The organism is Rhodoferax sp. (assembly GCF_028714215.1).
Lineage (GTDB): Bacteria > Pseudomonadota > Gammaproteobacteria > Burkholderiales > Burkholderiaceae_C > Rhodoferax.
In genome coordinates, this window is record NZ_JAQTMS010000035.1 from 1 (window position 1) to 43,416 (window position 43,416).

Consider the following 43,416-nt stretch of genomic DNA (forward strand, 5'->3'; position numbering starts at 1 on the left):
GGCCGCTGGGGCGTGGCAAATTGCGGCGCCACGCCGTAGAAAAAGTTGTTCAGGGTGCGGTCGCCCAGCACCAGACTGGCGCTGGCCGACAAATTCCAGCCGGCGCTGAAGTTGCGTGTTTCAAGCACCAGCTCAGGCTCCAGCACCCAGCCCTGCTGATGGACGCCGCTATTGAGCTCCAGCACGGCGCGCAGAGGCACTTCCAGACGCAGCCGGCTGGCTGGAGTGGGTAGAGCCAGCGTCATTTTCAGACGTGGCCCGAATTCGACCAGGGTGCCCAGGTCCGGCATGTTGTTGCGTGCCGGCGTGTCGGACGAGCGCGACGGCAAGGAGGCGGCCAGGCCGACATCGAATTCGACGTCGTCGGTATGCACTAAGCGCGCCCCAATACCGCTGCGGTCGGCGCGCAGCACCTCGCCGCGATAGATCAGATACGGCAAGGCCAGCGCGCGCATGGTGCGGTCGGCGGAGCCGGGGTAGGACGGCGTGCTGGCGAGGCCGCCCAGCAGGCCCACTTCCCATAAGGGCAGCGCCGCGTCCTGGGCTTGCGCGCTGAGCGTTACGGCCAACAAGCCGGCGCCGACAAGGTAGGAAATTTTCATGAATAATCTCTGGCAAGGTGGCGTTGTCAAACATCAGGGCAATATCTTGCCAGACGGCAAGCTGTATTGAACCACGGATGAGCCTTCTTTACCGGTCGCAAAGGTCCGGACGCTGCCGGCTTTCTACAATCACCCACCCCATTAGTTTTGGAGAATTTGTTGGATATCGCATTGCTGTTGAAAGCCACCCTCATGGGCATCGTCGAGGGCTTGACGGAATTTCTGCCCATTTCATCGACCGGGCATCTGATCCTGACCGGTTCCCTGCTCGGTTTTGATGACGACAAATCGAAGGTGTTCGATATTGCCATCCAGACCGGCGCCATCTTTGCGGTGGTGATTGTTTACTGGCAAAAAATCCGCGCTACGCTGATCGCCTTGCCCAGTCAGAAGCAGGCGCAACGCTTTGCGCTGAACGTGTTGATCGGTTTCTTGCCGGCCGCCGTCGTCGGCTTGCTGATCTACAAGACTATCAAGACCTATTTGTTCAACGCACCGGTGGTGGCCGGTGCCTTCATCGTCGGCGCCTTCATCATCCTGTGGGTGGAAAAAAGGGCCCGGCTGGCGCCCCGTATCCAGGAAGTCGATGATATGAGTCCGCTGGACGCGTTCAAGGTCGGCCTGGTGCAATGCCTTGGCATGATTCCTGGCACCAGCCGCAGCGGCGCAACCATCATCGGCGGCATGTTGTTGGGGCTGTCGCGCAAGGCGGCCACCGAGTTTTCCTTTTTTCTGGCAATTCCGACCCTGATTGGTGCCGGTGCCTACAGCCTGTACAAGGAGCGAGCCTTGCTGTCATGGGCCGATCTGCCGCTGTTCGCGGTCGGCTTGGTGGTGTCCTTCATCAGTGCCTGGCTGTGCATCCGCTGGCTGCTGCGCTACATTGCCAGTCACAGCTTTGTCGGCTTTGCCTATTACCGCATCGTCTTTGGCGTGGTGGTGCTGGCCACCGCCTGGAGCGGCATGGTGGTCTGGGCCGATTGACCGTCATTGCCACTCATGTTGTCAGTGTCACCGTTGTTGTCATTGCGGACCCCGGATCGGAGTCCGGGGCAGGCCCGATCCGCAATCCATGGATCCCGGATCGAGTCCGGGATGACTGCCTTATGGCTGGGAAGACAAACCGGATCGGTAACTCAGTTCGGGCCTTGCATGTCCAGCAGCGCGGCTTCCAGAGCGGCGGCGGTGGCGAGTGGTTTTTCCATCGGAAACAGGTGGCTGCCGTCCAGCATCATGATGCGGCCACGGGTGATTTTTTCGGTCATCGCCATGCCCACCTGTTTCATTTCGACCGAATGCGTGCCACCCAGGAATGACACCGGGCACTTGATCGGGTGGCGCTGCAACAGGCGGTCCAGGTTGTCGGGCAAGGTGTTGTAGATGGCGGTCTCGACGGCGCGGTCGAAGCTGAGCACGCGTTTTTTCTCCGTCCCCCGGCCTTCGTCATGGGTGCCGTGGGCGATGTAGTCCCGCAGCACCTGCGGGTCCCAGCGGGCAAATACTTTTTTGTGGCGAAAGTGCTCCAGTGCCGCAGCCTGATCGGGCCAGTTGTTGCGGCGCCGGCGGCTGGTGGCACCGGGCGACACCGAGCCCACCAGTTGCGTGCTTTTGATGACACCCAGCGTGGTGGCGCGCCAGCCGCCCAATACCGGCGAGTCCACCAGCACCACACCGCGCGCCAGCTCAGGCGCACGGGCGGCGGCCATCAGGCTGACCAGGCCGCCGAACGAGTGACCGACCAGAAACACCGGCGCGCCGGTCTTTTCGACTTCGACCCGCGTGAAGTCAATCAGTTGCTGCACCAGATGCGGCCAGTTGTTGGTGACCGGGTAGTGGTCGTCATGGCCAAATTTCTCGATCGCCTTGACCGTGAAACCGCGCGCCTTCAGGCTCTTGAACAAGACGCCATAAGTGCTGGCGGGGAAGCTGTTGGCGTGGGAGAAGACAATCATAAATAGTTGGGGACAGAGCTGGTTCACTTCGTGTAACTGCGGTCTGTCCCGCAAGGTTTTATATCAGTTTCTCTTCCGGCGTGCTGATTTTTTTCAGGGTGCGGTGGCGGCCGGAGTGGGTCATCAAGGGGGTGGCCGTTTGTTCGCCGTTCCACATCGGGTCTTCGATGCTGTCGAACACCTCGCGCAATTTTTGCCCCCAACTGCTGTGCAGCATCCGGAAATAGGGGTTGTTTTCGTCTATGCAGACCACTTTGTCGGTCTGGTAGGTATCGGTTTCATAGACCACCATGTCCAGCGGCAGGCCGACCGACAGGTTGGATTTCAGCGTGGAGTCCATCGACACCAGGGCGCACTTGGCGGCTTCGTGCAGCGGCGTGCCGGGGCTGATGACGCGGTCCAGCACCGGCTTGCCGTATTTGGATTCGCCAACCTGAAAGTAAGGCGTCTCGGGCGTTGCCTCGATGAAGTTGCCGGCCGAGTAGACCTGGAACAGGCGCATCGCCTCGCCCTTGATCTGGCCGCCGAAAATCAGCGATACATTGAACTCGACGCCGGCTTGCTTGAGCGACTCCGCGTCGCGCTCATAGACGTGGCGAATGGCGGCGCCCAGCACGCGGGCGGCATCGAACATGCTCCTGGCGTTCCAGATCGTGACGGGCTCGCCGTCCGGATGGTCCTTGAGATGTTCCACCTGCAGAATCTCGCGCACTGATTGCGAAATGCTCAGGTTGCCGGCCGACAGCAGCACCATGAAACGGTCGTCGGGTTTTTCGTAGACGATCATTTTGCGAAAAGTGCTGATCTGGTCCAAGCCGGCGTTGGTGCGCGAATCGGACAAAAAAACCAGTCCGGCGTTGAGTTTGATGGCGACGCAGTAGGTCATGAGTGGGCTTGATAAGGGCGTGAAAGCGGCAAGGAAATTGGAACTCAGGCAGAGGCTTGCGCCACCACATCCGTCAGCCAGGCGTTGAGGCTTTTGCCTGTGGCCGCGGCGGAGGCGGCGGCCCGCTGATGGAGTTCAGTGGGCAGGCGCACCATCAGCTTGCCGGAGTAGCGCTTGAGTGGTTCGACCCCGTCTTCGCGGCACATGTCGAGAAATACTTTCAGTGAAATTGCGCCTTCGCGTTGCAAGGATTTCACGTCCGAGGCGTAAAAGTCAGCGCCGCCGTTGAGGTCAATGAACTCACCCCGAAACATATTGGTGTCGGGGTCAAAAACGATGAGGGCTTTGTAGCCTTTTATTTCCATCACATTCTTCATGGTTTCACTCCATTGGTTTCAAGCCATTTGCGTACACTTTCTACCGCTGCTTTGTCGGTGTCAGGCGACGGATGCGGGCGGTGGAAAACCCGGCGATCCGCAAACAGCTTGACGCCCACCCGGGAGCCCTCGCGCTCGCTTACCTCAGCCCCAAGTTCAACGAATAAGGCCTCGATATCGCGCCACTTGATGCCACCCGGAACGGGGCGGGAAAAGATCAGTTCCAGCGTTCTCCGGTTTTTTCGATGCATGGCGAATGATACTATTTTTTAGTGTCTTTTGACTTGCATGCTTTCCTCAAAGCCAGACTGGACAGCAGCAGATACCTGAGAGTTTCTTCATCCAGTACCTCAAACCCGCCTCCAACCCGAAGCCACCAACCTGTGCCGGATCAGCTTCCAGAGCGCAACATATTGGGTTTTGTGGGCATGGCGCCAGTGAAAGAAGCGCTGATTGGCATGGTGGACAATCTTGGCGACTCGGGCGTCCAGAAGTGGCGCGACACGCTCGAAGAGCTGGGCACGGCCGGCGAGTAGGGGGTTTTGTCCAAGTGTGTCTGTTTGCGCACCGACGCCTGTACGATAGCGGCGTATATTGGCTTCGGCGACACCCTGCCGGGCGATGCAGGGTCAGCCACTTTGTTTAAGGATGGAAAAAATGAACGGTATCAATTTCAAACGTGAGATCGCGGCTTCGGTGGACCAGGCGGTGGCCCGTGTCACGGCGGCCTTGGCAGAGCAGGGTTTCGGCATCCTGACGCGGATCGACATGCACAGCAAGATCAAGGAAAAAACCGGCAAGGACATCATTCCGACCGTGATCCTTGGCGCCTGCAACCCGAGTCTGGCTTATGAAGCCTACAGCGCCAACAGCGATGTTGCCGGGCTGTTGCCCTGCAATGCGGTGATTCGGGAATTGACAGCGGGAAAGATCTCGGTTGAGTTGGCCGCGCCGTCGGCCATGATGCGCATCCTTGGCGACGACAAGCTGGTGGCGCTGGCTGGTGAGGCCGACAAACGCATTCAACTGGCGCTGGCCAAGGTATAACGGAACCGACGCTCTAGCGATCTCACGGAAGTAGCGCGTTGACAGGACCGAAGAAAGCCGATTTGCCCAAGCAGGACGGCAACCGTGCCCCAGCGCCGACACTGGCCGTGCCCAGTGGACGCGGCTCGCGGCTGATGCGGCTGGGATGGATGGCCACCGGCATTGCCGGGGGCATGATGGCCGAGGGCGCACGACAACTGGCACTGGGCAATCGGCCCAAGGTCAGCGACCTGCTTTTGACGCCGGCCAATGTGCGCCGGGTGGCCGACCAACTGGCCAAGTTGCGCGGCGCGGCGATGAAGGTGGGGCAATTGGTGTCGATGGAGTCGGGCGACCTGTTGCCGCCGGCGCTGGCCGAGATTCTGGGGCGTTTGCGCTCCGACGCCAGGGCCATGCCGAAAGCCCAGGTGACCGGAGTGCTGCTGGCCAATTGGGGCAAGGGCTGGGAAAAGCAGTTCAAGCATTTCAGTTTCACGCCCCTGGCCGCGGCGTCAATCGGGCAGGTGCATCGCGCCCAGACCCGCGACGGGCGCGACCTGGCCGTCAAGATCCAGTACCCCGGCGTGCGTGAAAGCATAGACAGCGATGTCGACAACGTTGCCGGCCTGCTGCGCATGTCGGGCCTGTTGCCCAAGGAGATGGATGTCAAACCCCTGCTGCGCGAGGCCAAGCATCAACTGCATGACGAGGCCGATTACATCCGGGAGGGCAACTACTTGCACCGTTACGGCGAGCTGCTGGCCGACGCGCCGCACTATTCTCTGCCCAAGCGGCACGCCGATCTGACGACCCTCAGCGTTCTGGCCATGGACTATGTGGCGGGAGTGCCGATCGAAGCGCTGGTGGACGCGGCGCAAGAGGAGCGCGACCGCGTGATGACGCTGCTGTTTGCCCTGCTGCTGCGGGAAATCTTTGAGTTCCGGCTGGTCCAGACCGACCCCAACTTTGCGAATTACCAGTACGACACCAACACACAGCAACTGATCCTGCTCGACTTTGGCGCCACCCGGCCCTACAAGGCCAAAATGTCCAACGACTTTCGGCGCCTGATCAAAGGCGCCATGACGGCGGACCGCGCAGCCATGAGCGTGGCGTGCAAGGCCATCGGCTACTTTGACGACACAACGCAGGACAGGCACCAACAGGCGGTGCTGGACATCGGCCTGCAAGCCCTGGAGCCGTTCTGCCGGGAGGGTGGCTACGACTTTGGCACATCGGACCTGCCGGAACGCGTTCGCTCCAGCGGCATGGCCCTGGGGCTGGACCGGGAATTCTGGCAACTGCCACCGGCCGACGCCTTGCTGCTGCAACGCAAGTTCGGCGGCCTGTATCTGCTGGCCATCCGACTCAAGGCCAGGGTGGACGTGAATGCGTTGGCCAAAGCAGTGCTGTTTTCGCACAAGCACAGTCTTTGAACTTTGGTCTGATGCGGCTTGCCCGGCGCGGGCAGGACCAGTTTATTGACCGCATCGCGGTGAGAGTGCTCATTCGTGGCGGTATGGTTGATCGATTGGACCGGCGACGGCGGCCAGCACCTCAACCTTTCTTCGGCGGCGAGTGCGCCGTTGTCGTCCAATCATCGCCGACGTTAACGCGCAAAACTGCGTCCGTGGTAATCTACGTTCCATGAGCCAAATTTCTGTTGCCGACATTTTGGAACTGCCCGTTCAGGAGCGCATTCAACTCGTTGAAGTGATTTGGGAAAGCATTGCTGCCGTCCCTCACGCGATTGAGGTTTCACCCGAGTTAAAAACCGAACTCGAAGCGCGTTTGGCCGACTTTGAGCGAAACCCAGAGGCCGGTTATTCCTGGGATCAGGTAAAAGCTCATTTAAAAAGCGGCTCGTGGCGTACCGCTTGAAGTTTGCCGGTCGAGCCGTTCGCGAAATTGGCGAAGCTTTCGATTGGTATGAGGAACAGAGTAAAGGGCTAGGCTCTGAATTTGAGTTGGCTTTTGAACTCCAACTCAAACGCCTTGAGCAAGTCCCGTTTTTGTACGCAGAAATTATTCCGGGTGTACGCCGCACACTTTTGCCACGGTTTCCGTATGGTGTTTTTTACACGGTCAAAAATGACTTGATTCATGTTTTGGCCGTCATTCACAATGCGCGCAATCCACAGCGGTGGCCGCATGAACGTCAACGGGTCGTTCCACCAGACGCTTTGCGGCAGTGAATTTCGACGTTGAGGTTGTGCAAAAACTCTTTTGAGGGAAGAACGTCTGTGAAGCTAAAAATTCGGCCACCCGGATCGCGTCATATTCAACGAATGCACTTCGAGCAAGGGGTCAAGCACCTCTGCATTGGGGACAGTGGTGCGGGTACGATGGTGTTTGCACAGCGTCATTAGGCACTTAACATGGGCGCATCCGAAATTCCATCAACGTTCTGGTTGCGATGGCTGCTTGCAGTCATCCTCGGCGTCATGGCCTTTGGTCTTGTCTTGGTTCTCGCGCCAAGTCTCACGCGTCAAGGGTTCTCGTTACTGGTCTACGCGGACACTGAGCGCATTGCCACGTTCGGGGCCGATGCGGTTGCCTACATCACACTTGTGCACGCAGTTCTTGGCGGCGTCATGTTTGGCTGGGGGGTCGCGCTGCTGTTTGTGGTTCGTGGCCTCTTCGCACGTGGCGCCTCAGAGGGCTGGCAAATCGTTGCTGTTTCTGTCGCTGCGTGGTTCGTCCCAGACACCGCATTTTCCCTGTGGTCGGGCTTCTGGCAAAACGCATTGTTGAACGCCACGTTCATCATTCTCTTTGCTGTGCCACTCGCAGCCACATATCGGGTATTTCATGAAAAGCGTGCCAACCCAGCAGTGGAGGGCGACTGCGCAAAAGCGCACAACGGTTGAACGACATTGTGCAAGAGTTAAAGACCGCCCAGACCGGGGGAGTAGCCTATTTCGGAATTGCCGAAGTGTTGAGCCATCTGCGCGAGATCGACAAATGGGTGCGGCCGAAGGGAATGGGCGCATGCCTTGTTCTATCGGAACCACCATGGCAGACGGGTGCCCATGCCGGGTGATGATGGTAGGCTGCCCGCGCTCGGCGGAAGCCACCACGGCGGACAGACTGGCTTTGGCATCCCGAAGTTGAAGTATTTGTATCGGAGGCTCCCATGGTGTGACTACAGGAGGTGACTTTAAGGCGAATCCGGTTTCAATGTGCGCTGTCTGCTCGGCTATAGTGCAGCCAGCGGATTTGCTCCTGCAACTGATCCATCAGTCTGGTTGGCTGGAAAACAGGCGTGCTGGTATTTCTGGAACTGTTATGACCCATGACGTTGAACAAAAACTATCGGAACACCCTATTCCATGCGGGTCTCAGGGCTTTTCCTGGTCCGATGTTAGGTCGCATCTATGAATCCCACCATTGCAGCTGCCATCCTCGGCCTCATAAGCAGTCTTGGTGCAGCTTTGGTGACGTACCTGTTCACAAAGAAGAGGGAGCGAGAGGCTGAGTGGCGAAAGGAAAAGCTCGCTTACTACATGACGTTCATTGAGAGCATGAGCGGAACCATAGAAGGCGATGCTTCTCCAGAGGGGCATCGAGCTTTCTCGAAAGCAACCAACAATCTCCTCCTCTTTGCGCCGCAGCCTGTCGTTGAAGCGGTAAACGCCTTCCGAGACGAGATACGCATATCTAATCCAACTCGAACGCAAGAACAACACGACAAATTGCTTGCTATGCTACTTCTGCAAATCAGGCGCGATATAGGCGTATCGCCACCCGACAATGCAGCTACGTTCAGGCCAATACTCTGGGCATCCGGAGCCAACAGAAATGCAACCTAACATTTCCAGCGGACTGCCTACCGCAGCCACTGAAGTCAGGCGTTGAGGTTGTGCAAAACCTCTTTGAGGGAAGAACGTTTGTGAAGCTAAAAATTCGGCCGCTCAGGTTCCGCCATATTCAACCGACGCACTTCGAACAAGGGCTCAAGTACCCCTGCGTTGGGGACCGCGGCGCGGGTTTGATGGTTTCTGCATGGCCTCGGTAGACTTTGTCAACAGGAGTTCAATCCATGCATTACCGCTTGCGTGTCGCTCGTCCAGTCACGGATATTGCTCGCTCACAAGCGATGTATTGCGCGGGCCTGGGTTTAAAGGTCTTGGCAAGTTTTCAAGATCACCAAGGTTTTGACGGCATCATGCTCGGCGCTGAAGGCCTGGATTACCACTTCGAATTCACCCACTGCAAAACTCATCCCGTGCAGCCTCGGCCGACGCCCGAAGATCTGCTTGTGTTCTATGTCCCGGATGCAAGTGAGTGGAAGACTGTCTGCGATCGAATGCTCAAAGCGGGATTCTCTCCTGTGAGTTCGTTCAACCCCTACTGGGACTCGAATGGCCAGACTTTCCAGGATGCCGACGGATATCGGGTGGTTGTTCAAAATGCAGACTGGCGCAAGAGTTCTTTGTGATCGGTAGTCCGGCTGTTCGACAGAAATCGCGCCACCGCCACCCGAAGCACACAACGCAAGCTAGCCTTTGGCCGCCAGCGTCTTAAGTTGGTACAGCGCATCCAGTGCCTCTCGCGGGCTCAATGCGTCAGGGTCAACAGCTTCCAAAGCCTTTTCGACCGCGCTGACCGCCACGTGTTCGGCAACCGGCGGCGGCGCAAACAAGTCCACCTGGGCGTGGGTCTCGGAGGCTTTGGCTTCCAGCGCCGCCAGTGTCTGGCGTGCCTGGTTCACCACCGCCGCCGGCATGCCGGCCAGGCGCGCCACCTGAATGCCGTAGCTGCGGCTGGCCGGGCCGACCTGGATTTCGTGCAGGAAGACGATGTCGTGGCCGGACTCGGCGGCGCTCACGTGCACGTTGATGGCGGCGTGATGCGTGGCCGGGAACTCGGTCAACTCGAAGTAGTGGGTGGCAAACAAGGTGTAGGCCTGGGTCTTGTCGTGCAACTGGGTGGCGATGCTTGATGCCAGTGCCAGGCCGTCGAAGGTGCTGGTGCCGCGGCCCACCTCGTCCATCAGCACCAATGAATTGGGTGTTGCCGCGTGCAGGATTTGCGCCGCTTCCAGCATCTCCAGCATGAAGGTGGACTGCGCATTGGCTAGGTCGTCGGCGGCGCCGATGCGGGTGTGAATGGCGTCTATCGGTCCCAGGCGACAGGCCGCCGCCGGCACGTAGCTGCCGATGCTGGCCAGCAGCACGATGACGGCGATCTGGCGCATGTAGGTCGACTTGCCGCCCATGTTGGGGCCGGTGATGATCTGCATGCGCTGCCTGGGGCCCAGACGAGTGTCGTTGGCAATGAAGGCGCCTGAGCTGGTTTCTGCCAGCCGCGCCTCGACCACGGGATGGCGGCCCTGACTGATCTCCAGGCACGGCTCTTTGGCAAACTGCGGCGCGCACCAGTTCAGCGTCAGGGCGCGCTCGGTCAGGGCGCACAGCGCGTCCAGCGTTGCCAGGGCACGCGCCAACCGGGTCAGCCTGGGCACGAACTGCTGCATGTGGTCCAGCAGCTGCTCGTAGAGAAATTTTTCCCGGCTCAGGGCGCGCTCCTGGGCGCTGAGCGCCTTGTCCTCGAAGGCTTTCAGCTCGGGGGTGATGAAGCGCTCCACATTTTTCAGGGTCTGGCGCCGCCGGTAGTCGCTGGGCACCTTGTCGACCTGGCCCTGCGTCACCTCGATGAAAAAGCCGTGCACCTTGTTGAATTGCACGCGCAGGTTGGCGATGCCGGTGCGCGCTTTCTCGCGTCCTTCCAGATCGAGCAGAAAAGCGTCGCAGTTGGTTTGGATGGCGCGCAGCTCGTCCAGTTCGGCGTCGAAGCCGCCGGCAATCACACCGCCGTCGCGCACCAGGGCGGCGGGCTCCGGGTCGACTGCGCTTGTCAATAATTCAGCGCAGCCGTCGGGGCTCAGCAAGTGCTCCGAGAGCTGTGTCAAATAGGGTTCAAGCCCCCGCAACAGGGGCGTCAGCAGTTCCGTCTTTTGCAGTGTCTGGCGCAGCGCCACCAGTTCCCTCGGCCGCACCTGGCGCAGCGCCAGGCGGGCTGTGATGCGCTCCACGTCGCTGCTGCCCTTGAGTTGCTCGCGCAGTTTCAGCCACGGGCCGATCTTCAAGGCGGCAATGGCGTCCAGCCGTTGCTGCGCCTCGCTGCGTTCGCGCCGGGGTGACAGCAACCAGTTTTTCAGCAAGCGGCTGCCCATGCCGGTCATGCAACTGTCCAGCAGCGAGAACAGGGTCGGCTGCTCTTCGCCGCGCAGGGTCAACGTCAGTTCCAGGTTGCGCCGGGTGGTTTGCGGCAGGTCGATCAGCTCATCGTTGCGCTGCACCCGAATGCTATGCAGGTGGGTCAGGGCGCGGCCCTGCGTGTGCTCGGCGTAGGCCAGCAGCGCGGCAGCGGCGGCATGGGCTTGCGCCAACTCCTGCGCCTGCCAGGGCGCCAGGCTGGCGGCCTGCAATTGCTCCAGCAGCTTGCGCTGGCCCAGGCCGGCATCGAACTGCCAATCCGGCCGCAGCGTGACGGTCATCGGTCCGCTGGTTTGCAGCGCGCGCAGGCGGCTCTCGAAAGTGGGCGTGGCGCCGGCGCTGAACAGCAACTCGCCGGGGCTGATGCGGGCCACCCAGTCCGCCAACTCATCGGGCGCGCATTCGGCCAGGTAAAGCTCACCCTTGGTGATGCTCAGCCAGGCCAGGCCGCAACTGTTGCGCGGCCCCTGGTGCACCGCCAGCAGCAGCGACTCGGTCTTGTCGCCCAGCAGTTCCATGTCGGTCAGCGTGCCGGGCGTGACCACGCGCACCACCTTGCGTTCCACCGGCCCTTTGTTGTTGACCTCGCCCACCTGTTCGCAGATGGCCACCGATTCGCCCAGCTTGATCAGGCGCGCCAGGTAGGTCTCCACCGAGTGAAATGGCACCCCGGCCATCGCCACCGGCGCGCCGGCCGATTGACCGCGCTGGGTCAGCGTGATGTTGAGCAGCCGCGCCGCTTTTTCAGCGTCGGCATAGAAAAGTTCGTAGAAGTCCCCCATCCGGTACAGCAGCAGCGTGTCGGGGTAGTCGGCCTTGATGCCCAGATACTGCTGCATGCCGGGAGAATGTTGTTTGGCTGTTTCGGTCATCGGGTGAAGTCTAGCAAGATCAAACACCGCACGAGATTCAGTGATGCATCTGAACCGGTCTTTTTGAATCGAAGAACTGGACCAGCCTCAAGTAGCGGTCATCGGCAAGCTAACGGTTACCAGCAAGCCGGGCTCGGCGTTGCGCACGGTCAGGGTGCCGCCATGCGCTTGCGCCACCAGCTTGCACAGGTACAAGCCCAGGCCAACGCCGCCGCCTTCGCGCGTGCGGGCAGCATCCGGCCGGTAGAACGGCTGGCCCAGATGCGGCAGTTGATCCGGCGGCACACCGGCCCCGAAATCGCGCACCGCAATCACCAGCATCCCGTTATCACCCGGGCGTACGGTGAGCTCGGGTGGCCGGTTGACGTCGGCGCTATGGCGCTGGGCGTTGTCCAGCAGGTTGCGCAGCAACAGGCGCAGGCGGGCCGGGTCCAGTAGCGCCCTGGGCAAGTCGGGCGCAAGGGTTCGGGTGATCGTTGGACTGCCCGGCAGGCTGGCCACCACCTCATCCGCCAGCAGCGCCAAATCGGTGGGCTCGCGCTGCAAGGCGGCGTGCGGACTGGCCAGGCGCTCGCTCTCCAGCAAGTCGGTGACCAGGTCCCGCATCAAGGCCAGGTCACGCAGCAGGGCGGCGCGACTGGGTAGCACCTCCGGACTCTCCGGCAGCAGCTCGGTATTCAAGCGGGCTCGGGTCAGCGGGCTGCGCAGCTCATGGCTGATGGCCAGCAGCAGCGCCCGCTTGGCTTCCAGCATGTGGTGGATGTCGGCGCCCATGGTGTTGATGGTGGCGGCCAGTTCGCCCAGTTCGTCCGGCCGCTGGGCGTGGCGCACCGGGATCGCGGTGGCGAAGTCGCCGGCACCAAAGCGCAAGGCGCCGGCGCGAATATCGTCCAGCGGGCGCAGCATGCGGCGCACCCGGGCATAGGCCAGCGCCGTCAAAAGCAGCAGCCCCATCAGGGTCGCCCAGCCGATGAAGCGCGGACGCTGGTGCCAGGCCGGCACGCTCAGCGAAAACTCGATCCGGTGGCCGTCGGCCGTGCTGCGTTCCAGCAAGCGAGGTTCCTCGCTGTTCCAGCGCGGGTCACTTCTCCAGGACTCGCCGCGTCGGCGCGCGTTGCCAATCCCGCGCGCCGGATTGGCGGGAGCGTCCGGCTCGCTTTGCCAGTTGACCAGCGGACCGCTGATGCGCACGCTGACCGGCAGCCGCTGCGTCAGGGCTTGCGCCCGCTCAATGCTGGGCGGGCTGCCAATCTCGGCCGCCAGCCGGTCCACATAGTCCACCAGCAAGGGCCGCGCGGCGTCGCGCCAACCGATCGACAGGGCGTATTGCATGCCCAGAACAAAGGTCGCCGCCATGGCCAGCGCCAGCAGCACAAACAAGGCCACCAGCCGCACGCGCAAGGAGTGCGCCAGTGCGTGGCGGGCCCGCTGGTGCCAGCGCCGGCGCCGGCGCGGGGAAGCCGCCTCTTTGCTCATGGCGGCAAACGTGCCAGGGCCAGCGCATAGCCGGCGTTGCGCAGGGTCTTGATGCAGTCCAGCGGTTCGAGCTTCTTGCGCAGGCGGCTGACCACAATATCGACCGCGCGGGTGACCAACTCGGCCTCATGGCCGCGCACATGGTTCAGGATGTCGTCGCGGCTGAAGACCTTGCCGGCGTTTGCCGCCAGCAAGTGCAGCAAATCGAATTCAGTGCTGGTGAGGGTGATGTATTCGCCCTGCCGCAACACCTTGCGGGTGGCCGGTTCGATCACCAGACCGTCAAACACCAGCCGTGCCGCGGTATCTTGTGGTGTCGCCATCAAGGGGCTGGCAGGGCGGCGCCGCAACACGGTTTGCAGGCGGGCCACCAGTTCGCGCGGCTCGAACGGCTTGGGCACATAGTCATCCGCCCCCAACTCCAGCCCGACCACGCGGTCCATCACTTCGCCGCGCGCGGTCAGCATGATGATGGGGATATCGCTCTGCTTGCGAATGGCGCGGCACACGGCAAAGCCATCCATCTCGGGCAGCATCACGTCCAGCACCACGGCATCGATGCCGCCGCGGCGCAACCGATCCAGACCGGCGCCGGGCCGCAGGGCACACTCCAGCGCCAGGTCGAAACGCGCAAGGTAAGCCGTCAGGGGCGGCCCCAATTGCGCGTCGTCGTCAATCAGCAGGATGCGGTGCATGCGGCATTGTGCATGGATCAGGGCCTGTTCACCCTAACCGCGGTGCCACCAGCCATGCCGGTGCTCCAGGTAGTCGCGCACCTTTTGTTGTTGCGTGGCGTTCAGGCTGTCGTAGAAATCGGCCAGCGCGGCAATCACTTCCGGGCTCCGGGACTGCAAGACCGTGGTCTTATCAGTGACCAAGGCTTGGGCACGTGCGCGGTCAAACTTGTCGCCGGCGACCAGGGCCTTCATCTCGGAGCGCGGGTCCTTGGTCTGCCCGATCAAGGCGCTGCGCTGCGCGTAAAGCTTGTCACCCAGGGTGCTCAGGCGCTTCTTCTGATCTTCGTTGAGATCGAGTTTGCCGGCCACCCGGTCGACCACCTTGTTGCGCTTGAGGGTGTATTCCTCGGCGCTCAGGTTGGCGCCAAATTCGTGATTGCGGTGACCACAGGCCGACAGGCCGGCCACCATGACAGACAGGCCGCAGACGGCGAAGACGGTGCGTTTGATCCAGCGTTTCATGACAGTGAGTCCTTCAGAAGAAGTGTTGAACAGGACTGTGATGGTGCCGCTGCCGGGCTGCTACCGGGTGTCGTGGCGGTTGCGGTTTGTTGCGTTTTGTTTCAACGCGCTCCCACTGCCGCAGCTACCGACGCGGTCCCCACCGCGGTCGCATTCCGGCGGGGTGCCGTAGCCGGCCGAGCGCACCTCCTGTTGCAGCGACAGTTCCACCTGGAACCATTTGCAGTCGGCGTCGTAGCGGTAGTTCCAGACGTAGCCGCGCTCGCGCCCCAGCAGCCAGACCTCGCTGGGGCGGCCCAGCAACTGGCTGACCTGCTCCTGCGCCATGCCGGCCTCGACGCGGTTGAAGTTCGGCTCGGTCAACACCTGCTCGGCGTGGCTGGCCTTGCCGGCGGCGTCGAAATAGACGAACCAGGTGTGTTTGCCATACGGTCCGCGCGGAAATTCGAGCCGGCTGCCGCTGTCCTGCGGGCGCTCCAGGTCGGGCTGCCCCATGCGCGCTATCACCTCTTCCCGGCGCATGCCCGGCAGGGCATCGGGCGGTGCATAGCTGCTACAGGCCGGCAGCAGCAAGCACAGCAGCAGACGGTTCCAAACCGATAGACGGTGAAGCATGGCGGATTCTCCTGGTTTCAGGGCTCAACCATACCAGCATGGCGGGCCGCTTGCCAGTCAGGGCGAGAGGGGGCGCCGGTCCGGTTTCCGAATAGTAAACATATTTACAATATGCAGGCTATGAAAAGTGATCTGACGCAACGCTTTCCGTTCCTGCTGGCCGAAGTGGCGCGCCTCTATGGCCGCCAGTTCGATCAACGCGCGCGGGAACAAATTGGCTTGTCGCGCGCCCAGTGCCGCCTGCTCGGGGCGCTGGCCCGGCAGGGCGGGCCGCTGTCGCAAGCGGCGCTGGCCGAACTGCTGGACCTGAGCAGCATGGCGGTGACCACGTTGTGCGACCGCATGGAGGCGGGCGGTTGGATTCGCCGCGCCGCTTGCGACGGCGACCGCCGCGTCAAGCACATTCACCTGGAGCCGTGCGCCGCAAAAGCCTTGCAGGCGGCACTGCGGGTCAGCGACTCGCTGCAAGCCCAGGTGCTGAGTGGTTTTGACAAGACCGAGCAACAGCAGTTGCAGGCGTTGCTGCGGCGCGCCCATGAAAATCTGCTGGCGCTGCCCGGTCCCGGCGGTGCCGGATGAGCCAAGGCGCAGCCGCCGGCGCGGCGATCGACCCGCACAGCGTCAAGCACCGGGGCATGATCACCTTGGCCATCATGCTGGCCACCATCATGCAGGCGCTAGACACCACCATCGCCAATGTCGCGCTGCCCCACATGCAGGGCAGCTTGCAGGCCTCGCAGGACCAGATCACCTGGGTCCTGACCTCCTACATCGTGGCGGCGGCCATTGCCACGCCGCTGACCGGCTGGCTGTGTGCGAAATGGGGCCGCAAACAGGTGTTCCTGGCGGCGGTAGTCGGTTTCACGCTGGCCTCGGCCTTGTGCGGACTGGCCGGCTCGCTGTTGCAGATCGTGGCGGCGCGGCTGTTGCAGGGGGTCTTCGGTGCCGCCCTGGTGCCCTTGTCGCAAGCGGTGCTGCTGGATATCAACCCGCGGGAGAAAGTCGGTCAGGCGATGGCGCTGTGGGGCGCCGGCATCATGGTCGGGCCGATTCTGGGCCCCATGCTGGGTGGCTGGCTGACCGAGTACTACGACTGGCGCTGGGTCTTCTACATCAACCTGCCGGTGGGGGTGATGGCCATTTACGGCATCGCCCGCTATCTGCCCGAGACCCGGCCGGCGGCGGTGCGGCTGGACCAGTTCGGCTTCATCACCTTGAGTCTGGGGGTCGGCTTGCTGCAACTGTTCCTGGACCGTGGTGAACAACTTGACTGGTTCAACTCGATCGAGATCCGCACCGAGGCGATTGCTTCCTTGCTGGCGTTTGCGTTCTTCAGCGTCCACACCTGGACCTCGGCCGGGGACTCGTTCCTGAACAAGGCGCTGTTGCGCGATCGCAATTTCCTGATCGGCGTGCTGTTGGCCTTTATCGTCGGCCTGATCCTGTACGCCAACATGGCCTTGCAGCCCTCCTTGCTGCAAGGCCTGATGAACTATCCGATCGTGTTCACCGGCATGGTGATGGCGCCGCGCGGCGTCGGCACCATGCTGGCGATGATGCTGGTGGGCCGCCTGATCCATCGCATCGACGTACGCGCCATCATGGCTTGCGGCTTTGCGCTGACCGCTTTTTCACTGTATTTGATGACGCTCATCACGCTGGACATGGACGGCACGCTGATTGTTGTTTCGGGCGCCATTCAAGGCCTGGGCATCGGCTTTACCTTCGTCCCCCTGAGCACCGTGGCCTTCTCGACGCTGGCGCCCAGTCTGCGCAACGACGGCACGCCGATCTACAGCCTGTTGCGCAATATCGGCTCCAGCGCCGGCATCTCGATCGTGCAGGCAATGCTGAGCCAGGGCACGGCGCGCGCCCATGCCCAGTTGAGCGAGGCCATCACGCCGTATTCCGCCGCGCTGCAAAATCTGCCGCCGCTGCTCAGCGCGCAATCGCCGACCGGCCTTGCGCTGTTGAACATGGAGGTCAATCGGCAAGCCGCCATGATCGGCTACCTGGGCGACTTTCACGTGATGTTGTGGCTCACCTTGCTGGCCATGCCGACGCTGCTGTTGCTGCGCAAGCCAGCGGCTGCCTGAAGAGTCTGATGACGGCGGCGCCGCTGGCTACACTGGGGGCGCGCCCATTCGCGCTCAAATCCGTCAAACCATGAAACCAGTTGGGGGCCGACCTTCGATGTCAGACGAAATTCATTCTTATGAGCCCCGCCTGGGGCACGGCTTGCGGCATGACCCGTTCAATGCCATTGTCGGACCGCGTCCGATCGGCTGGATCTCCAGCATGAATTCGAGCGGGCAACTCAATCTTGCGCCGTACAGCTTCTTCAACGCCTTCAATTACGTGCCGCCCATCATCGGTTTTGCCAGCGTCGGTCGCAAGGACACGCTGCGCAATGTCCAGCAGACGGGCGAGTTCGTCTGGAACCTGGTGACGCAGCCGCTGGCCGAGGCCATGAACCAGACCTGCGCCGCGGTCGCTCCGGAGGTGAGCGAGTTCGAACTGGCCGGCCTGACGCCCCTGGCCTCGCGCCTGGTGCAGCCGCCCAGGGTGGCCCAGAGCCCCGTTGCGTTCGAGTGCAAGGCCACTCAGATCGTTCAATTGCAGGGCGCCGACGGAGCCCAGGTTTCGACCTGGCTGGTGCTGGGCGAAGTGGTGGCGGTGCACATCCGCAAGGACTTGATCGTCGATGGAATCTACGACACGGCGCGCGCCGGGCACGTGTTGCGCGGCGGCGGGCCGGCCGACTATTTCACGGTCGGCCCGGCGCAGCTGTTTCGCATGGTTCGGCCGTAACTGCAGCCGATCGCGCCATGAAAATTCCAGACGTCAGTGCCAAGGAGCAAAAGGAGCTCAACGCGCTGCTGTGGCTGGTGGCCTGCGGATTCTTCATGCAGACGCTGGACGCCACCATCGTCAACACCGCCTTGCCGGCGATGGCGCGCAGCCTGGGCGAGAGTCCGCTGCGCATGCAGTCGGTGGTGGTGGCCTACTCGCTCACCATGGCCATGCTGATTCCGGCGTCGGGCTGGATCGCCGACCGCTTCGGCACGCGCCGCGTCTACGTCAGCGCCATCGCCGTGTTTGTGGTCGGCTCGCTGCTGTGCGCGGCCTCGCACAGTGTCAGTCAACTGGTGGCGGCGCGGGTGGTGCAGGGCATGGGTGGTGCGCTGCTGCTGCCGGTCGGCCGGCTTTCGGTGTTGCGCTCGTTTCCCCGGAGTCACTTCCTGCCGGCCATGAGTTTTGTCGCCATTCCCGGTCTGATCGGCCCGCTGCTGGGCCCGACCCTGGGCGGCTGGCTGGTCGAGGTGGCGTCCTGGCACTGGATCTTCCTGATCAACGTGCCGGTGGGTGTGTTCGGCGCCGTTGCCACGCTGCGGTACATGCGCGGCTCTGCGCTGGAGCGGGTGGCGCGCTTCGACGCGATCGGCTACCTGCTGCTGGCCTTTGGCATGGTGTGTGTTTCGCTGGCGCTCGACGGCCTGTCCAGTCTGGGTTTGCAGCAGGCCGGCGTGCTGGTGCTGCTGATCTTCGGCTTGGCCAGTCTCAGCGCCTACTGGCTGCACGCCGCGCGCCACCACGATCCGCTTTTTTCGCCGGACCTGTTCTCGATCCCGACGCTCAGCGTGGGGCTGCTGGGCAATCTGTTTTCGCGGCTGGGCAGTTCCTGCATGCCCTTGCTGGTGCCGCTGCTGCTGCAGGTCAGCATGGGCTATTCGCCGTTCCACGCGGGCCTGATGATGCTGCCCGTGGCGCTGGCCGCGATGACGGTCAAGCGCCTGGTCACGACCTTGATTACCGGCGCCGGCTACCGGCGCGTGCTGGTCGTCAACACCATGCTGCTGGGCTTGCTCATGGCCAGCTTCGCGCTGGCCACGCCGGAGCAGCCGTGGTGGGTGCATTCGCTGCATCTGGCCTGTTTTGGCGCCGTCAATTCGCTGCAGTTCACGGCCATGAATACCTTGACGCTGAAGGATCTGGACCCGGTCCATGCCGGCAGTGGCAATGCCTTGCTGTCGATGGTGCAGATGCTCGCCATCAGCATGGGCGTGGCCAGCGCCGGCGGCGTGCTGGCTGCCTTCAGCGGTTTGTTTGGCAGTGACAGCGCGGCGCACACGCTGCAGGCCTTCCATGCGACCTTTGTCTGCATGGGGCTTATCACGCTGGCCTCGGCCAGCATCTTCTGGCAGTTGACGCCGCGGGAGAGCGAGGTGCCGAAGTCCCATCCACCCGATCTGTCCGACAACGCTTGACCCCGCATGATGACACTGTTCCATTGCATGAGTGCCCGTTCCTTTCGCCCCTTGTGGATGCTGGAGGAACTGGGCCTGCCTTACGTTTTGAAGATGCTGCCGTTCCCGCCGCGCGTGCTGGCGCGCGACTACCTGGGGATCAATCCGTTGGGCACGGTGCCGGCTTTTTTCGATGGCGAGGTTGCCATGACCGAGTCCGCGGCGATCTGTCACTATCTGGCCAGTCGCGACGGCCCGTCACGGCTCTGCGTTGCGCCGGGCGATCCGGAGTACGGCAACTTTCTCAACTGGCTGCATTTCGGTGAGGCGACGCTGACCTGTCCGCAAACCATCGTCCTGCGCTACGGACGTTTCGAGCCGCCGGCGCGCCGTCTGCCGCAGGCCGCGGAAGACTACCGGCGCTGGTTCCTGGCCCGCTTGAAAGGCCTCAGCCCGGTGCTGGCGCGCCGTTCCTACCTGTGCGGCGAACATTTGACGGCAGCCGATATTGCGGTCGGCTATGCCCTGCTGCTGGCAAGTTACCTGGACCTGGTCGAAAGTTTCCCACTTGCAGTGCAGGACTACTGGCAACGTCTGCAAGCCGGCGCCGGCTACCAGCGGGCGATGAGTGCGCAGTTGCAGGCAGCGGTGGAGCAGGGTGTTTCAACCACGCCGGCACCGCTGGCAAATTATTGAGATTTCCTGAAAGGGTGACCTGCCAAACCTCCGTTCAGCATAGTGGGAGGATCAGGCTGGTGGGGCACTCAGCTCCGTGTCCCCCGCCCTGCGGGCTCCTCCTTTACCTGCGCTGAGCGCCCCACCAACCTGATCTTTCAGCCAGGGTTGGTATGCCCAACGCAAACCACCGACGCTCGCAAAGGGACACGCTGTCATGCCGGACTTGATCCGGCATCCATGGATTGCGGGTCAAGCCCGCAATGACAACGTCGCATCCGCTCCTGCGCAACGGTGTCGCGAATTTCGGAACTCACTGAGCTGTCGCGCTCAGGCGCCGTGTTCTTCCGATCCCTGCTAGCAACATCGTTTTCGGGTTCCCGGAATTCTTCTTTCGACGCTCTTCCATTGAGACTTTTCCGAGACTTTGTATGGCTATATTCAGCCCCATCTTTTGAAAGGGGTATTCCATGACAGGTCAACATTGTCGGGGCGCTTCCCACGGAGGCGACCTTCACGAAGGGAGATTGAGCGGCCGATTTGGCAAGGCACTGATCGCTGCTGGCATCTCGCTGGCGGCGGCGGGTTGCGCCACCACGCAGCAAGCGCAGAGCGCGATCGAATCCAGATTCATAGGCCAGTCGAGCGACGCCTTCTTCGCACGCTACGGCATGCCGCTGTCGTCCTTCCCGCTGAACAACAGCACTCTGTACCGCTGGCGCGGCGGCGAGACCTCGGTCCAGATCCCGGCCGACTACGGCAAGACCGATCCGGCCGCGGCCGGCGTTGGTGCCGGCAAGACCAGGAGCACGACGCAGGTTTCCAACCCGAACCCCAACACCACGATTACCGAAACCACCACCACAAGTTTCAGCATTGGCGGCTTGCTGTCGCCGCAAGCCTTGCTCTCACCGGCGCGCACGCTGCCGATATTCTGCGAGGCGCAGGTCACCGTTGATGCCAAGGGCTTGATCGTTGGCATGCGCATCATGCAGGACACCCGCGGCTTCGGCCTGAGCTTGTCGCGTTGCGCCGAAGTATTCGATGTGAAGTAAGCGGTGCGCGCATGGCCCGCTGCCAATACGCACCTGTTTCCGAAGGTATTCTTTGAAGGGAGTGTTCCATGAAAAGGCAAAAAGGAAGCCACGGGCTTGTCGGTCTCGCCTGGGGATTTGGGTTGGCACTGTTGCTGTCGGCCTGTGGCGGTGGCGCCGGCAGCCCGAAGGTCAAGGCCGCCATGCTGGGAAAAGTGGCGGGTGTTCTGGCCGACAACGTGGACAACGCGTTTATCCCGGACGCCGACCCGGCGACTTCCACCGCCCCCGTCGTCATTGGTGAGGTGGTCTGGAATGACAGCTTCATTGTTTCCATCAAGAATGCTTTTGATGCGGGCCGGCCGATTGCCCTGGTCCATGCCAGCCTGGACGATATCGACATGTTGCGAAAAGTTGTCGGTTTTCCGGGCGACTTCGTGCTGCCGGACGGCTTTACCCAGGTTGACATCTATGGGGTCGACAGAGACATTGATGGAAATATTTACGACGTCGTGATCTTCCCTAATTCGAACCTGCCGGCCGCAACGGAGGTCAAGTATTCCCTGGACCCGGTCACGCAAGCCAGCACGCCGGTGGCTAGCAGAAGCGTTCCGGTGGACAACCCGGATGACGAACAGAAACAACAGCAGCGCGTGAACGATCTCTCGGCCTGGTTCAAGGAAGATGCACCGCGTGATGTGAAGGCGAGGCAGGCAGCCGCGCACCCAAGGGCCGCCTTGGCGGCTTCACTGGGGGGCTACGACCTGGCGGCCAATGCCAAGTCGTTCGCCCGGACCTATGTCTTCAACCACGGAAATAATCGCCACCAAGTCACCAACAGGGTGTGGTCGGCCCACGATGACGTGAACAATGAAGACATTTTCTATATCCGGCAGACCGGCCTGTTTGCCGCCGCGGCGGAAGTGATTTACGACACCGGCTACCGTCGCGGCATGTATGCCACGGCTTACAAAGTGGCAAATTATGTTCCCGATCTGCTGAACAATAATTCACAGCTGCAACTGGTCATGAACAATCCAGCGACCCATGAAGGCAAGGTCAGTGTCGACGTCGGAGTCGATCTCAAGCTGGACGGCAAGTTTGGGGTCGACGCGAAGGCCGACGGCAAAGGACCTAGCGCCGGCGGGGATCTGGGTGTCTCCGGTGGCATCGCCATCAAGAATTCCCTCAAATACGATATCCCGGATGTGACCGTGACCAACAAGTCGGGGATGCGCATCAACGACGCGAATTGGGACTTCACGATTCGAAAACCCGGCTACATCTGGAATCCACTGTGCCGGTGGTTCTCCCTGCAGGACATTCCGCCGCTCGGCAAAGGCACCTTCCAACCGGCCACCGAATGGGTTTGGCGTGTCAGCAAGGAAGGCAGGCAGAGATACCCCGCAGGCTTGCCGATCCAGACCGATTTTTATGCGGAGATCGGCGAAACCTCGTTGGGCTTTCTGGAATTTACGCTGTGCGAGGCTTTTAGAAAAGAAGGCTCGACCGGCCGACTCGGTGCTCAAATGACGGCTCCGTGGCCGCCCGTGGTGGCCATGCCCTGAGAGTCACCGAATCTTTCAATTGTCTTTTCAGGAGATGGCACATGAAGAATAAATCTTGGCCCGCTTGGGCTCTTGCAACATCACGTCGTTGCCTGGCCGGCATCGCACTGGCCGCGCTGGGCGCCTGTGGCGGTGGTTCCGGTGGCGGCACCGGTGCGCTCGACCCGGGCGCCGATCTCGGTGGCGCCGCGCCGACCGGCACCTGCTACGACGGCAACGTTGCCAACAGCGTGGGGAGCGAAGATCCTTTTTATGCCAATTCCTGGCATCTGAAGAACAGCGGCGCCACGCAAGTCGTTTCAGCTATCGATAACAAGGGTGTGGCGGGGATAGACGCCAAGGTCGAAACCGTGCACAAGGCGGGCCGTGGCTGTACCGGCAAAGGGGTGACCATTGCGATCGTCGACTCCGCCATGGAAATTGGCCATGAGGACCTTAAAGACAATGTGCTTGCCGGCAAATCCTGGAACTTCGCGAACAACACCAGCGATCCGAGCCCGGCGTTGAATCAGGCCGAAGGGGACCATGGTACCGCGGTGGCCGGCATTGCCGCGGCCCGTGGCTGGAACGGCAAGGGTTCCAGGGGGCTGGCCCCGTTGGCTTCGCTGGTGGCCTATCCGGTGCTTAACATCCAGCCCACGGCCACAACCTCGGAATCCGACGTTGCCTACCTTTCGTTCGGCGCCAAAGCCCTGGCCGACGCCAGCCACGCCGTCACGCCCCTCTTTGGCAATCGCGCCGATGGCGCCAGCATCTTCAATTTCAGTGTCGGTGCGGACTACGCGGCGCCGCGTGTGGTGATCTCCGACTCGGATACGGCGGGCGAGTTGGCGGCCCAGTACGGCACCAAAAACCTGCGTGGCGGCCTGGGCGCCCTCTATTTTCAGTCGGCCGGCAATGAGTTCGAGGATATGAAGGGGGTCTTGCCCGACGGCACCGAACTCAAGTTGAACTGTGCCGTGACCCTGGCCGAAGATGCGGCCATTCTGGGCGGAAAATTGTCCAATCTGGCCGGCATGTCATGTGGCAACTCGAACCAGGAGCCGGCCGGGAAACCGTATTTCTATCAGGTCGCGGCGATCCACAACACCGGCAAGGCTTCGTCCTATTCAAGTGCCGGCGCCGCCAACTGGATCACCGGCTTTGGTGGCGAGTACGGACGTGAAGAGCCGGCCATCATCACCACCGACAACAGCACTTGCACCAGTGGCGCCAACAATGTCAATAACCGGGACGGCTTGCTGGCGCAATTTGGTGCCATGATCAGCAAGCTGGTGGCCGATCTGTTTGGCGACCCGGCGTCCAAGGACCCGCTGTGCAATTACACCGGTAGCATGAACGGCACCTCGAGCGCCGCACCCAGCGTCTCCGGCGTGGCGGCGCTGATGCTGGAGGCCAATCCCAAGCTGACCTGGCAGGATGTTGGCTACATTCTTGCCAAGACCGCGCGCAAGGTCGATCCATTGATTGCTTCGGGCGCCAACGCCGTGACGTTCAGCCGCACGGGCGACACCGATTCCTGGGAGCTGGATGACCCCTGGATCACCAATGCGGCCGGCTTCAACTTCCAGAGCCGCTATGGTTTCGGCTTGGTGGACGCCGATGCGGCCGTCAAACTGGCTGCCGCCTATACGGCGCCGGCCGGTCGGCGAGCGGTTACCTTGACCGCTGGCGGAACCAAGTCGACGTCCGGACTGCACCAGTCGGTGGGCCTGCATTGGTCGATCGCCGAGTTCGCGGATGCCAAGGCCATGACCGGCCCCATGCGGCTGGAAATGACGCTCACCAACAATACCGGCGTTGACATCAATCCCGGCTTCCTGCAATTCGAACTGCAGAGCACCCAGACCGGAACCAAGTCGATCGTGCTGCCGGCCTTCACCTCCTGGTATGTAGGCGGGAAAACCTTCAAACTCAAGGATAAGGGGCAGTTGCAATTCAGGTTCCAGACCAATGCCTTTTTCGGCGAGGCCATGGCCGGCTATTACAAGGTTCACGTGATCGATTTTTCCGGTGCTTCCGGCGCTCCGGGAAAAACCCTGGACTTCGAACCGACCCTGACTTCGTTCAGCCTGTGAAGACACGGCTGGAAAATCGAGGATGAAGCCAGCGCCCTTGTTGATCCTGCTGCTGGGCCTGCTGCTGGGGGCGGCCGGGATCTGGTACCGGCCGGCAGCGGCACCGGACGGAAGTTCGCCAGCGGCGGGGCCGACAGCGCCGCATGCCGCTGCCCCGTTGACGGCTGAGCGTTCAAGTGATGTCGGAAATGGGCCTGCCAGCGTGCCGCCGTGGACGCCAGCCCAAGCGCCCACGCCGGCCCCAACCTCCTCGGCCGGTGGCGGCAGTGCCTGGGTCGCGCCGGCGTTGACGCGGCAGCAGGAGCCGGCGCCAAAGGTGTCGATGGCCGGCCGGGACTGGTTGCTGCTGGGCGCCCGGGAGGTTGTGAACGGCAACGCAAAGCAGACCATCGTGGTGCTGCGGGACGAGCTCAGCGGGCAACTGGAATACCGTCAATCCGCCTTGCGCGTGGTGCTCAGGGAAGGCCTGGACTACGAGGCTTTCATCCGTGAACGGCCGCACGCGCGACGCTTGTTCGTGAATCCGCTGTATGGCGAAATAGCCGTCGATCCGGCCCAGATCGGTGCCGAATATCTGGCCTTGTCCAGCGATCCCCGGGTACTCAAAGTCACCTTCCTGCCGATCGCCGTGCCGCTCAAGGCCAGGTAGATCGCCGGCTCACCTGGTGCGCTGGCGTTTGCGTTCAGTAAAAGATGGCGAGCCAGATGGTTTCTTGCTCTGGCGCGGTCCAGGCGATCCGGTGTTTTTGGTGGGCCGGAATATGGACGTAGTCGCCGCATCCCAGATCCAGGGTGCCCTCCGGAAATTGCAGCCGGGCCGCTCCCCTGAGCAACAAGACCCATTCCGGCTGCTCCTGGTCGTACCAGAAATCCGGACCCGATTCATGTCCTCTGGAAATGATGCGCTCTATTCTGAGTCGGCCCGATGACAACAGGGTTTGGCTAAGTTCCGCCGGCAATTCCCGCGGGATGTTGTCGAGTAGATTGGCTTTTTCCATCAGTTGATCTTTTGCTCCGGCTCGGCGCCGGTCAGCGGCAGGCGGATCGTGAACTCGGCGCCCCCCGCCACATTGCGCGCGCCGATGCTGCCGTGCAGACGTTCGGTGATCATGCGGCTGGCCAATACCAAGCCGAAGCCCAGCCCGGAATGGCTGGAGGGACGGGCGTACAACTCGAACAGGCGCTCCAGGTGCTCAGCCCGGATACCGCCGCCGTTGTCGGTGATGGTCAGCAACAACTGGTGCCCGGTCGCGCTCATTGTTACCGTGATCAGGGGGGCGGCGACCTTGCGTTCCTTGAGCACTTGGGTGGCGTTCTCCAGCACGATCATCATGGCGTGCGCGAAGGCGTTGGCGTAGCCGTGCAGCACCAGATCCGGCAGCAGGCGGCGTTCGATGCGCAGCGCACTGCCGGTGGTCATGGGCGTCAGCATGCTCACCACATGCTCGATCTGCTCGGCCGGGTAAAAGTCCTGCTGCGACTTGTCGTCGCTATAGAAGCGGTAGATGTCGACGATGGTCTTGTCCATGAAGTCGATGGTCTGGCGCATGGCGGCCAGTGCCTTGGGCAGTTCCCGTTCGCGCTCGGCCAGCGGGCGATCCATCAGCGATTCGAGCTTCATCAACTGCGTGCCGGCGTAGATCACCGGCCGCTTCAACTGATGCACCACGCCCGAGAGCATCTGACCGACCGAAATGAATTTCGATTGCGCGATCAGCAGCCGCTCGCTGGCATCGTGCTCGGCGGCCAGGCGGCGGATGCGCTGGCCCAGACCGAGTGACAGAAAACTGAGTTCCAGTGTCAATCCGATCGGGGTCCCGTAAACGCTGGTGAACTCGGGAATCCCAAGTTCCAGACCAAACCACTCGGCATCCTGCAGCAGCGCCAGCAGGATGAAGCTGCCGGTGCCGGCCAGGTAATAGGACCAGCCGGCAAAGCGCTGCACGGCGGCATGGATGGCCACCGCCAGCCAGAACAGCAGGAAAAACAGCAGCAGATACGCCATCGCGGGGCCGATCACGTCCAGCGCTGGCCAAAAGGCGGCGGCGACTTCGGTCAGCATGATGGTCAATGCCAGCGCGATCCAGCCCTGAAGCAGGCGCGCCACCCCTGGGGAGCGGTGTTTCAGGTCGAAGAACGCGTTGCCAAAGAGCGCCGCGGTGATCGTCACCAGCATCAGCATGAGTCGCGAAATTCTGGCCTCGGTGACGGCTGTCAGCGAACCCAGAAGGGCGGCCGTGTCGGGCATCAAAGTGCTGAACAGGGGTCTGGCCAATACCAGGATGTCGACCCCATGCATGGTCAGGGTGAAGGCGTACAGCGTGCTGGCGTGCAGCACATAAAACAGGAAAACACGCTGGCGCAAGGCAAAACCGGCGATCAGGTTGTACAACACCAGCGCCGCCACCAGACCCGTGAAGATGCCCCAGATGCTGGCGTCGCGCTGGGCAAAACGCAGGAAGCTGTTGGGCGTATACAAGTGGCTGTCGATCTCCATGGCGCGCTCGGAGTAGTGCCGGGTGTAGATCAGCACCTGCTCGCCGGCGCCCAGCGCAATCGGCTGCACGTCGTAGCGGTGGGACAGCGTGCGTGGCTCGCGCGGACGGTGACGGCCCAGAGCGTAGGATTCGACTTCACCGCCCTGGCGCAGCAGGTGGATGTCGATCTGGTAGACGTAAGGCGAGGGATTCATCAGCAATACGCTGCGCTTCTCGGGCGACGGGTTGTGCAGCGCCAGACGGGTCCAGACCGCGGCCCGTTGGACCGGGAAACGGGTGCGCTGCGTGGCCTTGAAACTGGCGTCCCGACGGCGCACCTCGGCCAGCGTCAACAGCCGGCTTTCATCGACCAGCATTTCTAGCGATGAGCGGGCGTCCAGTCGCGTGAAGTCCGGCGGCAGCTCCAGCGCCGTCAGCGCGGCGGCCGGCAGCGACCCGCACAGCAATGCCGCAGTCGCCAGCCAGCGCCACGGCCAGCGCCAAATCTCATTCATGCGGCGCCTGACGCAGCATGAAACCCATGCCGTACATGTTGGCGATATGGTCGGCCCCGATCTTTTGCCGCAGGCGCAGGATCAGGTTCTTCAAGCCGGCTTCGCTGGCGTTTTCGTCGTCGCCGTAGACCTGCGCCAGGATGCGGTCCTTGCTCAGCCATTGCCCACGGTGTTTCAAAAGCAGATCGAGCAAGGCCTTCTCCCGGTTCGTCAAGTGCACCGCTTGACCGGCGCGGTACAGGCAGTCGCTGGTCACGCAATAAGTGGTGTCGGCATCGAAGCGGGTGAACAAGCGGCCTTCGGCCAGAATGCGCTCGGCGCTGCGGCCCAGGGCTTCTTTCAGGCGTGCCCAGGACAAGGGCTTGACCAGGTAATCGGCCAGGTTGAGCCGCATCGCTTCCAGCAATTCGTCAGTCTTCGCGTAGGCACTGGTGATGAAAATCGGTACATGGAGATCGCGCTGGCGGATCGCTGCCGTCATTTCCAGTCCGTTCATTTTCGGCATCCGCAGGTCCGCGATCACCAGATGGATGGGACGGGAGTCGAACACACGCAAGCCTTCTTCGCCATCGGCCGCAACCACCAGATCGCGGAAAAAGCCGCGCAGCAGGTCGGCCGTGTCATCCCGCAAGACGGCGTCGTCCTCGACATAGAGCGCATCGAAATTGCGCAGGATCGAAATTCGCCGGTTGGCCACCGGCGGGGCGGAATCGGAGCTGCCTTCCATCGGGAAATTATGCCTACCCCGGTTGAGACTTTTACGAGACTTTGTGGTTTGGTCGGCGATCCGGCGCTTGCAGGCCGTGCTTTGGCTGTTCCCTGCTAGAGTGCTGGCGGCAGGGATTACGCCTTGCTGCCCAATTATCCGGAGACACGCCACTATGCAAAAACTGTCCACGCGCCTGCTGTTGATCGCCAGCGCCACGTTTCTTTGTTACGCCGGCAGCCAGGCCGCCTCGGTGGCTCCGGTGGCGGCCGAACACGGCATGGTGGTGACGGCGCAGCAGCTGGCGACCCGGGTCGGGGTCGACGTGCTGAAGAAAGGCGGCAACGCGATCGATGCCGCGGTGGCGGTCGGCTATGCGCTGGCGGTGGTCTACCCGGCGGCCGGCAATCTGGGTGGCGGCGGCTTCATGACGCTGCAACTGGCCGATGGGCGCAAGACCTTCCTCGATTTTCGCGAAAAGGCGCCGCTGGCCGCTACCGCCAATATGTACCTGGACGCTGACGGTAATGTGGTCAAGGGCCTGAGCACCAAGGGCTACCTGGCGGTGGGTGTGCCGGGGTCCGTGGCCGGGCTGGAACTGGCGCGTGCCAAATACGGCAGCATGACGCGCGCCGCGCTGATGGCGCCGGCGATCCAATTGGCCCAGCGTGGTTTTGCGCTGGAGCAGGGCGATGCCGACATCTTGCAGTCGGCGAGCGCCGACCTGGCCAAGGACGCGCCGTCCGCCGCCATCTTTCTAAATCGCGGCGAGCCGTTCCAGAGCGGCCAGAAACTGGTGCAGAAAGACCTGGCCAGAACCCTGCGTCTGATCAGCCAGCGCGGCGTTGCAGGCTTCTACCAAGGGCCGGTCGCCAAGGCGCTGGTGGCGGCCAGCAAGGCCGGCAAAGGCATCCTCAGCCAAGCCGACCTGGACCAGTACACGGTGCGCGAACTCGCGCCGGTGGAGTGCGATTACCGGGGTTACCACATCGTGTCGGCACCGCCACCCAGCTCGGGTGGGGTCGTGATCTGCGAGATTCTGAATATCGTCGAAGGCTACCCGCTCAAGGACTGGGGTTTTCGCTCGGCCCAGGCGGTGCACTACCAGATCGAAGCCATGCGCCACGCCTACCTGGATCGCAACAGCTACCTGGGCGACCCGGACTTTGTGAAGAATCCGCTGGAGCGACTGCTGGACAAGGGCTACGCGGCCAAAATCCGCGCCGCCATCGACCCGGCCAAGGCCGGCGTCTCGCAGCAACTCAAGCCCGGTGTCGCGCCGCACGAAGGGACCAACACCACGCACTACTCGATCGTCGACCAGGCCGGCAACGCGGTGGCGGTCACCTACACCTTGAACGACTGGTTCGGTGCCCGGGTCACGGCCTCCGGCACCGGCGTGCTGCTGAACAACGAAATGGACGACTTCACGGTCAAGGTCGGCGTGCCCAATCTGTACGGTCTGGTGCAGGGCGAAGCCAACGCCATTGCGCCGGGCAAGAGGCCTTTGAGTTCCATGAGCCCGACCATCGTCAGCCAGGGCGGCAAGCCGGTCATGGTGGTCGGAACGCCCGGCGGCAGCCGCATCATCACGGCCGTGACGCACACCATCCTGAACGTGATCGACTACGGCATGAACGTGCAGGAAGCGGTCGACGCGCCGCGTTTCCACCAGCAGTGGTTGCCCGATCTGACCAATGTCGATACGTTCGGCATCAGCCCCGACACGCGTAAGATCCTGCTCGGCATGGGGCACCAACTGGGCGCGCCGCAGCCAGCCAACCATCTGGCGGTGATCCTGGTGGGAGCGCCGTCGCTGGGCGGCAAACCGGTTGGCAACAAGCGCTTCTATGGCGCCAACGACCCGCGCCGCAATACCGGGCTGGCGCTGGGCTATTGAGCGTTGCCGGCTACAGCCGCTTGCTGGCAAATTCCTGAATTCTTTGTGCCGTGTCATGGTTGGCAAAACAGGCCGCCGCCGCCTCCTGTTCCAGCTCGATGGCCTTGGCCAACTGGCTTTGCAACTGACTGGTCAGCAGGCGCTTGAGGCGCGTCGTGGCGGTGGCCGAGCGTGATGCCACTTGTGCTGCCAACTCGATGGCAGTCGGTAGCATGGCATCCTGGGTTGTGACGCGATTGACCAGGCCCAGTTGCTGCAAGGCCGAGGCGCCGTGCCGCTCACCCAGCACGATCAACTCCATGGTGCGCTGGTGCCCCAGCGCCTGCGGCAGCAGGTGCGTGACGCCGCCGGTGACGAAATGGCCTAACGCCATCTCGGGAAAGAAGCACACCAGGTTGTCGGCCGCCACCACCATGTCGCAGTTGAGCACCCATTCGAAACCGCCGCCCACGGCATAGCCATGCACGGCGCCGATGACCAGCTTGGGGCCGAACATGATGTCGCGCGTGATCTGCTGGATGCGCTGGCAGTGCAGTGCGATGGAAGCCGGACTTTCGGCCTGCTGGTCGAACTCCTTCAAATCGTCGCCGGCGCAAAAAGCCCGACCGGCGCCGGTCAGCACGATGCAGCCGGTGGCCGGGTCGCTTTGCGCTTGCGCCAGCGCCGCATGCAAGTCCAGCAGCAACTCGCCGCCAATGGCATTGAGTCGCTCCGGACGGTTGAGGGTGACCACGCTGACGCGGCCCACGGTACTGATCTCGGTAAATTTCATGTTTTGCTCCATTTTTCACGGTCCCAGGTGTCGGCGGTAATGCCTTGTTGTTGCAGTTTGAATTTCTCGATCTTGTCGGTGGGTGTTTTCGGCAGCTCGCCGACAAAGCGGAGGTAGCGCGGCAGCATGAAGGGCGCCATGCGCTCGCGGCAAAAGTCCAGCAGGGCCGGGGCGTCGGGCTGCGCGTCGTGGCGCAGCACCACGCAAGCCATCACCTCTTCTTCGGTCATCTCGCTGGGCACGCCGTAGACGGCGCAGGCCAGCACATCCGGGTGTTGCTCGACCAGCATTTCAACTTCAGCCGCCGCAATGTTTTCGCCGCGCCGGCGCACCATGTCCTTGTTGCGCCCGACAAAGTACAGAAAGCCGTCGGCGTCGCTTCTCAGCAAATCGCCGGTATGAAACCACAAGTCCCGAAAAGCCGCCAGCGTGGCCTGCGGCATGCCGTAATAGCCGGCCATGATGAGGGAGGGCTCGCGCGTCCGCAGCGCCAACTCGCCGGCTTGCCCCACCGGCACTTCGAAACCATCCGGGTCCAGCAGCGCCACGTCGAACGGCCCGATGGGTTTGCCGCAAGAGCCCGACCGGCGCGGCTCATCCTGCGGCGTGAAAATCATGGCGCCGGCTTCGGTCAGGCCGTACAACTCCACCAGGCGGCAGCCGAAACGCGCTTCGAACTCGCTCGCCCAGGCCGGCAGCGGCACGCCCCAGCCGAGCCGCGCGAAATGTTCCCGGTCGCGTGCCGACGGCGGCTGTTTCCACAACATGGTGAGGGTGGCGCCCATGAAATCGAACACGGTGGCCTTGAGCGCGCGCATCTCGTCCCAGTAGCGCGACACGCTGAAGCGCTCGCCGATCGCGGCAACGCCCCGCAGCAGCAGGGCCGGGGCGATGGTCATGACGGCGGCGTCCAGATGAAACATCGGGTAGGGGCAGTACAGCACGTCATCGGGTTTCAGCCCTAGCCCCTGGATGGTCAGACTGGCCTGCGCCAGCACGAAGCGGTGCGAAATCATGGCGGCCTTGGAGGAGCCGCTGGTGCCGGAGGTGTAGAGCAGCAGGCACAGTTCGGCAAAGCCGACCTCCGGCAGCGTCGCCGGCGCCTGGCCTGGCGCTTGCAGCGCGTCATAGGACAGGCAGCCGGGCGCCGCCTCGCCGCCGACCACCACCACCTGCCCTATGCTGGTGAGCTGGTTGCGGACCTCGGCCAGTTGCGGGTACTGGCTGGCATGCACCAGCAGCAGCCGGCTTTGCACCAGATTGAGGGCGCCGCTCAGCACCTGGCCCCTGAACGCGGTATTCACCGGCGCCGTCACGGCGCCCAGCTTGGCCAGGGCAAACCACAGCAGCGCGAATTCGATGCAGTTGGGCAACAGAAGGCTGACGTTGTCGCCGCGCCGCACACCCTGCGCCTGCAGCCCGGCGGCCAGTTGGTCGGAGGCGACGTCGACCTGGCGGTAAGTCCAACTGCCCTGCGTCATGCGGATAAAGGTCTGCTCCGGAACCTCGGCGGCGGCCCGTCGCAGTTCCGCCGCCAGCGAACCGGCAAAACGCGGCCCTGAACCGCCAACAGTGTCAAGTTTCATGGCTTGTATTCGAAAGTGAATAGGGCAAAGCAAGCAACATGCTACCGCGCCAGGGCAGGCCTGCCGGTCGCCGGCGTTACCTTGTGTTGCACCAGCTATGTTCGACAACGCACAGACGGTCTGTTCGCGCGCCGGAATACTCCACTCAGTCAGGCAGTGCGCAACAGCGATTTTGCATGACCGCAGCGTAAGCGCAGGCAGGGTGTCGGTGCTCTGCATCGATGGTTTTTTGTATTCATCAAATAGGACAGCAAAATGAAAAAATTCGTGAACTATTTCAGAATCCTGCCGTGGTTTACGGCATTGTTTCTGAGCATCCTGGCGGCGGGATGCGGCGGCTCAAGCCAGGCGCCCATTCTGGGCGCAGGTGGCGACGTGGCCACGCTGGTGCCGACCGTGACGGCCGTGGCGCCCCTTCCCAACGCGGTGGGGGTCTCGGTCAATACCAAAGTGATCAGTGCCACCTTCAGCAAGGCGATGGACCCCACCACGCTGTCCTCCGCCAGCTTTACCCTGGCCTGCCCGGCCGGCACACCGGTCACTGGCGTCGTCAGTTATCTGGCAGCCAGCAATCTGGCCACGCTGACGCTGCCGGCGGCCTCCAGTCTGGCGCCCAATACCTTGTGCACGGCCACCGTGACCACGGCGGCCAAGGACACCACCGGCATTGCGTTGGCAAATAGTTTTGTCTGGACCTTCATGACCGGTGCCGCGCCGGACACCACCGCACCCCTGGTTACCGCGACGGTCAATGCCAATGGCGCTACCGGTGTCGCACTCAATAGCAAGGATGGTGCCACTTTCAGCGAGGCGATGGACCCGGCCACGATTACCGCGGCAACCTTCATGCTTAAGCAGGGGACGACCCCGGTTGCCGGCGCTGTCAATTATTCCGGCGTGAACGCAGTCTTTACGCCGACCAGCGCTCTCACAGCCAATACGACTTATACCGCCACCATCACCACCGGGGCCAAGGACCTGGCCGGCAACGCACTGGCCAGCAACTACGTATGGAGCTGGACCACCGGCGTGGTCACCGACACGACGGCACCCCGGGTCATCGCGACCATCAATGCCAACGGCGCCACCGGTGTCTCGATCAACACCAAAGTAGGAGCCACCTTCAGCAAGGCGATGGACCCGTTGACGATCAGCACCGCTACCTTCACCTTGAAACAGGGCAGCACCGCGGTGGCCGGCACCACCGCCTACGCTGGCGTCGACGCGGTCTTTACGCCGACCAGCGTTCTGACACCTAACACCACTTATACCGCCACCATCACCACCGGCGCCAAGGACCTGGCAGGCAATCCGCTGGCCAGCGACTACGTCTGGAGTTGGACCACCGGCGCGACGGCGGACACCACCGCGCCGACAGTGATTCTTGTCAATCCGGCGGATCTCGCCACCAACGTCGCCACCAGCAGCGCCGTCAATGCCACCTTCAGCAAGGCGATGGACGGGTTGACCATCAGCACGGCCAGCTTTACCGTGGGCGGTGTCACTGGAACAGTGGCCTACAACGCTGCCAGCAAGATTGCGACCTTTACGCCCAACAGCAGTCTGGCCGCCGGCACCACCTATACCGCCACCGTGACCAGCGCGGCCAAGGACCTGGCCGGAAATGCCCTGGCAGCGAACAAGGTGTGGACCTTTACCACCGCCGCAACCCCGCCACCGCCGCCGCCCACCATCGCCCTTGGATCGGCTTCCACCTTCGGCACCTTCGGCGGTACTGCCGGCATGACCAACACGGGCACATTGACGCTGATCAACGGCAATATCGGGACCATCGCCACCGGCTCTTCTGCGGTGACCGGCTTCCACGACACGGCGGGTGACATCTACACCGAAACACCGGCCAATATTGGCGCTGTCAACGGCAAGATCTACACCTGCACCAGCTCCGTCACCGGCCCCACCTCGACCGGCCCCAACGCCGCCTCCTGTGCCATTGCCACGCAAGCTCGGCTGGATGCGCAAGCCGCTTACCTGGCCCTGGCGGCCATGCCGCCGGGTGCCAATCCGGGTGCCAATCTGGCCAACCTGACGCTGGCTCCTGGCGTCTATACCTCGCCGTCGGGTTCTTTCTTGATCGAGGGTGGTAATCTGACCCTGGACGCCCAAGGCAACGCGAATGCAACCTGGGTCTTCCAGATGGCGCAAACGCTGACAGTCGGCGGCCCCGGCGCTGCCGCGCCGCAAAGCATCATCCTGGCCGGTGGCGCCCAGGCCAAGAACGTGTTTTGGCAAGTCGGCACTTTTGCCACCATCAACGCCGCCGGTGGCGGCACCATGGTGGGAACCATCATTTCGCAGGCCGGCGCCTCGTTCTCCACCGCTGGCAATGTGGCCATCGTGACCTTGCAGGGGCGGGTGTTGTCGCTCGGTGCCTCGGTGACGCTGGTCGACACGGTCATCAATGTACCGGCCCCTTGACCGGCCAGTGACCCGGAAAAACGAAGTTCATCAATTGCAAGCATTCTGCGTACCGCGCTGATTCCATCGCGGACGCAGACTCCCTCTGGAGAAAGACATGAAATCAGCAAAATCCAAATTCGCAGCCGGCGCCGGCAAACTCAGCCTGGTGGCACTGGCCGTGATGGCCAGTACATTGGCCCTGGCCGACGACGCCGGCTGGTACACGGGGGCCAACATCGGCCGCACCAAAGCGACCATCGATGACGCCAGAATCAGCAGCAACCTGCTGGGCGCCGGCGCCAGCAGCGTCTCCATCGTCGAGGAAAACCGCGACCAGGGCTTCAAGATTTATGGCGGCTACCAGTTCAACCGGTATTTCGCGCTGGAAGGCGGCTATTTCGATCTGGGCCGCTTCTCCTTCACGGCCAACACCACGCCGGCCGGAACGCTGAGCGGCAATATCAATCTGCGAGGCCTCAATCTCGATCTGGTGGGCACACTGCCGATCACGGAGAAGTTTTCCGCCTTTGGCCGTATCGGTGCCAATTACGCCCAGGCCAGCGACAGCTTCAGCGGCAGCGGCGCGGTCCGCGTCTTCAGTTCCAATCCAAGCACGCGCGAGACCAATCTGAAGGTCGGTTTGGGACTGCAATACGCTTTCACCGACGCCCTGGCGCTGCGCGGCGAACTGGAACGCTACCGCATCAACGATGCCGTCGGCAACCGGGGCGACGTCGACATGCTCTCGGTCGGGCTGGTCTATCGCTTCGGCGCCAAGACGCCGACGCCGGTGGCCCGCGCGCCCGCTCCGCAGCCGGTCTATGTGGCACCGGCGCCAGAACCGATGGTCATGATGGCGGCGCCACCGCCACCGCCGCCGCCACCCCCTCCACCGCCGGCGGCGCGGATGCCGTCCCGGGTCACTTTCTCGGCCGATTCCCTGTTTGATTTTGACAAGTCCAGCGTGAAGCCGGCCGGCCAGCAGCAACTCGACCGCTTTGCCGCCGACCTGCGGGGCACCGACTTCGACGTCATCACGGTCACGGGCCACACCGACCGGATCGGCGCGCACGCCTACAACCTGAAGTTGTCGACGCGTCGCGCCGAGGCGGTCAAGGGTTATCTGGTGGGCAACGCCGGCCTGGCGGCCGACAAGATCGTCGCCAAAGGCGTCGACGGCGCCGATCCGGTGACCAAACCTGGCGATTGCCAGGGCCACAAGGCCAGCAAGGCGCTGATTGCCTGCCTGCAGCCGGATCGCCGCGTTGAAGTCGAAGTGACCGGCACGCGTTGAGGCCGGTGGCGCCAGGCGGCCAACTGGCTGCCGGCGCCGGCCGCGCAAGCCCCTCTTTTTGGTGCTTGTCCTACAGCCTTGTGCGTGCCGTCTGACAGACATCGCAAGGCTTGCTCCCTACCATCGGTGCATCGCCTTGTTGCTTCGCCATCGACAAGGCGATGGCGCCTGTGGGCAACCATTTCTCAATTATTCGGCTCGGCTTTTTGGTCGTGCGCGTGGAGCCACTTATGAATGCCAAGGTCATTACCCATCCGTCCTGGAGCACTGCGTCGTTTGGCGACAACCCGGGTACCTCGCCGATGGAGCTGTCGGCGCTGGGTGAGCACCTGGACCTGTGTCGCGGAGCGCACGGTCGCCTGTTCGCCCTGCAATGCGCCGCCCATACCGTGCAAGGCTTCGTGGCGACGCGCTTTGTAACGACACTGGTGGTGCTGGCACTGTTGATCGGTCTGGTTTCGCTGGTGTGGTAAGGCATGGCGCAATCCGAGTTGCTGCGCCTGGTACCGGATGCGCCGCCCGCCTTGTGCGCCATCCTGGACGATCAGCGCGGCGCGCTGCCGCCGCCGATACGTTCCGAGATTTTCGGCCTGCAGCGTTTTGCGCAGCATGGCCGCAGCCTGGGTGAAAGCCACCGCGCCGCCCGCGCCAGTTGGCGCGCCGCCACCTTTTTCCCGCGCCTGCGCAGCAACATCGACGCGCTGCGTGAAGCCCAACACTACATCGGCGAACAGGCCAGCACTGGCTACGACATCAGCCCGGCGGCCGAATGGCTGCTTGACAACTTTCACCTGATCGAAGCGCAACTGAAGGAAATTCACGAGGGTTTGCCGCGCAGCTATTTCCGCACCCTGCCGGTGCTGCTGGACCCGCCGCTGGCCGGCTTGCCGCGCGTCTATGGCGTGGCCTGGGCCTTCGTCGCGCACACCGACGGCGCTTTCGACGAAGAGTTGTTGAAACAGTTTCTGGGCGCTTACCAGGAAACCCGCGAACTCAACCTGAGCGAGATGTGGGCGCTGCCCACCACCTTGCGCGTGGTGCTGATCGAAAACCTGCGCCGCCTGGCCGAACGCGTGGCCAGCAACAAGGCGGCGCGCGAGGTTGCCAACCTGTGCTGCGATCACCTCGAAAGGCTGGATCTGGCGGGGCTGGATCAACTGCTGACCCTGCTCAACCAGCGCGGCGTCGGCCGCGTCTTCCTGGCCCAGATGGCGCAACGCCTGCGGGACCTGCAAAGCAGCGCCGCGGCTAGCGATCCGGCGCGCTATCCGGACAGCTACCGCGACTGGCTGCGTCTGGCGTTGCCGGATCTGGTTGCGCTGCAGACGCAGCAAAGCGCCGACCAGGCGGCCGACAACCTGAGCGTCAGCAACGCCGTCACCTCGCTGCGTGCCATCGGCGCCGCCGACTGGCCGGAGATCGTCGCCCACACCAGTCCCCTGATGCGGCTGATGCTGACTTCGACCCTGTTCGAGGCGGAACATTCCGTGACCCGTGACCAGACGCTGCACGGCATCGAACGGCTGGCCTGGCGCAGCGGCCGCAGCGAAGTGTCGGTGGCGCAGACGCTGTTCGATCTGATGCACTCCGACGCCGCCGCCGCCGCTGGCGCGCTGGCCAGCCACTGGCTGCGCGGCGCCGGCCGGCCGGCCCTGACCAGCGCCCTCGGTCTGCACGAAGGCGCGGCGCTGCTGTGGCGCGCCCTGGCCCGGCGCCTGGCTTTGCCGGTCTACCTGGGCGCCGTGCTGCTGGGTAGCGTGGGCCTGCTGGTTTGGTTGATGAGCCAGGCCGGCCAGCCCGGCGGCGTTGACTACAAGGCGGTGACCGTGCTGGGCGCGCTGTTGATGCTGTTTCCGGCGTCGGAAGCGGTGGTGGCACTGATCAACCGGCTGATCAGCGAGTCGGTGCGGCCGCGCCATCTGCCGCGTCTGGCGTTGGCCAACGGCATACCGGCCGAGCACCGGGTGCTGGTGGTGATCCCGGCCATGCTGAGCAGCGCTGCCGCCAGCCGCGAACTGGTGCACCGTTTGCAGTTGCACTACCTCGCCAACCCGGAACGCCAGGCCCAGTTCGCGCTGTTGTCCGACTGGGTCGATGCCGACAGCGCGCAACTGGCCTCGGACGACGCCTTGCTCAGCGGCGTGCGAGAGCAAATCCGCGAACTCAACCAGCGCTATCCCACTGCGACGGAGGAGGGCGGGGCGGCGCCGCGCTTCATCCTGCTGCACCGCGAGCGGCTGTTTTGCGAAACCGAGCAACGCTGGATCGGCTGGGAACGCAAGCGCGGCAAACTCGAACAACTGGTGGCGGCGCTGGCGCAGGGCAGCAGCGCCGCTTTCCTGGATCTGGCCGACGAATCCCGCATCGCCGCCGACACCCGCTACATCGTCACGCTCGACAGCGACACCCAGCTGCCGCCCGGACGCCTGCGCGAGCTGGTGGGCGTGGCGGCGCATCCCGAGAATCAGCCGCAACTCGACGCCAGCGGGCGAACGGTGATAAGCGGCTACGGCATTTTGCAGCCGCGCGTCGCCACGCCGCTGCCGGCGCCGCAGGAATTCACGCTGTACCACTGGCTGTTTGCCGGGCAGTGCGGCATCGATCCCTACAGCGCCGCCAGTTCCGAGGTCTATCAGGACTTGTTTTCCGAAGGCACCTTCACCGGCAAGGGCTTGCTCAACGTGCGGGCGCTGCATGCCGTGTTGTCCGGACGCCTGCCCGAGGGGCAGGTGTTGAGCCACGATTTGCTGGAAGGCTCGATCGCGCGCTGTGCCGCCGTGACCGATATCACGCTGATCGAGGACGCGCCGTTCCATGCCGATGTGGGCGCTGCGCGGGTGCACCGCTGGACCCGCGGCGACTGGCAACTGCTGACCTTTCTGCGGCACCCCGGGCGCTACGGCATCCGCCTCATCAATCGCTGGAAGATGTTCGACAACCTGCGCCGTTCGCTGGTGGCGCCGCTGTCGCTGGCGCTGTTGGCGCTGGCCCTGAGCGGCCGCGTGGTGTCGCCCTGGGCCGCGCTGGCGCTGGTGCTGGCGGCGTTTTCGGCCGGACCCGTGATGGGTGCCGTGGCGGCTTTTGCGCCGAGCCGCGAGGACCTCGCGCGGCGCCATTTTTACGGCCAGGGTGCGATCGACCTGGAGCGTGCCCTGTGGGCCGGGCTGTGGCTGCTGGCGCAGTTGCTGGCGCAGGCGCTGCAGGGCGTCGACGCCATCGCGCGGGCGCTCTACCGCATCGGCATCAGTCGGCGCCACTTGCTGCAATGGACCACCGCCGCGGCCGCGCAGGCCTCGGCCAGGAGCGACCTGGCGGGGTTGCTGCGGCTCCATTGGCGCGTGCCGCTGCTGGCCCTGGCGCTGCTGGGCTCGCTGCTGGCCGGCGCCACGCCGTACCCGCTGACGGCCCTGCTGCTGTGCCTGTTGTGGGCGGCCTCACCGGTCTGGACCTGGTGGGTCAGCCGGCCGCGCTCGGCGCGCCAGGACGCGGCGCTGGCGCTGCCGGAGCAGGTTTATCTGGGCGGCATCGCACGCGACACCTGGCGCTTCTTCGAGCGCTGCGTGGGGCCCGAGGACAAGCACCTGCCGCCCGACAATCTACAGATCATGCCGCACGACATGGTGGCGCACCGGACCTCGCCGACCAACATGGGCCTGTACCTGCTGAGCGTCGCCTGCGCCCGCCAGTTCGGCTGGATCGGAACCCAGGACCTGCTCGGCCGGCTGGAGGCGACGCTGGCCACCTTGCTCACCTTGCAGCGCTACCGCGGTCACTTTCTGAACTGGTACGACACGCAAACCGGCGAGCCGCTGCTGGCGCTGTATGTGTCCACGGTGGACAGCGGCAACCTGTGTGGCCATCTGCTGGCGCTGGCCCAGGCCTGCCTGGAACTGGCGGCGGCGCCGTACGACGGCGCGCCAGCGCAGCGCGCGCTGGAGTGTTCCAGACGCCGGCTGGCGCCGCTGCTGGCACGGCGCGGCAAATTGTCGCCGGCGCTGCGCCAGGAACTCAGATGGTGCCTGGCCGATCACCGGGCGACCCTGCGCTCGGCCGCGCTGGACGCGCAGGCGCAGGGCGACGACGAGGCGCAGGCGCAGGGGGAGGCGAGCCGGCGCTTGCGCCTGCTGGCCGAGAGCTGCCAACAACTGGTCCAGCAAGCCGACTTCAGTTTTCTGTACCACCGCAAGCGCCATCTGCTGCACATCGGCTTTCGGGTCGCCGAGCAGGAACTCGATGCCGGCTTTTACGATTTGCTGGCGTCCGAGTCGTGCCTGACCAGTCTGCTGGCGATCGCCAAGGGCGATCTGCCGGTGACCCATTGGGAGACGCTGGGGCGCTTGTTCTTCGCGGTCGGCGCGCAGGCCGGCCTGCGCTCCTGGTCGGGCTCCATGTTCGAATACTTGATGCCCAGCCTGGTGCTCGACGAGCCGCGCGGCAGCGTGCTGCGGGAAGCCTGCCATGCGGCACTGCGCGAGCAGATCCGGTTTGCCCGGGCCCAGGGCGTGCCCTGGGGCATCTCGGAATCGGCCTACGCCGGCAGCGACTACACGCTGGCCTACCAGTACGCGCCGCAAGGAGTGCCGCGGCTGGCGCTGCGCCGTACCCCGCCGGACGAACTGGTGATCGCGCCCTATGCCACGGCACTGGCGGCGCAGATCGCGCCGCGTCATGCGGCGGCCAACTTCGCGGCGCTGGAAAAGCTGGCGGCGCGTTCGCGCTATGGCTTCATCGAAGCGCTCGATTTTTCGCCGGCGCGCCAGGCCGGCATCGAACTGTTCACGCCGGTCAGCACCTTCATGGCGCACCACCAGGGCATGAGCATCGTGGCGCTGGCCAACGTGCTGCTCGACGGCGTGGCGCAACGCTGGGGCATGGCCAATGCGCAAATCGAGGCGGTGGCTTCGCTGCTGCACGAGCGGGTGCCGCGCGAGGTCTCGACCCTGTCGGCCCCGCCGGCCGCCACGCCGCTGCAGGGGCGGGAACGCAGACGGGTGCCGGGGCTGCTGCGCGAGGTGATGCCGGGGCAAGCCGCCGTGGAGCCCACGCAGGTGCTGTCGAACGGGCGTTACAGCGTCTCGCTGCGGGCCAATGGGGCCGGCTGGAGCCGCTGCGGCCAGACCGCCATCACGCGCTGGCGCGACGACGCCTTGCGCGATGCCCACGGCAGCTTCTTTTACCTGCGCTGGCCGGCGCCGGCGCGCCTGGCCTCCCTGACGCAGCACCCGGCGCCCGATCCGGCGGCGCACTATCGCAGCGTCTACCATTCCGACCGCGTCTGCTTCGACGCCGCCTGGCCCACCCTGGAGGCGCACGTCACGGTCTGGGTCAGCCCGGAAGACGACATCGAGTTCCGCCAGGTCGAGTTGCGCAACCTGAGCGACAGCCCGCTCGACATCGAATTGCTGTCGGCGTTCGAGGTCACGCTGTCCGACCCGCGCGCCGATGAAGCCCACCCCGCGTTCGCCAATCTGTTCGTGCGCGCCGAGTGGCAGGCCGAGCACCGAGCGCTGCTGTTCGAGCGCAAGCCGCGCCTGCCGACCGAACGCGGCTTGCAGGCGGCCCATTTCCTGGCCGAGAGCGACCCGCAGGTGCGTGGCCTGCGGGTGCAGACCGACCGCCAGCGCTGGTGCGGCCGCAACCAGAGTGCCAGCCAGCCGCTGGCCTCGTTCGATGCCTTGCCGACGCCGTCTGTCGAGCCGACGCCGGGTCTTGACGGCGGGCTTGATTCCGGGATCGAGACCCGGCTCGATACCGGGCTCGATCCGGTCTGCGCCCTGGCCGTGCAGCTGCGCATCGCCGGCAACGCCAAGGCACGCCTGACCTTCGCCACGGCGGCGTCGGACAACCGCGCCACCTTGCACGCGGTGATCGACAAGTACCTGCAAGCCAGCCTGATCGAGCGCGCCTCGCTGATGTCAGCGACGCTGACCAGCATCCGTTTGCGCGCCCTGAACCTGCGGGCCGAGAACTTCGTGGCGATCCAGTTGCTGACCACGGCGCTGGTGCTGAGCCTGACGCGCACGCCGCGCAGCCCGGCCCGCGGCGCTGTCGCCGAGAGCGCCGAGGCGGCGCCGGTGCTGGTCTGCGACCGGCGCCTGCTGTGGCGCTTTGGCATCTCCGGCGATCGCCCGCTGCTGCTGCTGTCGGTCGGCGCGCTGCAAGGCCTGGGCTTGCTGCGTTCGCTGGCGCAGGCTTTGAACCAATGGTCCTGGGGCGGCATTGCCTGCGACCTGGTGGTGATCAATGCGGAGCCGATCTCTTACCTGATGCCGCTACAGCGCGAGATCGCGGCGCTGCGCGAGCGCCACGAGGCCGACAGCGCGGCCCAATCCAGCGCCAGCAATCCGGCCTGCACCGGCTTTCACGTGCTGCGCGCCGACGAGCTCTCGGTGGAGGAGCTGAGCACGCTGAAAACCCTGGCCCGCGTGCGCTTGCGGGCCGACGGCCGCCCGCTGCTGCACCATGTGCAGGAATGGATCGAGTCGCACGAGCAGGCCTTCGAGCAACGCCATGGCATCTCGACCGCGGCGCTGGCCGTGGTCGCGGCGCCGGCGCTTGCCGCGGCGGCGTCCGTGGGTGAGTTCGATGCCGCCTCGGGCGAGTTCCGCTTCGGCGTCGGCGCCCGGCTGCGCCCGCCGCGACCCTGGATCAACGTGCTGGCGAACCCGGATTTCGGCGCCCAGATCTCGGAAGCCGGCGGCGGCTACAGCTGGGCCTTGAACAGCCGCATGAACCAGCTCACGGGCTGGTCCAACGACCCGGTGGCCGACCCACCGTCCGAATGGTTCCTGCTGCAGGACCTCAAATCCCGCCAGGTCTGGAGCGTGACGCCCAACGCCTGGGGCGACCCGCGCGCGATCTACAGCGTCTCGCATGGGCAGGGCTACAGCCTGATCAGCCACAGTCGCGGCGATCTG

General features: G+C 63.6%; 37 protein-coding genes and 1 pseudogene. 22 read left to right on the top strand and 16 right to left on the bottom strand.

The genetic code is table 11. The features are described from left to right. Nucleotides 1-602: MipA/OmpV family protein (locus tag PHS32_RS15560; RefSeq protein ID WP_301079953.1), on the bottom strand; the 602-nt coding region annotated here is incomplete at its 3' end. 159 nt (nt 603-761) lie between these two features. Here PHS32_RS15560 and PHS32_RS15565 point away from each other — a divergent pair. Further along, nucleotides 762-1,586 (top strand): undecaprenyl-diphosphate phosphatase, encoded by an 825-nt coding sequence (locus PHS32_RS15565; RefSeq protein WP_301079954.1) that lies wholly within the window; start codon nt 762-764, stop codon nt 1,584-1,586. Between the two features lie 152 nt (nt 1,587-1,738). On the opposite strand, the gene PHS32_RS15570 is transcribed toward PHS32_RS15565, so the two are convergent. The 4 genes from PHS32_RS15570 to PHS32_RS15585 are packed head-to-tail and all read right to left on the bottom strand — an operon-like array spanning nt 1,739 to nt 4,068. Then, on the bottom strand, nt 1,739-2,554 hold the full coding sequence (locus PHS32_RS15570) for an alpha/beta hydrolase (RefSeq protein WP_301079955.1): 816 nt from the start codon (nt 2,552-2,554) through the stop codon (nt 1,739-1,741). Between the two features lie 58 nt (nt 2,555-2,612). Beyond that, nucleotides 2,613-3,440 carry a proteasome-type protease gene (locus PHS32_RS15575; protein WP_301079956.1) on the bottom strand — a complete coding sequence of 276 codons (828 nt, stop codon included), beginning with the start codon at nt 3,438-3,440 and terminating at the stop codon, nt 2,613-2,615. A 44-nt stretch (nt 3,441-3,484) separates the two neighbouring features. Then, a complete protein-coding gene (locus PHS32_RS15580; RefSeq protein ID WP_301079957.1) occupies nt 3,485-3,817 on the bottom strand; it encodes a type II toxin-antitoxin system HicB family antitoxin in 333 nt (110 codons plus the stop codon). Continuing rightward, entirely contained in the window at nt 3,814-4,068 is a 255-nt protein-coding gene (locus PHS32_RS15585) for a type II toxin-antitoxin system HicA family toxin (RefSeq protein ID WP_301079958.1), read from the bottom strand. The genes PHS32_RS15580 and PHS32_RS15585 overlap by 4 nt, the downstream gene beginning before the upstream one ends. A 406-nt stretch (nt 4,069-4,474) precedes the next feature. Here PHS32_RS15585 and PHS32_RS15590 point away from each other — a divergent pair, with 406 nt between their 5' ends. The 5 genes from PHS32_RS15590 to PHS32_RS15610 all read left to right on the top strand — a co-directional run bounded on the left by PHS32_RS15590 (nt 4,475) and on the right by PHS32_RS15610 (nt 7,713). Further along, nucleotides 4,475-4,864 (top strand): DUF302 domain-containing protein, encoded by a 390-nt coding sequence (locus PHS32_RS15590; RefSeq protein WP_301079959.1) that lies wholly within the window; start codon nt 4,475-4,477, stop codon nt 4,862-4,864. Nucleotides 4,865-4,902: 38 nt separating this feature from the next. Further along, nucleotides 4,903-6,279, top strand: coding sequence for an AarF/ABC1/UbiB kinase family protein (locus PHS32_RS15595; RefSeq protein WP_301079960.1), 1,377 nt, complete (start codon nt 4,903-4,905; stop codon nt 6,277-6,279). 211 nt (nt 6,280-6,490) lie between these two features. Further along, a complete protein-coding gene (locus PHS32_RS15600) occupies nt 6,491-6,724 on the top strand; it encodes an addiction module protein (RefSeq protein WP_301079961.1) in 234 nt (77 codons plus the stop codon). Beyond that, the gene (locus tag PHS32_RS15605) at nt 6,721-7,038 is read left to right on the top strand and encodes a type II toxin-antitoxin system RelE/ParE family toxin (RefSeq protein ID WP_301079962.1); all 318 of its coding nucleotides are present in this window, start codon (nt 6,721-6,723) and stop codon (nt 7,036-7,038) included. Before PHS32_RS15600 ends, PHS32_RS15605 begins: the two co-directional genes overlap by 4 nt. Nucleotides 7,039-7,221: 183 nt before the next feature. Continuing rightward, nucleotides 7,222-7,713 carry a hypothetical protein gene (locus tag PHS32_RS15610; protein WP_301079963.1) on the top strand — a complete coding sequence of 164 codons (492 nt, stop codon included), beginning with the start codon at nt 7,222-7,224 and terminating at the stop codon, nt 7,711-7,713. A 138-nt stretch (nt 7,714-7,851) separates the two neighbouring features. On the opposite strand, the pseudogene PHS32_RS24260 reads toward PHS32_RS15610, so the two are convergent. After that, nucleotides 7,852-8,079, bottom strand: a pseudogene (locus tag PHS32_RS24260) (type II toxin-antitoxin system prevent-host-death family antitoxin); the annotation flags it as partial. Between the two features lie 141 nt (nt 8,080-8,220). On the opposite strand from PHS32_RS24260, the gene PHS32_RS15615 reads away from it, so the two are divergent. Further along, complete coding sequence (locus PHS32_RS15615; protein ID WP_301079964.1) at nt 8,221-8,655, top strand: hypothetical protein; 435 nt, start codon at nt 8,221-8,223, stop codon at nt 8,653-8,655. A 230-nt stretch (nt 8,656-8,885) separates the two neighbouring features. Beyond that, complete coding sequence (locus PHS32_RS15620; RefSeq protein ID WP_301079965.1) at nt 8,886-9,284, top strand: VOC family protein; 399 nt, start codon at nt 8,886-8,888, stop codon at nt 9,282-9,284. Nucleotides 9,285-9,344: 60 nt separating this feature from the next. On the opposite strand, the gene mutS is transcribed toward PHS32_RS15620, so the two are convergent. The 5 genes from mutS to bamE all read right to left on the bottom strand — a co-directional run bounded on the left by mutS (nt 9,345) and on the right by bamE (nt 15,226). Then, nucleotides 9,345-11,936, bottom strand: coding sequence for a DNA mismatch repair protein MutS (mutS, locus tag PHS32_RS15625; RefSeq protein WP_301079966.1), 2,592 nt, complete (start codon nt 11,934-11,936; stop codon nt 9,345-9,347). 87 nt (nt 11,937-12,023) lie between these two features. Next, the gene (locus tag PHS32_RS15630; protein WP_301079967.1) at nt 12,024-13,412 is read right to left on the bottom strand and encodes an ATP-binding protein; all 1,389 of its coding nucleotides are present in this window, start codon (nt 13,410-13,412) and stop codon (nt 12,024-12,026) included. After that, nucleotides 13,409-14,107: a response regulator transcription factor gene (locus PHS32_RS15635; RefSeq protein WP_301079968.1), complete on the bottom strand. Its 699-nt coding sequence runs from the start codon at nt 14,105-14,107 to the stop codon at nt 13,409-13,411. Before PHS32_RS15635 ends, PHS32_RS15630 begins: the two co-directional genes overlap by 4 nt. A 33-nt stretch (nt 14,108-14,140) precedes the next feature. Beyond that, nucleotides 14,141-14,611, bottom strand: a complete 471-nt coding sequence (locus tag PHS32_RS15640) for a Spy/CpxP family protein refolding chaperone (protein ID WP_301079969.1) — start codon at nt 14,609-14,611, stop codon at nt 14,141-14,143. Between the two features lie 60 nt (nt 14,612-14,671). Then, nucleotides 14,672-15,226 carry an outer membrane protein assembly factor BamE gene (bamE, locus tag PHS32_RS15645; RefSeq protein ID WP_301079970.1) on the bottom strand — a complete coding sequence of 185 codons (555 nt, stop codon included), beginning with the start codon at nt 15,224-15,226 and terminating at the stop codon, nt 14,672-14,674. Nucleotides 15,227-15,346: 120 nt separating this feature from the next. Between bamE and PHS32_RS15650 the strand changes: the two genes are divergently transcribed. The 9 genes from PHS32_RS15650 to PHS32_RS15690 all read left to right on the top strand — a co-directional run bounded on the left by PHS32_RS15650 (nt 15,347) and on the right by PHS32_RS15690 (nt 25,477). Continuing rightward, nucleotides 15,347-15,805 (top strand): MarR family transcriptional regulator, encoded by a 459-nt coding sequence (locus tag PHS32_RS15650; protein ID WP_301079971.1) that lies wholly within the window; start codon nt 15,347-15,349, stop codon nt 15,803-15,805. After that, nucleotides 15,802-17,322: a DHA2 family efflux MFS transporter permease subunit gene (locus PHS32_RS15655; RefSeq protein WP_301079972.1), complete on the top strand. Its 1,521-nt coding sequence runs from the start codon at nt 15,802-15,804 to the stop codon at nt 17,320-17,322. The genes PHS32_RS15650 and PHS32_RS15655 overlap by 4 nt, the downstream gene beginning before the upstream one ends. 97 nt (nt 17,323-17,419) lie before the next feature. Next, nucleotides 17,420-18,037, top strand: a complete 618-nt coding sequence (locus tag PHS32_RS15660) for a flavin reductase family protein (RefSeq protein ID WP_301079973.1) — start codon at nt 17,420-17,422, stop codon at nt 18,035-18,037. A gap of 17 nt (nt 18,038-18,054) precedes the next feature. Beyond that, nucleotides 18,055-19,494, top strand: coding sequence for a multidrug transporter subunit MdtD (gene mdtD, locus PHS32_RS15665; protein ID WP_301079974.1), 1,440 nt, complete (start codon nt 18,055-18,057; stop codon nt 19,492-19,494). A 6-nt stretch (nt 19,495-19,500) separates the two neighbouring features. After that, entirely contained in the window at nt 19,501-20,169 is a 669-nt protein-coding gene (locus PHS32_RS15670; protein WP_301079975.1) for a glutathione S-transferase family protein, read from the top strand. Nucleotides 20,170-20,675: 506 nt separating this feature from the next. Beyond that, on the top strand, nt 20,676-21,203 hold the full coding sequence (locus tag PHS32_RS15675; protein ID WP_301079976.1) for a hypothetical protein: 528 nt from the start codon (nt 20,676-20,678) through the stop codon (nt 21,201-21,203). 68 nt (nt 21,204-21,271) lie between these two features. After that, complete coding sequence (locus PHS32_RS15680) at nt 21,272-22,750, top strand: hypothetical protein (protein WP_301079977.1); 1,479 nt, start codon at nt 21,272-21,274, stop codon at nt 22,748-22,750. A 41-nt stretch (nt 22,751-22,791) separates the two neighbouring features. After that, entirely contained in the window at nt 22,792-24,828 is a 2,037-nt protein-coding gene (locus tag PHS32_RS15685) for a S8 family serine peptidase (RefSeq protein WP_301079978.1), read from the top strand. 22 nt (nt 24,829-24,850) lie between these two features. After that, on the top strand, nt 24,851-25,477 hold the full coding sequence (locus tag PHS32_RS15690; protein WP_301079979.1) for a hypothetical protein: 627 nt from the start codon (nt 24,851-24,853) through the stop codon (nt 25,475-25,477). 34 nt (nt 25,478-25,511) lie between these two features. Here the strand turns inward: PHS32_RS15690 and PHS32_RS15695 are convergent, their stop codons facing one another. Genes PHS32_RS15695 through PHS32_RS15705 form a run of 3 tightly spaced genes read right to left on the bottom strand, consistent with a single transcriptional unit; the run spans nt 25,512 to nt 28,547 of the window. Then, nucleotides 25,512-25,826 (bottom strand): cupin domain-containing protein, encoded by a 315-nt coding sequence (locus tag PHS32_RS15695; protein WP_301079980.1) that lies wholly within the window; start codon nt 25,824-25,826, stop codon nt 25,512-25,514. After that, a complete protein-coding gene (locus PHS32_RS15700; protein ID WP_301079981.1) occupies nt 25,826-27,820 on the bottom strand; it encodes a sensor histidine kinase in 1,995 nt (664 codons plus the stop codon). Before PHS32_RS15700 ends, PHS32_RS15695 begins: the two co-directional genes overlap by 1 nt. Next, the gene (locus PHS32_RS15705) at nt 27,813-28,547 is read right to left on the bottom strand and encodes a response regulator transcription factor (protein WP_301079982.1); all 735 of its coding nucleotides are present in this window, start codon (nt 28,545-28,547) and stop codon (nt 27,813-27,815) included. Before PHS32_RS15705 ends, PHS32_RS15700 begins: the two co-directional genes overlap by 8 nt. A 154-nt stretch (nt 28,548-28,701) precedes the next feature. Between PHS32_RS15705 and ggt the strand changes: the two genes are divergently transcribed. Further along, nucleotides 28,702-30,426, top strand: coding sequence for a gamma-glutamyltransferase (ggt, locus tag PHS32_RS15710; protein WP_301079983.1), 1,725 nt, complete (start codon nt 28,702-28,704; stop codon nt 30,424-30,426). Nucleotides 30,427-30,436: 10 nt separating this feature from the next. On the opposite strand, the gene PHS32_RS15715 is transcribed toward ggt, so the two are convergent. Together PHS32_RS15715 and PHS32_RS15720 are read right to left on the bottom strand one after the other, a co-directional pair. Next, nucleotides 30,437-31,198 carry an enoyl-CoA hydratase/isomerase family protein gene (locus tag PHS32_RS15715; protein ID WP_301079984.1) on the bottom strand — a complete coding sequence of 254 codons (762 nt, stop codon included), beginning with the start codon at nt 31,196-31,198 and terminating at the stop codon, nt 30,437-30,439. Further along, nucleotides 31,195-32,784, bottom strand: a complete 1,590-nt coding sequence (locus tag PHS32_RS15720; protein ID WP_301079985.1) for an AMP-binding protein — start codon at nt 32,782-32,784, stop codon at nt 31,195-31,197. The genes PHS32_RS15715 and PHS32_RS15720 overlap by 4 nt, the downstream gene beginning before the upstream one ends. A gap of 255 nt (nt 32,785-33,039) precedes the next feature. On the opposite strand from PHS32_RS15720, the gene PHS32_RS15725 reads away from it, so the two are divergent. The 4 genes from PHS32_RS15725 to PHS32_RS15740 all read left to right on the top strand — a co-directional run. Then, nucleotides 33,040-35,223, top strand: a complete 2,184-nt coding sequence (locus tag PHS32_RS15725) for an Ig-like domain-containing protein (RefSeq protein ID WP_301079986.1) — start codon at nt 33,040-33,042, stop codon at nt 35,221-35,223. 97 nt (nt 35,224-35,320) lie between these two features. Further along, nucleotides 35,321-36,499: an outer membrane beta-barrel protein gene (locus PHS32_RS15730; RefSeq protein WP_301079987.1), complete on the top strand. Its 1,179-nt coding sequence runs from the start codon at nt 35,321-35,323 to the stop codon at nt 36,497-36,499. 230 nt (nt 36,500-36,729) lie between these two features. Then, nucleotides 36,730-36,972 carry a hypothetical protein gene (locus PHS32_RS15735; RefSeq protein WP_301079988.1) on the top strand — a complete coding sequence of 81 codons (243 nt, stop codon included), beginning with the start codon at nt 36,730-36,732 and terminating at the stop codon, nt 36,970-36,972. A gap of 3 nt (nt 36,973-36,975) precedes the next feature. Further along, nucleotides 36,976-43,416 (top strand): glucoamylase family protein (locus tag PHS32_RS15740; protein WP_301079989.1); only part of this gene is annotated, 6,441 nt, incomplete at its 3' end.

What these genes read in the sequence shown, in the direction of transcription:
- PHS32_RS15570 (WP_301079955.1), bottom strand. Translation starts at nt 2,554, where the DNA reads ATGATTGTCTTCTCCCACGCCAACAGCTTCCCCGCCAGCACTTATGGC.
- PHS32_RS15575 (WP_301079956.1), bottom strand. Translation starts at nt 3,440, where the DNA reads ATGACCTACTGCGTCGCCATCAAACTCAACGCCGGACTGGTTTTTTTG.
- PHS32_RS15580 (WP_301079957.1), bottom strand. Translation starts at nt 3,817, where the DNA reads ATGAAGAATGTGATGGAAATAAAAGGCTACAAAGCCCTCATCGTTTTT.
- PHS32_RS15585 (WP_301079958.1), bottom strand. Translation starts at nt 4,068, where the DNA reads ATGCATCGAAAAAACCGGAGAACGCTGGAACTGATCTTTTCCCGCCCC.
- PHS32_RS15590 (WP_301079959.1), top strand. Translation starts at nt 4,475, where the DNA reads ATGAACGGTATCAATTTCAAACGTGAGATCGCGGCTTCGGTGGACCAG.
- PHS32_RS15600 (WP_301079961.1), top strand. Translation starts at nt 6,491, where the DNA reads ATGAGCCAAATTTCTGTTGCCGACATTTTGGAACTGCCCGTTCAGGAG.
- PHS32_RS15610 (WP_301079963.1), top strand. Translation starts at nt 7,222, where the DNA reads ATGGGCGCATCCGAAATTCCATCAACGTTCTGGTTGCGATGGCTGCTT.
- PHS32_RS15615 (WP_301079964.1), top strand. Translation starts at nt 8,221, where the DNA reads ATGAATCCCACCATTGCAGCTGCCATCCTCGGCCTCATAAGCAGTCTT.
- PHS32_RS15620 (WP_301079965.1), top strand. Translation starts at nt 8,886, where the DNA reads ATGCATTACCGCTTGCGTGTCGCTCGTCCAGTCACGGATATTGCTCGC.
- mutS (WP_301079966.1), bottom strand. Translation starts at nt 11,936, where the DNA reads ATGACCGAAACAGCCAAACAACATTCTCCCGGCATGCAGCAGTATCTG.
- PHS32_RS15630 (WP_301079967.1), bottom strand. Translation starts at nt 13,412, where the DNA reads ATGAGCAAAGAGGCGGCTTCCCCGCGCCGGCGCCGGCGCTGGCACCAG.
- PHS32_RS15635 (WP_301079968.1), bottom strand. Translation starts at nt 14,107, where the DNA reads ATGCACCGCATCCTGCTGATTGACGACGACGCGCAATTGGGGCCGCCC.
- PHS32_RS15640 (WP_301079969.1), bottom strand. Translation starts at nt 14,611, where the DNA reads ATGAAACGCTGGATCAAACGCACCGTCTTCGCCGTCTGCGGCCTGTCT.
- bamE (WP_301079970.1), bottom strand. Translation starts at nt 15,226, where the DNA reads ATGCTTCACCGTCTATCGGTTTGGAACCGTCTGCTGCTGTGCTTGCTG.
- PHS32_RS15650 (WP_301079971.1), top strand. Translation starts at nt 15,347, where the DNA reads ATGAAAAGTGATCTGACGCAACGCTTTCCGTTCCTGCTGGCCGAAGTG.
- PHS32_RS15655 (WP_301079972.1), top strand. Translation starts at nt 15,802, where the DNA reads ATGAGCCAAGGCGCAGCCGCCGGCGCGGCGATCGACCCGCACAGCGTC.
- PHS32_RS15660 (WP_301079973.1), top strand. Translation starts at nt 17,420, where the DNA reads ATGTCAGACGAAATTCATTCTTATGAGCCCCGCCTGGGGCACGGCTTG.
- mdtD (WP_301079974.1), top strand. Translation starts at nt 18,055, where the DNA reads ATGAAAATTCCAGACGTCAGTGCCAAGGAGCAAAAGGAGCTCAACGCG.
- PHS32_RS15670 (WP_301079975.1), top strand. Translation starts at nt 19,501, where the DNA reads ATGATGACACTGTTCCATTGCATGAGTGCCCGTTCCTTTCGCCCCTTG.
- PHS32_RS15680 (WP_301079977.1), top strand. Translation starts at nt 21,272, where the DNA reads ATGAAAAGGCAAAAAGGAAGCCACGGGCTTGTCGGTCTCGCCTGGGGA.
- PHS32_RS15685 (WP_301079978.1), top strand. Translation starts at nt 22,792, where the DNA reads ATGAAGAATAAATCTTGGCCCGCTTGGGCTCTTGCAACATCACGTCGT.
- PHS32_RS15690 (WP_301079979.1), top strand. Translation starts at nt 24,851, where the DNA reads ATGAAGCCAGCGCCCTTGTTGATCCTGCTGCTGGGCCTGCTGCTGGGG.
- PHS32_RS15695 (WP_301079980.1), bottom strand. Translation starts at nt 25,826, where the DNA reads ATGGAAAAAGCCAATCTACTCGACAACATCCCGCGGGAATTGCCGGCG.
- PHS32_RS15700 (WP_301079981.1), bottom strand. Translation starts at nt 27,820, where the DNA reads ATGAATGAGATTTGGCGCTGGCCGTGGCGCTGGCTGGCGACTGCGGCA.
- PHS32_RS15705 (WP_301079982.1), bottom strand. Translation starts at nt 28,547, where the DNA reads ATGGAAGGCAGCTCCGATTCCGCCCCGCCGGTGGCCAACCGGCGAATT.
- ggt (WP_301079983.1), top strand. Translation starts at nt 28,702, where the DNA reads ATGCAAAAACTGTCCACGCGCCTGCTGTTGATCGCCAGCGCCACGTTT.
- PHS32_RS15715 (WP_301079984.1), bottom strand. Translation starts at nt 31,198, where the DNA reads ATGAAATTTACCGAGATCAGTACCGTGGGCCGCGTCAGCGTGGTCACC.
- PHS32_RS15720 (WP_301079985.1), bottom strand. Translation starts at nt 32,784, where the DNA reads ATGAAACTTGACACTGTTGGCGGTTCAGGGCCGCGTTTTGCCGGTTCG.
- PHS32_RS15725 (WP_301079986.1), top strand. Translation starts at nt 33,040, where the DNA reads ATGAAAAAATTCGTGAACTATTTCAGAATCCTGCCGTGGTTTACGGCA.
- PHS32_RS15730 (WP_301079987.1), top strand. Translation starts at nt 35,321, where the DNA reads ATGAAATCAGCAAAATCCAAATTCGCAGCCGGCGCCGGCAAACTCAGC.
- PHS32_RS15735 (WP_301079988.1), top strand. Translation starts at nt 36,730, where the DNA reads ATGAATGCCAAGGTCATTACCCATCCGTCCTGGAGCACTGCGTCGTTT.